This is a genomic window from Flammeovirga sp. OC4 (assembly GCF_000812565.1).
In the GTDB taxonomy this organism is placed as follows: Bacteria; Bacteroidota; Bacteroidia; order Cytophagales; family Flammeovirgaceae; genus Flammeovirga.
This window is the reverse complement of record NZ_JTAM01000079.1, coordinates 1-44,670: the sequence shown is the minus strand read 5'-3', so window position 1 is coordinate 44,670 and position 44,670 is coordinate 1. Positions and strand designations below refer to the sequence as shown.

The following is a 44,670-nucleotide window of genomic DNA, read 5'->3' as shown; positions in this document are numbered from 1 at the left end:
AATGAAGAAGAAGGAAACTTGAAAGTAGAGCCTATAAATGCTCCACTGGTGCGAATGTTAAGCGTGAGCGTCATTTGTGCCTTACAGATCATCAGAAATCTCACGATTTCTAAAAACCAGATATGTTCAAAAAATTAGTTTTGAGTTTGCTTAATTTTTGCCATCAGTTTCTATAAATGGAATAGTCACAATAAATTGAAGGACATCTACCCTTGACGAAACTGTAGCATCTTTGGCCGCAACATTTGATAGCCCAAGCACATAACGAAGTCTGAAATCCAACCCTTTTCCTTCTCTGACTTTTCCAAAACTTTTTACGACTTCAAAAGCCCAACTGTAGTTTACACTTCTAAAAGCATTTTTGATGTCTTGGTTGATCGTGGCCTCATTCCCATTTTTCAGGTCTAGTTCTGTTATTTCTGTCGCTCTATTTAAGAAAGAAATTTGGGGACCCGTGCTAAAATGCCAACTATCTGAAACGGAGTAGCGGACTAAAATGGGAACATCAATGTACCTGATATTCCATGAGGTATTAATTTCTGAAATGAGTGAATCTGCAAATTCAGATACTGGTAAAATTTTAGGAGTGTTTCTTCTACTCCGATCACTGATCATCTTAAACTCAGCGACTAATTGAAACTTCTCAGAAATTTTGGTGTGCGTACCCAAACCAAAGTTCCATCCCATTTGCACATCACCAGGTGCATTCTCATAAAATGAGGCATTTGCCCCAACATCTAAACTTAAATGAAATTTTTCAGAGGCGACTTTATCACCAAATATTAAGACTAATATGGCGGCTTGTCCATGACAAATTGATATTGAAAAAAGTATAAAAGCAATTGTTGTAATTATTTTTTGTCTACTCATAGTTCGTTCAAGGGTTTTCTACTTTTAAAATAGTTGAATTTATTACGAAAAAAAACCTCTTACCCCAAAAGATAAGAGGTCCCTATTGATAATCTCTTTTAATGCATCATTACTTCTTTAGAAGCACCTTTTGGATAGCGAATACTTTCTACCATTTCCACCACATCGGTTGGAGGAGGAGAGGTGAATTGTACTACTATCAAAGCAGTGATTACATTAATCAACATGGCTACAGTTCCGAAACCTTCCGGAGAGATTCCAAACCACCAATCTGAAGAAGTCGTTTCACCGAATAAATCAAACTTATAAGTAAGAATGTATAATATCATGGAACCAAGACCAGTGATCATTCCAGCGATAGCTCCTTCTTTATTCATCTTCTTATAAAAAATTCCCAAAATAATGGCAGGGAAGAAAGAGGCTGCCGCTAATCCAAATGCTAATGCCACAACGGCTGCTACAAAACCTGGAGGGTTGATTCCAAAGTACCCCGCAACAATTACCGCAAAAGCAGAAGAGATACGGGCTGCCAAAAGTTCGCCTTTATCGCTAATGTTAGGCATCCATTGTTTCTTTAATAAATCATGAGAAACAGAAGCCGAAATTACTAATAACAATCCTGCAGCTGTAGAAAGTGCTGCAGCTAAGGCACCAGCAGCGACCAATGCAATCACCCAATTAGGCAATTGAGCAATTTCTGGATTTGCCAAGACGATGATATCACGGTCAATGGTCAACTCATTGGTATTCGCATCTGCCAAATACTGAATTTTACCGTCTTGATTTTTATCTTCAAATGCAATCAAACCCGTTGTTTCCCATTTTTGGAACCACTCAGGCATACTTGCATATTCTTGATTACTGACTGTTTCGATAAGGTTTACTCTGGCAAAAGCGGCAATAGCTGGTGCAGTAGTATAAAGTATAGCAATAAAAGCCAATGCATATCCCGCAGAAGAACGGGCATCTTTCACTCTTGGCACCGTAAAGAAGCGTACGATCACATGAGGTAGCCCTGCAGTACCCAACATCAAAGCCGCAGTAATACAAAATACATCCATCATAGATTTCTGTCCCTCAGTATACTGATTAAAACCTAATTCAATAGAAAGTTGATCTAATTTATCTAACAAATAAGTATCACTTCCGCTCAAAGTATCACCAAAACCCAATTGGGGTATAGGGTTGTTCGTCAATTGAATGGAAATAAAAATAGCGGGGACCATAAAGGCAAAAATCAAGATACAATACTGAGCTACTTGCGTATAGGTGATACCTTTCATACCGCCCATTACGGCATAAATAAAAACCAATGCCATACCTATAATCACTCCAGTATTAATATCCACTTCCAGAAAACGAGAAAAAACGACGCCTACACCTCTCATTTGTCCTGCTACATAGGTAAATGAGACAATCAAAGCGGCAAAAACAGCTATCGTTCTTGCTTTTTGAGAGTAATAACGATCGCCTATAAAATCAGGAACTGTAAATTTTCCAAATTTCCTCAGATAAGGAGCCAATAACAGTGCAAGAAGAACATATCCTCCGGTCCACCCCATTAGGTAAACTCCACCGTCATAACCCATAAAAGAGATCAATCCCGCCATACTAATAAAAGAAGCCGCAGACATCCAATCTGCCGCAGTTGCCATACCATTTGCTAAAGGAGAGACACCTCCTCCAGCTACGTAAAATTCTTTGGTAGAACCAGCCCTTGACCAGACAGCGATCCCGATATATATCAAAAATGTGAAGCCTACGATGATGTAGGTCCAAGTTTGTACGTCCATGATTAAAGTTTGTGATGTGTGTAATAATTCATTAAATGAAACCTAGCTTGAAAGTAATGTTGCGATTATTCGTCTTCTAGGTGATGGCTTTTATCCAATCTGTTCATCAAAAAAATATAGATGATAATCAATACACAGAAAATGTAAATACTACCTTGTTGAGCAAACCAAAATCCCAGTTTGAAACCTCCGAAAGTAATTTCATTTAATGCATCTTTAAAAAGAATCCCCGCACCAAAAGATGAGATAAACCAAATACTCAAAAGAATTCCGAGGTATTTTAGGTTGGTTTTCCAATAGTGTTTTTTTGCTTCAGAAGAGGAAGTAGTAGAGGTGTGAGACCTTTCCGTCTTCTCCAATTGTTTTTGCATAGTAAGTAGTTCTAAAAAGTTTGAGAAAAAAGTTCACAATAAGATAGGTGTTTACAATTGATGTTGAAAGTTTTGAATAAAAAATTTCTGACTCCTAGATTGGATAAATAACCAATTGTAAGTCAAAATATTACCGGAATCGCTTTTATCACTAATGAAAAATTAAACTTTCTTTTTGATGAATTTATAGTGATCTTCATACCCACAGTTAAAATTGATGACAAAAAATGAAAATACTACATACCGCCGACTTACATATTGGCAACCGCCTTCACGAACAATCCCTAGCCGAAGAACAACAAATGACTTTGGATTGGATGGTGGATCTTGTCAAAAAAGAGAAGATAGATGTAGTATTGGTGTCAGGAGATGTTTTTGATACCGCACAACCGTCAGGTCAGAGCTTGAAAATGTATTATAAGTTTTTGACGGAATTGGTGAGGACGAATTGTCAAAAAGTAATCATTACTGGTGGAAACCATGATGGTGCTTCTGTGCTAAATGCCCCCAAAGAGTTGCTGTCTTTTTTAGATGTAACCGTGGTAGGTAAAATACCTGAAAATGTTGAAGAGGAAGTCTTTTCCTTTGAAATAGAGGGAGAAAAAATGGTTATTGCCGCAGTTCCTTTTTTAAGAGATCAGGATATTCGTAAAGCCACAAGTGGACAGCATTTTGAAAATATTGGTGATCGTTTTAAAGAAGCTTTGATTGAACATTACCAAAAGGTAGGAGAAATATGTGAGCAGAAAGCGGATGAAGATACCTTTGTGATGGGTATGGGGCACCTTTTTGCCATTGGTGGAGAAACTTCTACTTCTGAAAGTGAAAGGAATGTATACGTAGGAGGATTAGGAGATATAGGTGCAGATGATTTCCCAAAAGTATTCAATTATATCGCTTTAGGTCACTTGCATAGAGCTCAGAAAGTGAAATATGATCATATCCGATATTCAGGTTCACCTTATGTATTGAGTTTCAGTGAGATTCACCATAAAAAAGAAGTGGTTATTTTATCCACAAATAAAAAGGAATTTAGCCTTGAACATGTAAGCGTACCCGTTTTCAGAACAATCAAAAAGGTAAAGGCTAATCTAGAAGAATGCTTAACTGAATTAACATCACTTTCTGCTCTAAATCATCAATTAACTCCTTGGGTAGAGGTAGTGGTCAGTAATGTCAAAGCCAATGAAAACCCCATACACGAAATTTACAAACACATTGAAGACCTAAATATTGAGGTATTAAAAATTGGAATTCATAAAGAGTTAGAAAATAAAAAAGTAGAAAGAGTACAATTAGCAGATTTAGAAGACCTCACACCTGAGGAAACTTTTTTTGAACTCTGCCAATTGAGAAATTTGAACTTAGAGGAAGATCCTAAAATGAAAGATGCCTTTTATGAAATTTACAATAAGGTTAAGGAGAGGTCTTGATATTTTCTGATAAATCAATCAAAAAACAAAATTGCCTTATTCACATTTCCAATCCATTTTTTATATAAATTGCTTTACCTAACTGATAGAAATGTAGTTAGGGTAAACTTATTTTTTCAACTATTTGTGTAAATTATCTTGTCTACAAATCCTAATTGAAGAAAATTGATTCTAATATTTTAAAAGTAGATCGTTAAACCTACTTGTTGCTACTTTTGAGATTTGATTACTCTCAACTTCCTTTTGGGTTGTAGTACAAGAACTGATATTTGATTATTACTGAAATGATATTTAAAAAGAGTATTTTATTTTTAGGAACATTTGCCTTGATGAGTTGGAATGTGATGGCTCAATCTGACACTCCAGTAGAAATAATGAAAGGAAAGAGGACATATTTGAAAAAGACAATGATACTTCCTCAGAGTTCTTCTTATTGGAAAATTGAACAAAATCAAGCGGTAAGCGGGGTACCTCTTCGTATGAAAGGGAAGTTATATGAAAAGGGGTTAGGTGTTCATGCTCCATCCAACTTAATTTATAAAGTACCACCAAAAGCACATTACTTTTACGTTGTACCCGGAGGAGATGATGCACATCATGGAAAGATTTCAATGTCTATTAAATTAGACAATGAGGAAGTTTTCAACTCAGGTGTTTTCAATAGTCATTCCAAGGAGTATACACCAAAGTTACATGCAATAGACGTTTCTGGAGCAACAATTCTAACACTAACAGTAGAGGATATAGGAGATAAAGGAGGCGATCATGCCGATTGGGGAGAAGCATTTTTTGTTGAAGGTAAAAAGAAATTTAAACCTAAAAACCCTGAATTGGCGAAGAGGGTTTCTGATGAAAATGATGGCGACCTTGAAGGTGAAAAAGTATACCTGATGAAAGAGTTAGCGACCACGGTTGATTCTTATTGGAAAGTACTCAATAATGAGGGAATTGAAGGCGGGAGAATTAGTATTGAAGGTCGAAAATATGAGAAAGGAATTGGCTTGCATGCCCCTTCTAAATTGGTATTCCCTATTGAAGCTAATTACAAAACGTTTGTTGTAACGCCTGGTGCCAATGATTCCAACGGTGGTTTAATACGAATGAGAATTCAAGTGGATGGGAATGAGGTCTTCAATAGTGGTCCAATCAGAAGATCAAACCAAGTACCCCAACGATTACAAATTGATGTGAAAGGTAAAAAAGAGTTGACATTATTGGTCGATGAAGAAGATGGTGACAGAGGTGGAGATCATGCAAGTTGGGCTAATGCTTACTTCTTAATTGACGACGGTACTAAGTAATTTTTTTTCTTTTAAAAAAACCAAAATGTACATTGTTTAGTAAAAATAGAGTAAGAAAAGGGGGAGTAATACTTCTTTTTTAAGATGGATAATTTTTATTAGCCAAAATATTGACTTTACTGCATTGTCCCATCTATTACATTGCATCCATGAAATGATACATGAAAAGTAAAGATTTTTTATAATGAGAATTCTACCATTTTTTACAGCCTTATTTTTGCTTCCGTTATTAATGAGTGCACAAGAGAAGAAGCCCAACATACTTTATATTATGTCGGATGATCACACTTCTCAAGCAATAGGTGTTTATGGAAGCAGATTGAAAGCATTAAACCCAACACCCAATTTGGATAAATTAGCTAATGAAGGTGTTTTACTAACCAATACATTTTGTACAAACTCTATTTGTACGCCTTCAAGAGCTACGATCCTTACAGGTCAATACAGTCAAACCAATGGTGTACTCGATTTAGAAGGTCGTATTGCAGAAGATCAACAATATCTACCGAAGGAAATTAAGAAATTAGGTTATCAAACAGCAATCGTAGGTAAATGGCACTTGAAAGAAGAGCCAGGTGCTTTTGATTATTATAAAGTATTGCCAGTTCAAGGAAAGTATTTTGATCCAGTTTTCAGAGAAAGAGGTGATAAGGCATGGCCAAAAAATACAGTCAAGTACAAAGGACATAGTTCTGATATCGTTACAAATATCAGTATCGAGTGGTTAGATAAGGGCTGGAATAAAGAACAACCGTTTTTCTTAATGCATCACTTCAAAGCACCTCATGACTTCTTCGAGTTTGCACCTCGTTACAAGGACTATTTAGAAGATGTTGAGATTCCAGAGCCGTCAAGTTTGTATGATAACGAAAACAACGGTTCTATCGCTACGTACGGTGAAGATGGTAAATTAAGAAATTACATAGGTTCGTCTATCTCTAAACGTAATGTAACAAGAGATATGGGTAGAGATTTAAAGATTGACCAATCATTGAGTGATAAAGAGTACACTCACGCTTCTTATCAAGAATACTTAAAACGTTATTTAAGATGTGTGAAGGGTGTGGACGATAATATCAAAAGATTATTGGATCATTTAGATAAAATTGGTGAGTTGGACAACACTATTATTGTGTACACTTCTGACCAAGGAATGATGTTAGGTGAGCACGATTACCAAGATAAGAGATGGATGTATGAGGAATCAATGAGAATGCCTTTCATTGCTCACTTCCCGAAAAACTTCAAACAAGGAATCAAGGTAGATGCGATCATCAATAACACTGACTTTGCTCCAACGCTAATTGATTTAGCTGGAGGTAAAACACCTAAATACATGCATGGTGAGTCTTTCAAGTCCATTTTAGAAACAGGTAAAGAGCCTAAAAAATGGAGAAAAAGTACTTACTATCGTTATTGGATGCACATGGCACACAAGCACGGTAATCCGGCACACTTTGGGGTAAGAACGAAAGATTATAAGTTGATTTTCTTCTATTCAAGACATTTCGATCCTAACAAGAATCCTAAAGCTTGGGGTGCAGATTATAATTTCGAAGGCCCAATTGCTTGGGAATTTTACGACCTAAGTAAGGATCCACACGAAATGAACAATGCTTATGACGATCCAAAATATTCAAAAGTGATAGCCGATTTAAAAAAGGAAATCAAAAAGCTTAGAAAGAAATATAATGAGGAAGACGGTAACTATCCAAAGCTACAGAAAATCATAGACGAGCATTGGGATGACAAGGCTCTATAAGGAATATATTCCCTGTAACAGCACACCCAATACTTTAATGAAGTAGCACACGGTAAATGATACACACGTAGATTAAGCTCCGAGCATCTTGGGGCTTAATTTTTTTGTTTAGTGAGAAGTGATTTGTGTTGTGGTCCTGCAGAGAAGTCTTTTATATCGCAAGTGTTTAGCCGATAGGCGTCACTTGTGATGATACATTGGCGAAGTCTCCCGACTGCGACATGAATGAAAGAGTAGTATTAGCTATTCGAAGTCAGGAGACAATGAATAGTTCCAAGTGATGCTCACGCTTAACACTTGAAACATAGGAGGTATTATGGTTCTTTAGGGCGGTATCTTTTCAATTTTATCGACTCATTTCAACAAAATCTAAATCAAATGGAAGAGATATAAGTAAACAAATTATCATCACGATGAAGTCCCAATTTCTTTCTTAATCTATACCTCCCTTTATTGACCGAATCTGTAGAAATACCTAACAATTGAGCGATTTCTTTACTGGAAAAATTTAACTTGATCAAAGCACAAAGCTTGAGGTCATTTCGAGTCAAACTGCTATGAATAGTGTTAAGTGTATCATAAAAATCACTATTAACTTGTATAAAGCGAGTTTCAAATTCTTCCCATGTTTTAGCTGTATTTAGGTTGATGGTCTTATTGATACGTTCAACAGCAGCATCACTTTTTTGTTGTTTTACATCTTCTAAACCTTCTTTGATTTCCTGTAGTAATTTATCCTTTTCAATCAATTGTAATGATGTTACAGTCAATTCCCTTTTCTTGATTTCAATTTCAGCTTTCGACCTTTCTTCCAAAAGCTGTTGTTTGGTCTGATGTTTTACTTTTAAAAGTGAAATAATAAATACAGCCGATAAAACGGTGACACATAAAAGCGAGACAAGATAAATCAAACGTTGTTGAAGCGTTTCTTGCTCTATTTTCAATACCTTTAATTCCTGCTCTTTTCGATATTGCTTATTTTCTTCTATTGTTTTTCGATACGAATCTTTAATCTCAAAAAGCTTTTTATTACGAGCACTTTGACTCCCAAAAAGTTGGTCTCCTAATTCTTTAGAAGCGGTCATTTCCTGATACGCTTTTTTGTAGTTTCCAAGTTGACTATTCAATTGAGAGGCTTTTTTGAGTAACTCTACTCTCAAACCCAAACGCCTTTTATGTTCATCTACTGCTTTTAAACTTTTGTAATAATAGGCTAACGCTTCTTTAATTTTACCTTTTTGGGTGTATAAATCTCCCCACATAGAATAAAGAATAGCGGCATAAGAATGCGTAGGTGAAACCTCAGCTGATATTTCTTTTAAGATTTTCTCTGATTGCTCAAAATTGCCCGTTAAAGTATGCAAGTGAGCCTCTTCTGACAACACATAAAACTTTTCATCAAATGGCCTTTTTGTGGCATCTAAGAGTTGACGAGCAACATTTAAAAACTCCCTTGCTTTATCAAAATTACGGTTCATTCTGTAGGTATGTGCAGCGGTATAATATGTTTTTTGCTTTCCATAAGAGGTAGATAGAATACCCGATTTCTTAGCATAAAAAAACATGGAGTCTACGCTATTCATAGCATTAAGGCTATCATAAAAAATAGAATAAAGTAAAGTTAAGCGTTTGTAAGCCCTGTACTTTATTCTTGAATTATTTGCTTCGTCGGTACTGCTCATCAGCGACCAAATTTTATCATATGCTTCAGGGTAAAACGCAGTCCCGATCAGTTGATCTACGGCTTTAAGTTCTACCTTTGAATACTCCATTAAAGTATCATTTCCTTTTGATTGAAAAGGCAATAACAATACAATAATGACAGTGCTTATATAGAGTTTCCAACAATCTCTCATCTCATTCATTCCATTTTCTGTTTAGTAATTAAAGCTACAACAAAGAATTAGAAAAAACCTCTAAAATTCACTTCTCATAGGGTAGATTTTTCAGGAAAATGAGGGGAGATAATTTTCTTACTAAACTCTGACTTAAGTTTGATGAAGTTCTTCCGGAAATATCCCTTTTAAAAGTATTTATTGTGATTGATATGTATGAAATCAAATGAACGAATATGAAATCTCAAAAAATGTACTTTTTATGGATCGGGTTTTTCCTGATGTTATCCAATATCCTTTACGCTCAACCAGAATTTGTAAAGGGAAATGATCCTAAACCTTTAGGTACTTCTTGGCAATTAAGACCTGAAGTATCGGATGATTTTGACGGGACTGAATTAGATCTTGTAAAATGGAAAAATACAGACCCAAAGCGTTGGGTTGGTAGAGCACCTGGCCTTTTTAAAGAAAATACAGTGAGTGTGAAAGAAGGGGCAATGTGCATCACCAATTATCAGTTGGAAAAAGAAGAAGTGGTCAATGGACAAACATTTACGCATGGATGTGGACACGTTATTTCGAATAAAAACGTTAATGTGGGTAACTATATTGAATGTAGAATGAAAGCCAACAAGACTTTCTTATCTTCTACTTTTTGGTTAATCAATTATAAAAATGAAGGGCAGGGGTGTGATAAGCGTGTGACTGAATTGGATATTCAAGAATGTGTGGGGCAAGTGACAAACCCTCAATCTTGGAATGAAAACTTTGATCAATCAATGCATTCTAATACACACAGTAGAAACGTTTCTTGTGATACACCAACGGGGTCTGTTGGAAATAGTGTAGACCTTCCTTCAGGAAAAGTGTACGATGATTTTCATGTGTATGGTGCATGGTGGAAAAGCAAAAATGAAATATTATTTTATCTAGATGGGGTATACCAATATTCTGTAACACCAGCAGCAGATTTTAGTATTGATCTTTACATAAAATTAGTAACAGAAACGTATGATTGGAATCCAACACCTGCAGATGGAGGAATGACGGGAAGTTGGGAAGATAGAACCACAAAATATGATTGGGTGAGAACATGGGAATTATCCACTGAAAATGTTGAAGAGTCTGTAGGTTTTAATGAAGTACCAAACAACGTTCCTCCAGCCAAATCTTATGATTTTAAAGTAGATTATGTGGCCAATGAAAAAAGAGAAATCGTGGTAGAAGTTTGGTCGGCAAACAAAGTTTTACATACTGCTAAGAAAACAATAGAAAAAGGCTTTGGTACAACATCAATTGCATTGGAAATGGATGAGGCACTTCCATCAGGAAACAATTATTCTTGGAAAGTTAGCCTTCGTGCAGTGGGTGGACAAGACAATCTTTCTGACGAACAAATTGATAATATCATCATTACATCTGAACCCGTTTTGTCCATCGATGATTTAGATTCTGTGAAAGTAGCAATTTACCCGAACCCCACTGAAAATACATTAACGGTAGATGTTCCAAAAGGGAAATATTCTGTAGATATATATAATGTAAAGGGTCAAAAAGTGATTCATAAAACATTGAAAAATAAAGGGAAATTAGACGTTTCAGCTTTAAAAGCAGGCTCTTATATCCTAAAGGTACAGTCGACACAAATGTCACATACTTTTAATTTCATCAAAAAATAAAAGTACAATACACTGTAAATTATGGATCCATTAATTCTAATGGGTGATTCTATAAAGGTCAAATGGTTGTGTAATGTGGTTCGCGAGGACGTTGCAATGCAACGTCCCTACAGAACTACCTTTTTAAAAGGTTATTACAAAATATCTATTGATAGTGATCGATCATTTAGTTTAAAGCATACTAATAGTAGAGGGGTAAATATCTTCTATTCAAGGGGATAGCCTATTACTCCCTTGAATACTATCGGCTGGTTTTTTAGCAAAAAACTTTGTTCCACTAGTTTTAATTCAATAATAAATAGAACACTAATATCGAATTGATAGAGAAGTGTTTTAACATGAAATGAATTTAAATAACACAAAGTGAAATGAAGAATTACCGAGTAAACATGTTACACCTTTTGATTTTGGCAGCTACCCTTTTTATGGCTTCTTGTGATGCAGAAGACGTCATCGATGAGGTCACCAAAATTGAAGAAGAACAAGGTGAAAACGAAGAACCACCCAAAGAGGAGGAACCCGAAGAAGAAAATGATGAAGTCACCCAACCTGTTTTCTTAGCGGATCAAGACCCTAAACCTTCTAATACAAAATGGGTATTGGTAGAAGCTCTTTCAGATGAATTTGAAGAAGGAAATATCGATCTTGAAAAATGGAACGAAAGCCCAGAGTTTTTATGGGAAAATGCGAATGGTTCTTTCTCGGATAGAGGTTGGTATGGTTCTACCCGTTGCCTTTTTTCAGCTGAAAATGTAAGCATTGAAGAAGGAGAACTAAGAATTGAAGCCAAAATGTATGATGAACCCCAGTACAGCCCGAAAGACGACACAAGCCAACCGGCTAAAAGATGGTATGGAGGTGCCTATGTGTCTTCCAAAACAATGGGTAAACCGGGTTATTATTTTGAAGCGGAAATGCAATCAAGTTCTACAGTGATGTCTTCTGCTTTTTGGTTGAAAACACCACCAGTACCTTGTACTACTACATCAGATGGTGAAAACCTAGAATTGGACATTCAGGAATGTGTGGGTCGATTTTTAGGGTCGAAAACTGACGATTGGACCAAAGATGACTGGGCAGTGAATTCAAAATGGGATCAAATCTTTCATTTTAATACCCATCGCCACTCTACTAATTGTGCTTACAATGGCAGCCGACAAAGTAAAGGTGGACACATTAACTTCGAGAAATTTAACCGTGAAGAATACCATATTTATGCCGCATGGTGGCATGAGGGAGGTAATCAAGTCGACTTTTTTATCGATGGCAGATTGGTGAAATCAGTGACTCCTCCAGTTCCTTTTACCTCAGATCAACGTTTGATCATGTCAAGCAATTTTTATGATTGGGTAAGAGAAGATGCAAGGGACGATATGGGCTTTAATGATTCCAAGTTAGATCGAAGTACAAAATTCAAGTGGGTCAGAACCTGGAAGTTAGAGGCGGAAGATTAAATCCTTCAGGCCGAGGAAAGTACTACAAAATGATTTTCTGATTACTGATCGAAAGATGAGTATTTTACAATAGTATATTTAAAGTGTAGTTCTGTAGGGTCGTTGCATTGTAACGACCCTACAGAACCACTACAAATAACCATATACTATTCATGAAAATCTATCTCAATCAAAGAAAATCTAGTTGACACTATACCAATAACAAAGTTCGTGAAGAAGGATAAAATAGATCCTCTTCACGAACTTTATTTTTATCATTACAAAAACGACTTTTTCTCCTCTTTTTATCTGTTACTTCTACACTTCAAAAAGGGGATAATTACACCCTATTCAATGGGGGATTTATTATATGTTATAAATACACTTGTGTTTGAGGTAAATTTATCAACCTTCAATTAAAGGAGATCAAGCAAATTGAAAAAAATTAGTATGAAATGATCTTAAGTAACAACACAAAAATGACTTTACCTTTTTATTCCTATCGTATTGAAATGAATCAATTTTTAAATGAAACGATTAGTCCCACTAATCATGAATTATTATGTCTTTTTCTCCAATGATAACCAATAATCACGTAAAGTAATTTTTGTTGAGTTACTATTTAAATACTTAACACTTTGTAAACTAAGTTTTTGTTAATTTATATATTTCTTTTTGCGAGGAATATAGGGTAATGTATTGTGGTTCGCGAGGACGTTGCAATGTATCTTAGAAAATAATTATAAAAAACTTCTCTTTTGACCTGTGATTAGATAATCATTTAGTAGTCTCTAACTTGGCCTTGAAGGGAAAAGCGTTAAGAATTTCATGTATTGAGCCCTTAAAAATGATTTTGCTGTCTGAGCGCAGCGAGTTTAAAATCATTTAGGCGAGAGAAGTGGAATTTAGCTTTTGACTTCTAAGCCTTGAATTTTTTGCTTCGTTTTTGTTTCAAGACAAAAATGAAGAAGAAGGAAGTTTGAAAGTATATCCTATAATTGCTTGTAGAAAGATCAATTGAAAGTTAACGATAATTTAGTTTAAAAGGTACTTAAATAAAGAGCATACGGAACGTGCTCAAAGATCGCATAACCAATCGTTTAACTATTATTTCACTAGCTATGAAAAAACAGCTTATTGCCCTACTGTTATGGGCATGTTTTTGTGGTGTCGTATCCGCAAAAGAAATCCATGTTGCCAAAAATGGAAACAACAACAACTCCGGAACAGCTTCAAATCCTTATTTAACTATCCAAAAAGCAGCGAATGTAGCCGTTGCAGGTGATGTCATTGTGATTCACCAAGGTACTTATCGTGAGACTGTTGAGACCGTAAATAATGGTACTTCAGGAAATCCTATTACTTTTAAAGCAGCTCAGGGAGAAACCGTCGTCGTTTCTGCCGTGGAGGAAATCAACAGTTGGACTTTGACCAACAACAACATCTACAAAGCCAATGTAACAATGCCGTTAGGGATAGAACACAATGCATTGTTTTATGATGGAAGTATGATGGACATTGCCCGTTGGCCAAACAATGCGGACAATGATCCTTTTACTGTAGATGCGAATTACATTACAGGAGGTTCGGCTTCTCATATCACGTATTCTGGTATTCCAAATTATGATTGGAGTGAAGGTTATATGTGGTATTTAGGAGGACACTCTGGGGCTAGTTTTACTCGAAAAATTACCGCTTCATCTACTTCAAGAATTGATTTTGAAGGGGTAGATATTACAAAGTGGCCTTTTGGTGTACACAATCCAACCGTTACAAGAAACGGTCACAAAGGTATCTTTTATTTGTTCAACAGTTTAGATGCTTTGGACATCCAAAGAGAGTACTATTATGATGCAACCAATAAGGTTATCTATTTCAAAGCACCGAACAATGCAAATCCTACTGCCGGTAAATGTGAATACAGAGCGCGTGAGTATACATTCAAAGTATCGAAAAACTATATCGTTTTAGATGGTATCGAAACTTTTGGAGGTATTGTGTTGATCACTGGTAATAACAATGTGGTGAAAAACTCAACGATCCGTCATGGTATTCCAATCTTAGACGAGTTGGATAATACGGATGCTCAAATTGGTTCTGGATCTATTACGGTAGAAGGAAGTAATACATTGATTGAGAAAAATCTGATCGAAAATGGTACAGCAAATGGTATTTCAATGCTGGCTGCTTGGAAAGGATCTCAAAACACTACGATTAGAAATAACGTGGTAAGAAACTTTAATACATTAGGTATTCACGCTGAGCCTATTCGTTCCAACTGCCCTGGAACAGTGATTGAAAATAATACAGTTTATGGCGGTGGCCGAAGCGGTATTTATGTGAGTGGTTCTAATGCCACTGTAGCCTACAACGATGTGTATGATGTAATGAAGATGAATGCTGATGGAGGCGTTTTCTATACTGTAGGAAATGCAGATTACAAGAACTCAGTGATACATCATAACTGGTTCCATAATTCTACTGCTGCTCCTCATGCCGGCTATAAAGTGGCGGGTATTTACCTTGATAATAACAGTAAAGGCTACCAAGTATACAATAACGTTGTTTATAATGTATCATGGACGGGCATTCAAATCAACTGGGACAACTGGGGCTTAGACTTTTTCAACAACTCTATTTATGATGCTTTGGAAGGCATGGGACGTTGGGAAAATGGCTATACAATGGATGATGTGGTACTAATTAATAATTATGCGAGTACTGCACCATGGTTTGGTACTGATATTCAACCACAAAATATCATCAATGCCAATAATCCATTTACGAATGTTAGCACAATGAACTTTGAGCCTAAGAGTGGATCTTACTTAGTAGATGCAGGAAAAGTAATTCCAGGTTTTACGGATGGTTATGTGGGTAATGCTCCAGACATTGGGGCTTATGAGAGAGGAGGAACGATGTGGGTTCCTGGTGCAGATTGGACACCTGTAGGTGACCTGCCTTCAACCAATAGTGTTAGTATTGCATCGGCTCCTCAAACGGTTGCCACTGGCGATAGCTTCAATGTTCAAGTCAGCTATCAGGCAACCGCACAATATGAATTGGTCGTCTTGGTTAATGACCCATCAGGATTGTGGTTGACAAGTTCAAAACAAACCGTCAATGCAGGAACAGGGACTCAAACTCTTACACTTACGCAGCCATCTGCGTGGGCAGCAGGCAACAACTATAAACTTGGCGTTTCAATACGACCTGTTGGTGGAAATTTTGGTTCTAACTTAGATTATGTTTCTACTACTTTTGACGTTACGGCAGGCTCAGTATTATATTCTTTCCAAAATCAAGGAAGCTTTGATTATATGAGTTCAGCCAACCCGAATGTATTAGGAACATCTTCTTCAGTGGGAACTACAGAGCTTTTTGAAATCATTGATAACGGAGATGGTACATTCTCTTTCAAAGGAAGTAATGGTTTGTACGTAAGTTCTGAGAATGGTAACAAGGAGCTGACGTGTATCAGAACTTCAATAGGGGCATGGGAAAAATTTGAAATGGTAGACTATGGAAATGATATTTACGCATTAAAGGGCAACAATGCTTTGTTTATAAGAAATAATATGCTTTGTACAAGTACTGGAGCATCCAATTGGCAGCAATTCAAAATCACAGAAGGTACACCTTCCTCAGCTAGGGTCAGAAACTTAGAAGATGAGATAAGTGGAGCTATTGAATTTGTGGTCTATCCCAATCCTTCTTCGGGCATCTTCAATATCAGAAGTAGCCAAGATTTAGGAGAGGTAAGAGTCACCGTCTATAACACTTTAGGGCAGTTGATCTATGATCAATTACTTTCATCGGATGAAAGTACTATTAATCTAAACAGTGTAGATAGTGGTATTTACGTGATTAAAGTAACTTCTGAAAATTACACAAAATCACAACAGATTATGATCAAGTAATCTTTAGAAATACATATTGATAAGCCATAAAAATATGGAAATACCCTGAAGGAGCGTTAGTGTTCTTTCAGGGTGTTTTTTAGAGTAGTAAACTATGAAACGTCTTCTATTATTATAATGATGATGTTAATACTAGCTTGATTAAATATTAGTAAATCTCTAAAGATGATAAAAGTAGACAAGGATTTAGTTTAACTAGAAGTCTTTTTTTCGGATCTTTATTAAAGCAATAATCTTTAATAAGTAATGGCAAATAAAACAGAGAACAAAGAAAGAAAATTAGTAATACTTGGAAATGGTTTTGATTTATCTTGTGGTTTAAGATCAAGTTATAGCCAATTTATTGCATCTATATTTAATGAAAATAGTGTGAGAGTAGAAGGAGTATATGCTAGACCTCATGTTATAAATGATAATTTAAGAGAGGAAAATATTCGTTCAAATGAATTTTATGAATTGTTATTAATGAGGCAGAGTCAGCCATTATCAAAATCCGGTGAATATTCTGTGTCTGAGCTATTTCCTAGAGAAAAAGGTGAAGAGATAAAGTATATTGATAACCAAAATATAAAGACTGTAGTCAGGTTTAAAAATCCATTTTTGGGTCATATTATCTATAAAAATTCAAAAAACTGGGTGGATATAGAGATGGAATATTTTAGAGCCTTAAATGGAGAAATTGTAAAAAAAATAGAATATACGAATGAAGTCATAACTGAAGTTCAATTTGATGACAAGGAAAAACTGAATATAGATCTTATAGAGGTTAGAGATTTATTAGTAGATTATTTAACTGAAGAGGTCAAGTCTAAAAATCATTTAATTAGAGATTGTTATCCGAAAGAAATTGTCACATCGTTTCAGAATACTGATTTTTTAGTAGTTAACTTTAATTATACCAAAACTCTAAATCTTATATTAAGAGCGACTTTAGACAAATTTGGCACAATGGTAAATATCCATGGAGAGTTATTTAAGAAGTTTAGTGATCAAGCTCTTTTCGGATTTGGAAATGAAGAAAGTGATAAATATAAAGAGTTAGAAAGTAAAGAGAATAATGATTTGTTGAAGTATATCAAATCATTAAAATATCAAGAAAATGATAAAATTAAAAAAATACACAATTACATTGATATAGATGCTTATGATGTTATTGTTATTGGTCACTCTTGTGGAGCATCCGATAGGACTTTATTAAAAGAAATATTCACTCATCAAAATTGTAAGAAAATATATGCTCATTATCATATTGATGATAATGGAAGAGATGATTCTTTTGATAGAATAGCTAATATTTCAAGATGTTTTCCCAACAAAGATAATTTTAGAAGGAAATTGGTAACCAAAGACGATTGTATAGCATTTTGATAGATGGTTTAATCATCTTTAACTTGGTTCAAGTATTAAGCTTAAAGTGTGACTTGGAACTTTAATTCTCGGGCAGTCGCAAAACCTATTATTGTAATAAAAATCAGCCTGTTTCAAGTGTTAAGCGTGAGCGTCACTTGGAACCACTCATTGGCGAAGTCTCCTGACTTCGAATATAAATGCACACTTTTATTTATTTCGAAGTCGGGAGACTTCGCCAATGTATCATCACAAGTGACGCCTATCGGCTAAACACTTGCGATATAAAAGTAGGCCTTATAAAATCAAGTATAACTATGGGCTGAAATTATATATCCCTAAAACCACACAAAAAAAGCAGAAGACATCATATCCTCTGCTTTTTTAAAGATTACCTGTTTTATTTTTAAGTTATAAGCGTCACAAGCATCTGTTAACTATTCAAATTATATTATTTTGAAGCTTTCAATATTGCCTCATTTTCTCTGGCAATACGTGCTTTTTGTTTCTTATTCAAACCTTTAGAGAAGTACACACTTGGCTTAAAGTAATTGTGTGTTTTCTTCATATCAGGATCGTTGACATCTAAGCTTAAATCACAATCAAAACGAGCGATAATTGCGTGATTTTCTTTCCAAGTTGTAACGTTGGTAAAGTGTGAAATACCCCATGAAATACCTCGGCCATTTCCGTTGCTATCAAAAGCATCTGGAACGTATGGACCTGCCGCTGTTGGCATTAATGATACAATAGAAGCAATGTCAAAGTTGACGCCATCTTCAGCATATTGGATCGTATAATGTTCGCTACCGTCTCTGATCACCAACGCAGCCATACCTTCTTTGAATGGGAACAAAGTAGTTTCATGACCTGATGTAATCACTGGGTTCAATGGGTGTTTTTTAAATGGTCCCAATGGATTGTCAGCGATAGCCAATCCTTGCATACGTACTAAGTTAGGATCACCATCAAAGTCCGATTTGTAGTACAAGTAGATTTTACCTTTGTAGACCAATGGGTAAGGATCGTGGATAGAATATTGATCCCACTCACCTTCTTTACCGTTTGGAATTACAATTTTGTTGGCAGGCGTCCAAGGACCGTCAGGCGAATCCGCATAAGAGACCGCCACAGGACAGTCGTCCCCACGCTTACCACTTGCTTGCATAAATCCTTGGTAGTATAAATAGTACTTTCCTTTCCATTTTAAGATGTCCGTAGTGGTCACCGATCTCCAACCCACATTTGGTTTTGGAGGGCGAGGCACTGCTACACCTTGCTCTTCCCAAGTGAAACCGTCTTTACTTGTAGCGTACCAAATTTCAGATAAATCCCAGTCTCTCGAAGGAATGGTATCGTTGCATAAATCCGGTCCTTGTGGTGGAGTAGGAGTGTCTCTTTTTGTATACCAAACATAGTATTGACCATTCTCAAAGATCACTTTCGAAGGGTCTCTTCTAGAGATTGTACCGTCGTGATCATTGTAGTCAAAACCTTTTAGTTCAGTGAATTTGAATTGAGAATACAACTCATTATCCTCTGGACGGCCCGCAGGGTAAGAGTAATTTCTTTCCATGGCTCTACTCAACTGTCTGTCTGTAGGCTTTTCTTTTGGAAGGATAAAAGGGAAAGCTGTATCGTTTTTGATTTCCTTATTATCAAATGTCGGTTGGCAAGCACTACCTCCTACAATCATTAGTAATAGTAAGTAGTGGATTATAGTTTTGTTTGTTTTCATTTCAATAAGTTGCGATTTATTTGTTGATAGATTGAAGTGTGAAGAATGACAAGTGAAATAGTTTTTATGTAATGCAAACGACAATTTTACCATCACCCGCCATTCATCACTCTTCCTTATTATTAATTAGTACATTGTAAACTCAATTTCCGTCAACTTTCAATCAGCCTTTCTGCCAGCATTTATAGGATCTACTTTCAAACTTCCTTCTTCTTCATTTTTGTCTTGAAACAAAAACGAAGCAAAAAATTCAAGGCTTTGAAGTCAAAAGCTAAATTTCATTTCTCTCGCCTAAATGATTTTAAAATCGCTTTGCTCAAACAAGAAAATCATTTTTAACGGCTCAATACATGAAATTCTTAACGCTTTTCCCTTCAAGGCCGAGGGAGATACTACTAAATGATGGTCTGATTACATGTTAAAAGACAAAGGTTTTATAATAATTTTCTAAACTGCAGTGCTGTAGGGACGTTGCATTGCAACGTCCTCGCGAACCACAATACACTACCATTAATCCTTCATAAAAGGAGTAATATTAATTAACGAAAATTTAGTTTACAGTGTAGTGTAATTAGTTTTCAAGAGGTTTGTCGTTTTCCTTCATGACTTTAGACCAATCTCTGATCTTTGCATTAGGAACAACGGCACCAATGATATTTCCTTTAATTGGATTGCCGAAGAAATCCGTTTTTACTTCAAGACCACCGAAGTAGATTCCCTTTTCAGTTTTGTCTGATTTCAGTTTTTCGATTTTCTCACCAGCAGAAATTAATGCCGTGTTTTTAGGCACAAAGTCCGCAGCATCAGAACCTTTTTCATTTACAAAGTCAGGGTTTCCTCCTAAAGCTTTCTCATCCCAGTAGCCTTTTGGTAATGCATTCTCAACTTTAGTGTATTTATCTTTTCCTTTTTCATTATAAAGTTGATAAATATTATTACGCATATTGAGTTCAACCTTAGCCAATTCTTCCGCATTCATAGGTCTGATATTGGCCGCTACAGAACCATCAAAACCTTTTTCTGGCTTTGCATTTGGTTTTGGAGCTTTTGAAATTTTAAAATCAAAAGCAGCATCATAATCAGCACCATCTTTCCAACGGTGCATTGACCAGCTTGTTGTTGTTTTATCGTCTATCCAGAAGATGTTATTCATCATCACCAAACCTTCATTTGAAGTCGAGATATTGAATACATTAGGATTCTTATAAGGAGCGTTTCCAGCCTTTGTATTAATGATAGTGTTGTTGTAAATGTATGTTTGGTAAGGACCCTCATATTGTTTTTTATGATTATGACCATTAACCGTTACAATACAGCCAGGCGTACCTACTTTACCCCAGAATGCTTGAGCAGGGTCTTTCATATTTCTCCATCCATCATTTACACTGATATTATAGCGGTAAGAACAGTTGTAGTTTAGACCTAAAATCTCAATAAAACCACCCGCATTATATCGGCTTAAGTTATTTTGTAGTACTACATTTTTACAGTTGAAATCAATATGAGCACCACAGCAATCGGCAATACCTTGTGCACCTTCGAAGACATTGTACTCAAACAAGAAATTCTGAAGACCCCAAGTCCACATACCACTACCACGACCCCACTTACGCTTGTCGTTTCTGTTGCCTGATTCAGTAATTCTGCTGTATTTCAAGTGGCTATTATTACATCTGTTGAATTGCATACCTGGGCCACCTGATTGGTATACCGTACAGTATTCAATATGTACATTGTTCACATTTCTAGGAGCAGATCCGTCTATTTTACCACTACCTTTGAAACGGATACCCATCTGACTAACATTTTCTACTGTCACATGCTTTACAGTGACATTATTAATGCCTTTTCCTTTTTTCAAAACTTGACCGAATACACCCCAGCCCCAGCCAGCGCCATCGTTCATGTTCCATTGACGACAAGCACGAGAAGTTTCAGCACTGTTCAATAAGAAAACATCATAGATGTCTACATTGTAAATCACAAAGTCCTCCATTAAACTATGCTTGTGCGTTTCATCAGATTGAATACGAATTCCATAACGTTGGTCTTTGAATTTATCCTGAGGGCGCTTCATCAATTTATCATTGCTAGGGCCACCGTTTCCAGTCATTTTTAAGTCTGTAACGATCACGTTTGAAGTGTTTTGGATCATGACACCTGTAGGGTAGCCCTTAAAATCAATCGTCGCTTTTCCTTTTCCATAACTACCGATATGAATTTTCTTTTGCGCTTTTGTACCTTTATTCAAGTTGATTAATTCAATAGTACCGAAGTGTGTTTGATTTCCCTTTAGTAAAACTTGATCACCAAAAGTCAATTTCATTTCACCCAATTTTTTCAATGATTTAATGGCTTCTTTAGCCGATAAACCATCGTTTTTATCCTTGCCATTTTTTGCGTCTACATAAATGGTTCTGTTGAATTTAAGGGAAGACTTGTATTTAATTTTGTTGTTTGTCGTTGGTTTTTCAAAGACAAATCCATTAGGTGCTTCGGGCACATCCTCAATGATGGGTGCGTTGGCAGCCTCTTTTAATGCACTTTCCAATTGCACTTGGGCAAACAGCCCCAATGGCAAGAGGTAAAGTAAAAGTGATAGTTGTAGGAAACGATTTTTCATATTTTTTGATATAAAGTTGATTTATAATTGAGGAGCATCATGTTCAGTATCGAAGTTGTCGTACTTTGGAAGGATTTTCTCCAACATCTCTTTTTCTTTACGATGTGCTTCTGATACTTTGCTCCAGTCCGTGATCACTGGAAAACTGATAAGGTCTGAAGGGTTTTTGGAAACATCAAAGTATTTACCATGCCCATCAATCAATACATTTTTCCCTCTGATCAATTGTTTATCTTTATGGTAAGAGTAGATCCACTCTCTATGTTCGTTTGTTTTTGTAGTCAAATAAGGTAACAAACTCTTACCGTTGATTTCATAATCCTTTGGAATAGCAACACCGGCAATTTCAGCAACGGTAGGGAGGATATCTGAAATGTTGACCAAGATGTCTTGCTCACCTTTTTTCGTGAAATCAAAACCAGGAGCATAGATTACCATTGGAACATGTACACCTTTTTGAGAAACAAAACTACCTTTACCGTATTTGCTTGTGCCATTATCAGCACTGAAAATGATGATGGTATTATTCTCCTCACCCAATTCTTTCAGCTTGTTCATGTATTGCCAAACTTGGTAATCCAAGTAATTGATGTGCGTGTGGATTCCACCTTCAGTCACCGTATTGTGAGTGTCGTATACACCTTCATCACCAGTTACATGAGGTTTTGTGCGCGTGTATTTTCCATTTTCCCATTTGATTTTTGGAGTTCCTGGCCATTTTTCTCTTGTTTTTGGATTGGTATCTCTACTAAAGAAATTCCATCCGTCATGTCCAAGGTGACTGGTATGGTAGATAAAGAAAGGTTGATCTTCTTTCGTTTTTCTTTCCATAAACTCCATAATGTATTCCATTTCCACATCAGGACCATAGGTACTTAATCCGTACTCTTTTTTCGCTTCTTTTGTGTTAGGCCACCACTCAAACTTATTTTGAGCTTCCGGGTGATTCATAAGTTGTACATGAGGTTGCCAATACCATCCATCTTGTGCATAATATTTTACCTGCTGATCTGTATCTACATTGACTAATACACGTTTGCCATCTATTTTTTTCGGTTTGATTTTAAAGTCACTATAAGGGTATAAGTTTTTACGATCTCTTACTTCTCCCGGAGTAAAAACACCTTCATCAAAACCAAATTGATCCACTCCACTCATCTGTGTTTTACCTGCCCAATAAGTAGCATAACCACCTTCTTTGGCAATATGACCGATCGTTTTTGGAGAACTCATATACAAAGGCCAAGTTACTTTTTTACCATTTGGATTAATCCAAGTACCTCTATCTTTTAGATGCCACCATTTATGAATGTGAGCATAACGACCCGTCATCATCATGGCTCTACTTGGAGAACAAATCGTAGTGGCCCAAGCTGTTTTTACATAAACGCCTTCTTTCGCCAACTGATCAATTACAGGTGTAGAAGCTCTGAATTTTAAATCAGAAGTGTTTCCGCCTTGGGGTGCAGGACTCCATTTCGAAGAACCGTATATAGGCATTTCTCTAGCACTAATATCATCGGCAAAAATCACAATGATATTTGGTTTTTTCTGAGCAAAAACGGAAAAGTTCAGAGTCATCCCAATTAAAAATTGTAGTAATAGTAATCTCATATTAATTCATACTTTTTAGTAGTCACATCGTATAATGTTGAAATTTAAAAACGAAATGACTCATAATAAGGAGATATACTTCTAATTAGGGGGGAGATATGAGATGTACGTATAATACACGCCATATTTATCACCTTTCTCCACAAAATCATTGACCAAAAGTGTCTTTCCTTTTTCTAGATAAACAGTAAAGGCAACTTCTTCTTCTTGTGCATTGACCTCTTTTTCGTGAATCTGATTCCCTATTTTTATGCGTACTAGCTCAGGTTTTATGACATCATACTCAAAGCGATGCTTAGGGTGTTGTTCAGGTTTGCCGTGCAAAGGGCCACTCCATTCTTTTGGCCACCTTCTGCAGCTGATTTTATACATACCCTGTTTCACTACTTCCAAAGCATGAGTATTATTTTTATTCTTTGATCCTTCCGCCACTTGCTCACATTTCCATATTCCTTTGTCTTCACCGATGGCATGTTGTATAGTCAAGGTGACTTCATTTTGAATCGGACTTCCAATGATAGTAGAAGGCATTTCAGAAAACGTTTTTTCCTTTTTTATTTTTTGATAAAAAGTCTGATTGTCTTCCAATAATTGTGTGATGACAGAAGGATGATCTTGTGCAAGGTTTTTTTTCTGAAGCGGATCTTTTTTGATGTCATACAGCTGTTTTCCATTGATCAGTCGCCAATCATTTTGTAAGACACATGTGCCTTGTACAGCGGTTGGAGGACGCCAATCTTGTCTGTGATGAACAAATACAGAACGCTCTATTTTAGTATCCTTTTCTTTTAATACAGGAGATAGGTCTACGCCGTCTAATTTCAGACTATCTGCTAACGAGATATTGCATAAGTTTGCCAAAGTAGGAAGTAAATCCACATGAGCAGCCAAGGTCGGAATGTCTTTTCCTCCTTTAATGCCTGCACTAGCCCATTGCATAAAGAACGGCACTCTATGTCCACCTTCTAATTTGGCTCCCTTGATGCCTCTCAAGTTGTAATTGTACCCTTTTTTACCATCAGGACTGTAGCCAAATCGAGTACCGTTGTCACTCATATAGATGATGATGGTATTTTCTTCTAACTTGTGTTTTTTGAGGAATTTTTGAAATCGGCCAAAATTTTCATCAATATTGGCAATCATTCCGTAAAGGTTGGCATCTATAATTTCATTGTTCTCTTGATATTTCTGGTAAGGTTTAGCGTATTTTTCGGCTACAATTAATGGATCATGAGGAGCGTTGAGTGGAAGGTAAATAAAGAAAGGTTTGTCCTGATTCTTCTCAATGAATTTCATGGTTTCATCAAACCAAACGTCAGTACAATACCCTTCAAATTGTTGGGGTTTATTGTTGACGTAATACACATCATCAAAATAGGTGTTTCCCCAGTGATCAGAAAGTTCTCCAATACCACCTGCATGATGTTGTACAACATGTTCAAAACCTTTGTCAGTGGGTCTTACAGGGTAATTATCCCCCAAATGCCATTTTCCAAAAAGTGCTGTTTTGTATCCTGCAGATTGGAAAACTTCTGCTATTGTTGTGGTATTTTTAGAGAGTGCATCTCTTCCTTTGTAGGTAGCCCACGCACCATTGTGCACTGGATACTGTCCTGTCATAATCGCTGCACGAGTAGGTGTACAAAGTGGACTTACATGAAAATCTGTAAATCGAACGGAAGAGGCATAAAATTTATCAATGTTTGGTGTTTTTAGCCAAGGGTTTCCATGACATCCTAAGTCTCCAATTCCTTGGTCATCTGTAAGAATCAATATGACATTAGGCTGTTTTTTGGTTTGTCCAGATACGATAAGAGGAATTAAAATAATTCCCCCTATCGCTAAAATTAATGAATGAATTATAGGTATCATCTATTTATTAAGCTTTTGATCTTGAACAGTTGTAGATGAGAAAAACACCTTACGTCCTTCTCTTAATTCCAACGGAGCACCTTTGATTTGTACCGTAGCACTCAAACGAATATCCGTAGAAGAAGCACCAATTTTAAAGGCATAATTTCCTCCTTCAACTACCCAATCATTATTTTTGTATTGTGCCAACAGTTGTGGTGACACCTTAAATGTAATCTCTTTTGTTTCTCCTTTTTTCAAGCTCACTTTCTCGAAACCTTTCAGTTGAATAGGCTTCATCGTTGAGTTTTTATCTAATGGCGAAATGTAGAGCTGTACAACCTCCGTTCCGTCTACTTTACCACTATTAGTGACCGAACACGAAACTTCAATTGATTCATCTGTCAATTTTGCTTCTTTCGGTAATTTGATATTATCATATTGAAAAGAAGTATAGCTCAAACCATAACCGAAGGGATATTGTGGCTGATCATCTTTTGCATAACCCAACTTGTAATCAATCTCCTTTTTTTCTTGTGTTCTAGGGTAACTTACACAAAGTTTACCGGAAGGATTAGCATTGCCCAATAAAATATCCGCTACAGCATTTCCACCTTCTTCACCAGGGAACCAAGCGTTAACAATTGCAGCACAATCTTTCTCAATGTCCGCAATCACCTGTTGTCTACCACCGAAAAGTACCAAAATAACAGGTTTTCCAGTCGCAATTAGTTGTTTTACAAATTCCTCTTGTTGACCCGGCAGACCAATGCCTTTTCTCCATCGCCCTTCACCATTGAGGTAAATATTTTCACCCATAGCAGCAATAATTACATCACTTTCTTTGGCAATTTTTAATGCTTTCTTTAAGTCAGGTTGAGGAAGATCTGAGACTGAGATCATTTTTAATTTACTTAAACGATCATCCCCAAAACCATCTTTATCAATTGTCGCTTCTAAAGCAGCACTCCAATCACAACCTCTTTCGTGTTGGATACTTACTTTTCTACCTACTTTACTTTCTAAACCTTCTTTAAGAGTCACCAACTTAGGATTGAGTTCATCAAACTTGGCACTCTTCCAGAAGGCACGCATTGCTTGGTATGTATAGTCACCTAAAAGGCAGTGTACCGTAGAAGAGTTTGGACCGACTAAAGCAATTTTTCTAGTAGATTTTTTAAGGGGTAAAACGCCATCATTTTTTAGTAAAACAATAGATTCTACAGCTGATTGATATGCTAAAGCTCTGTTGGAAGCTGGATCAAAATCCAAATCTCCATCTTTACCAATCATTGGGTTGTCTTCCAATAAACCTAACTTTGCTTTCATGGTCAATGACCTTTTTACCGCTTGATTAATGTCTTTTTCAGTAACTAATCCTTTTTTCAAAGCATCTTTTAAGTAAGGGAAAGTCATAGGAGACGAAAGCTCAATATCTACTCCAGCATTCAAAGCCATTGCACCAGCAGTCATTTGATCTGGAGCTCTTTTATATTTTTTGTAAATCATATTGATGGCACCATAGTCACTGACTACTAACCCATCAAAACCGATTTCTTTGCGAAGAATTTGATCTAACATTGTAGGGCTCATGCTGATAGGAAGAGCTTTGTAAGTACCGTAAGAAGGCATTACACTTTTTGCATTTCCCACTTTAATACAAGCTTCATGTGGCATTAAATATTCCTCGTAAAGTTCTTTTACTGAATTATTTTTCGTACCATATCCTGCAAAGTGTTTTACAGTTGCTGCTACACCTGTTTTAAAGTCATCACCTTGTAAGCCTTGAACGAAGGCAACACCCATTCTCGATGTCAAATAGCTGTCTTCACCGTAGCTTTCTTGATGTCTGTTCCAATGTGCAGTTCTACTAATATCAATCATTGGAGATAGTGCAAAAGAAGCCCCCACTTCTCTCATACTTTTGGAAATAGCGGTAGTGTTTTTCTGTACTAATTCGGGGTTCCAAGAACATCCCATTCCTATTTGTTGAGGGAAAGTAGTGGCTTGGTAGGTCGCGAAACCAGTGATAGCTTCTTCATGAAAAATGGCAGGTATTTTTAAACGAGTTTCGTTCATCAAATAATTTTGAACTTCCCTCACTAAATCTCTTAATTGTTCTGGGGGTAATTCCTGTCCAGATGAAAATTGACAAAAATGACCTATTCCATGGGGTATATGCTCTCTACATTTTTCTAGAGAAACTTTTCCGTCTACCATAATATCACGTAAACGAGTACCTTCTATTTGAGCGATTTTTTCATCCAAAGTCATTTTAGACATCAAGTTATCTACCTGCTCGTCTATTTCCTTTGTTGAAAATGAAGTTTGTCCCATTGCACCTTGCATTACAAAAAGTGCAATTATTAATAAGTAATATTTGTTCATCATTTCTTTTCTTTTACCCAAATGTATTCTAATGTGGTGGTTTCAGTAGAAATAAATTGAGCAGAAAAAGAGGGAGAAAATTTTATTGAGATCAGAATCGTTAGTTTTTACCATTGTAGAAGGCAATATCATCAACCCATGGTTACACTTCTGAGTTGATGATATGCGTCAAATCTTTCAGCTTCTTTGCTCTTCATTTTTCCATTAATGAAAAACAAAGCAAAAAATCTAGACCTTGAAGGAAGGTACTACAAACTAATTGGGTAGAAAGACTATTGGAGCGAATGTTAAGCTTAAGTGTCAATCGTGACCTTTCAGATCATTAGAAATCTCCTGATTTCTAGAATTCGTTTTGTTGTGTAATCAATGTACTTCCGCCAATTGCTTACCCACATTCGTATTCCAAGAGTAAATCTTTTTTAGAGAAGGTATTCCCTTTAAAATCTCAAGTCCTTCATCACTGATATTAGTAGAATGAAGATTGATAACTTCTAAGTTTTGAAGCCCTTTCAAGGCGATTAAATCATGATCTTGAATAGGTGTTTTACTTAAATTGAGTTTGACAAGTTGAGTGTATTGCCCAATTTTCTTCAAATCCTCTCCATTGACATCTTGTTCTTTTAAGTCTAGCCAAAGAATATTATTTTTGATCGGTTCTAAATCTTGAATGCCTTGATGAATATCGATTTTCTTGGAAATAGAAACATCCAAAGCATTACTTCCCACTATCAATTCCCTAATCTCAAAATGATTCTCTCTTAATTCAGTGATGATAGCAGGATCAATAGCTTCAAAGGCATAACTACTTTTACTTGCTTTAAAACCTAATCGTTGAAGTGCAATTTCTTCTAATTTTTCATCAGGTGCCAAAGCCACAAGGGTAGTATCAAAACTGCCCATTCCTTGATCAATCCAAAATGTAATCAATGCAATATCTTGATCTGAAAGAGGCTTTTTTCCCTCAGGAGGCATAATATCTTCATGATGATGGGGTAAGGAAATTCGCTCTACAAAACTACTTTTAGCAGAATTACCAGCAACCACAAAAGCACCATTTTTACCACCTTTCAGAATAGAGGTTCTACTTGTCAGTGATAAATTCCCTTTCTTTTTTTCTTCATTATGACAACTGAAGCATTTGGTTTCAAGAATAGGGTAGACCAAATCACCAAATACTTGAGCTTCTTCAATAGAAGTGATTTCAGGCCTTTCAAATTCGTTGGGTTGTTGGTTGAATTTGATAGGAGCGTATTGTGTCAAATAAGTCGAGCCATGCGTGAGGTTTCCACCCATATGACCTGTTGCACTTAGTAATATAAAAAGTAAACCCAGTGAAGGTTTATAAAATTGATTGTCTTTTTCTTTTAAAAAATAAGCTCCAAAAACCACCAATGTTGTGATAATTCCTAACCACTGATGCAATTGAATACTTTCAAAATCGTAGTCACTTTCACCACTTCCAAGGAAATAACCTAGGACACACGTAATGATACCACTCACGCCTCCTGAAAGTAAAATCAGTTTGATTACCTTTTTGGTGTGCTCTATTATTTTAAAATGCTCTGCGATTTCAATGATATAAACCATAAAGATAAAACCGATGGGAAGGTGTACCAACAGCGGGTGAAATCGACCTATAAAGAGAGAAAAATTTGAAAAATCCATTTTGTTGAATTTATAATTTTCAATGAGAATCAAGAGGTATTGATTTGTGATAAAACTGAATACTGTTTTCTATAACCATAGATGTTTTCAACTAGAAGTCGGAGACTTCTTATGATCTTTCAAGCACAATTGACGCTGTCGCTTAACATTTGCGCTAGGAAGTGGAAATCAGTGACACTGGCTCGGATGTTAAGCGATAGCGTCATCCGTGCCAACAGATCACCAGAAATCTCCTGATTTCTAAAAAAGGATCTTGTTAGAGCATATAGGGTAGTTCAAGTGAAACCTTGATTCGCATTAAATCATTACTATTAATTTATATACGCTCCAATTTCAGAGGAGCCGTATGCCCTGCGTTCCACTGACATATGTAAAGGTTTTTATCCTCATCTACACACACATCATGACCGTGAAGAATGGGTTGAGTAGGAAGCTGATAAGAAGCTTGAAGCTCACCTTTTTTATAAATTGGCGCCGTACCGCCTGGGTTGGAAACTACTTTGTCATCTTGCAGAATAGTCACAAAACCAGTATGTTTTTTCCAGTTATGACCGCTTCCATCTTCAGGTCTAGACCAACAAACGCCAGCGTATAAGTTATTCTCATCAAATACTGCACGACAAATGAACATGTTGGTGAGGTGGAGTTTTTTGACGAATTTCCCATCCAAGGTAAACCACTTATACATATTCTCACTTCTTGATGAACAGCATAAAAGTGGTTGGTCAGGATCACGTAAATCTAAAGTTACCCCATGAGCATTCATCAAGTTGTAGTTTTTGTCCTTGTTTTTATGCCCGCCCCATTTTCTGATAAATTGCCCCTTGGCATCATAGTGCAAAATGTAGTCTTTTCCATAGCCATCTGCCACATAAATATCACCGTTGGGTGCGATGGCGACTTCGGTGGGGCAGAATAAATCCCCCGGCTCATAAGCACCTACTGTTTGAGGGTGACCGATATCAAAAACGACTCTTCCGTCTAATGTAGTTTTAGAGACTCTACCGTTATGATGTACCCACTTTCCGCTTTTATCCAAGAACCAACCTGAATCCGTCAAGTAAAGAAAATCTTCTTCTCCTTCCTTGCTTAAAGTCAGACCATGACCACCCGGATAGGCCGTGCCCCAGTAATCTAAAAGCTTACCCGATTTATCAAAAATCATGATATTGTTGTCGGTATTATCACCAATCATGATCAGCCTTCCTTTACTGTCCATCACCATTTCATGGCAGTTAAGAATAGGGTTACGGACACTGCTGATTTGTGCCCAATCTTTGTTGAGTTTATATTGATAATCACCATGCCCTAAAATGATTTCTGGAGCTGGCTTTTTCTTTAAAATATTGAAACTATAAAGTGGAGAAGCCATAGCGCCACCAAGAGCGGCAATGCTTGTATTTTTTATAAATTGTCTTCTTGAGTTCATGGTAAATTAAGATAAAATATCGTTGACAACATTTCCATGAACATCCGTCAATCTAAATCTTCGTCCTTGGAATTTATAAGTAAGTTTTTCGTGGTCAATGCCCATGATGTGCATTAGAGTCGCATGGAAATCATGTACGTGAACTGGATCTTTTACAATATTATAGCTGAAATCATCCGTCTCTCCATAGCTCATTCCTGCTTTTACTCCAGCACCTGCCATCCACATACTGAAGCATTTCGGGTGATGGTCTCTACCGTAGCTTTGAGGCGTTAATTTCCCTTGAGAGTACACCGTTCTACCAAATTCACCACCCCAAATTACGAGGGTGTCTTCCAGTAAGCCTCTTTGTTTCAGGTCTTTCAAGAAAGCGGCGGTAGGCTGATCTGTCATCTCACATTGCTTTTTCATTCCCCAAGGAAGTCCGGCATGATGATCCCAACCTCGGTGGTACAATTGAATAAACTTCACATCTTTCTCTAAAAGTCTTCGAGCCATCAAACAGTTTGCGGCATAGGTACCCGGTGTTCTACTGTCTTTGCCGTACATCTCAAAAACTTCATCGGGTTCGTCTGACATATCAGTGACTTCTGGAACGGAAGTTTGCATTCGGAAGGCCATTTCATATTGAGAAATTCGAGCATCCACTTCAGGATCACCATAAGCAGAGTTCTGCACTTCATTCAATTCCTTTAAATAAGAAAGCATGTCCTTACGGTCCTCGTGATGATAATTTTCAGGATTGTTGAGGAACAAAACAGGGTCTTTTCCACTTCTAAATTGCACTCCTTGATGTTGAGTTGGAAGGAAGCCATTTCCCCATAACCTAGAGTAAAGGGGTTGGCCACCATTTCCAGAAGTCAAAACAATAAAGTTTGGAAAGTTTTTATTATCAGAACCCAATCCATAGCTCATCCATGATCCAATCGACGGACGCCCAGGCAATTGGTGTCCGGTTTGGAAGAAAGTGATGGCAGGGTCGTGGTTGATCTGTTCGGTGTACATGGATTTGATGATGCAGAGATCATCGACCATTGAAGCCGTGTGCGGAAGCAATTCACTCACCCAAGTTCTGCTCTCACCATGTTGCTTGAATTTGAACTTGGAAGGAGCGATGGGAAGTGAAGATTGTTGTGCACTCATGGCGGTCAGACGTTGCCCTTGACGAACGGAAGTGGGAAGTTCTTTGCCAAACATATCCGTTAGTTTTGGCTTATAATCAAATGTCTCAAATTGAGAGGGACCACCACTTTGGAACAAATACACAACACGTTTCGCCTTAGGTAAAAAGTGCGGGAGGCTCTGCGTTATCTCTTCTTGAATGGTCTTCTTTGGACTTCCAAAAACCTTTTCCAATCCCATCAATGAACCCAATGCAAACGCACCGATCCCCATGGAAGTGGTGGTGAGAAAGTGCCTTCTATCCATTTTCTTTTCAACAGATTGAAGGTCTTTATTATTCGATCTGAATTTCTTTTTATTACACATAATGTTTATCGTCTGGTAATGGTAGCATCTGAGTTGAGAATCAGGCTGGCAACAATGGCGTTGGCGGCCACTTTTGATGGATTTAATCGCGTATCCAAGGCTGATTCACCAGCGGAAAGCCAACCTTTTGTTTTCTCTGGTGAAGTCTCAAAACGCTGTATCTCTTTTGTTTGCACTTCTTTTAATAGTGCTAATTCTTGATTGGAGATATCACGACCTGTCAATTTGTAATAGACCGTTTGAATGCCTTCATCAATAAAATCACTCTTTGTAATTTCTTCCCCTAACTTTCTGCACGCTTCCAAATAAGTTGGGTCATTCATAAGCACTAAGGCTTGAAGTGGTGTATTGGTTTTTTGTCTTTTGACAGCACATTCACTTCTCTCAGGTTGATCAAAAGTCGATTGCGTAGGATTGGGAACCGTCCTTTTCCAAAAGGTATATAAACTCCTTCGGTATAAATCATCACCGTGATCTTGTATATAAATACCACCGTTCATTTTCCATAGTCCTTCCGGCTGATAAGGCTTCACACTTTTACCGCCTACTTTCGGTTTAAGTAAATTACTGGCTAAAAGTGCATTATCTCTCATCATTTCACTACTCAGTCTAAATTGAGGACCTCTAGCCAAAAGTGTGTTGTAAGGGTCTTTTTCTCTTAATTCTGGTGAACAATGACTGCTTTGTCTATACGTAGCCGACATCACTATTTTTTTCTGAAGTGCTTTCACATCCCATCCACTTTCAATAAATTCCAAGGCCAAGTGATCCAATAATTTAGGGTGAGTAGGTAGTTTTCCTTGATTGCCAAAATCTCCCGTCGTTTCCACAATACCAGTTCCAAAGTAGTTTTGCCAATAGCGATTTACAGCGACTCTAGCAGGCAGTGGGTTACGAGGATCCACGATCCATTGTGCTAATCCCAATCTGTTTTTAGGAAGGTCCTTATCAAAAGGTAGAATTGAATTTGGTGTATTAGGATACACTTTTTCGCCATGTTCACTGTATACACCTCTTTCTAAGATATACGCTTGACGTGGTGTTTCCATCTCTTTCATCACCATCACCTCTTTCAAAGTATCATAAGTATAATCCAATTCCTTTTTGGATTTGAGGTAATCATTTTTGGCCCATTTTACTTCCTTAGAAACCCTCTGTTTATAATGCTCTTTTAATAACGTTTTCTCATCCGCAGATAAAGAAGAAACATTTTTAGTAAGCAATTCTTTTGTCTGTTGAGGGGCAAAAAGATGTTGCACTTCCAAAGGTGTCAAGCAGGTATTGAACACATCTACTTCATCCACTTTAGCGTCTTTTAAACCAAATCCTCTCCAACGTGCACCGACCTGTAAACCTGGCTCGATTGGAGTGGCATAGATTACATCTTCATAATTATTGAAAATGATGCTTTTGGTAAGGTTGTCCTTGGTGGTGTTCATCTTAGCCACTGCACCATCAACATATAAAGTCACGCCTTCAGCTTTACTTTTTCCATCATAAGTCAATGTCAAGTGCACCCATCGATCCCTTGGGAAATCGTCTTTTGTTTCTTGAATGATAGCATTTTCTGGGTAGGTATGTGCTAGCATCGTTTGCAATTTATTATCCTTTAGATACAGCGTATACCCTTTTACAGAGTGAAGCATCACCGCTTTATTTTTATGGAAAATCACACCTTCTTTTAGACCTTCAGGAATGTTCACCCAAATACTAATCGAAAAAGGATCATTGCGGTCAAATACACCTACAGGCTTCATATCAATCCATGTATCACCATTCAGTAAAATACCTTTTCCTTCTTTTCCTTCCGTATAATTTGCGACTTCATTTTTAGAAGTCTTACGTATCATTTTGGCCTTCTTTCCCGTGATGTCGTTCTTCAAATTACCATTCAAAGAGAAATCAGCCACTTTATGTTTTCTAGCCGAAAGAGAAGCCGTGTGATAAGCCGAGGTATTGACCCACTGTTTCGCAGTACTTTCCGCTTTTTGTTCCGCCGACTTTACTTTTTCATCTTTTTGCTGACATATTTTTTCTAAGTAAGCAATCACTTCTTCCTGTTCTTCCGTTGGCAATGTCATCGTAGGAACCGGAATATCGTTAGGGTCCCAGGAGATTTGACCGGTTTCATTGACATTATTAAAGAAGCTGTAGATCTCGTAATAATTTTTCTGAGTGATCGGGTCGTATTTATGGTCATGACATCTCGCACAAGCGAAAGTCAAACCCATTACACCTTGTCCAACTACTGCCGTTCTATCCGCTACATATTCTACTCTAAACTCTTCATCTACAATGCCACCTTCAGCATTTTGAGGGTGAAGTCGATTAAAGCCAGTCGCTAACACTTGATCTCTTGTTGGGTTAGGCAATAAATCACCCGCCAACTGATAAATCAAGAATGAATCATACGCCATATTATTATTGAAAGAGGCAATCACCCAATCTCTCCACGGACTCATATCTCTGTAGCGGTCCACCTGATAACCGTGTGTGTCAGCATAGCGGGCAAGGTCCATCCAATCGGTCGCCATTTTTTCACCATAAGCTTCAGAAGCAATCAAGCGGTCCACTTGCTTTTCATACGCATTCTCATCATTGTCATTCAGAAATGCATCAAGATCTTGTTGAGTAGGAGGAAGTCCGGTAAGGTCAAGCGAAACTCTTCTTAGTAAAAGGGATTTTTCGGCTTCCGCTGATGGTTTTAGTTTTTCCTGTTTTAATCTTTTATATACATAATCATCAATTTCATTTTGTCCCCAATCCTCTGCTTTTTCAACTTCTGATTTCGCCATAGGCACAAAAGACCAATGCGGTTTATATTCTGCTCCGTCTTCAATCCATTTAATCAACGTTGCTTTTTCTGTTGCCGTAAGACTAAGGTGAGATTCAGGTGTAGGCATGATCAGTTCAGGATCGTCCGTTAAGATTCTTCTGACTGCTTCACTGCTTTTTGGACTACCCGGAACGATAGCATACTTACCCTTCGATTCTGTCAGTTCTTGCGTAGCCGTTGCATAACTATGTAATTGTAATCCGGCTACAATTTTCCCTTTATCCGGTCCATGACAAGCAAAGCATTTATCCGATAATATGGGTTTGATATCTTTATTAAAATCCAATTCAGCCGGTAATTCTTCATACGCTATTTCCACTTCTTGGGGTAGGTCCATTTTACAGGAGGATAGCAAGTAGAGCAATAGCAAAATAAATAAGCTATGAGATTTCATTCCATTAAAAAAGTTTGAGTGTGTGAGATAATTCTGACTCTAAATTTCATGAACAACTCCTCCTTCCCCTAAAAAATGACATAGACTCTATATAGACAAGTGTGAATTTTACAGCAAAAAAATTGTAGACAAACCTTAATACAGGCATATTGAGGAGGGTTTTTCCAATAGACAATCCCAAAACTTCAATTTTTATGTATAGACAAATTTTAATAATACTCTTCAGTGTCATTTTTTCGACTTCAGTTTTTGCGAGCGATACTGATATTATCATTACCACGGATTTTTTAAGGGAAATTTATGAAGATGATGATCTTATTTCTGCCGAAAAAGAATTGCTTGAATTTAGAAAGTCAGGTGATGTAAGAGGAGAGATAAGAGCTTATTTAAAGTTGGGTGGACTTTATTGTAATAGGGTCAATTATCATAGAGCATACGAGTCGTATTGGGAAGCACTTTTTCTTTTGGACAAAGAAAATTACCCTATGCTGAAAGCGAAAGTGTACAGAGGTATGGGCATCTTGTATAGCTTGTTTGAAAGAAACGATTTGGCCGTAAAATATTATAAGCAGGCATTGTCTATGAATAGAAAATTGGTAGAGAATGGGGTCATTGCATTGGAGAATTTACGTCCCAATTACCACTCATTGATGGTGCATTACAGGTATGAAGGAGATGCGAAAAATACGCAACTTTATTATGACAGCTGTACTACTATTCCAATGGAGGATAACGTTTCTAGAATTTTATTAGAAAGTGAAGAAACCTTTTTATCCTTACTGAAAGGAGAGCTTATAGAAACGGGAAAATCCTTTAAAACATTGATGCCTCAATTGGAAGGTTTAGAAGGTAACGAATCTTACTTGGTGATTTTTTATTCTTCTTATGGAGATTACTTTTTTAAGACCAAGAAGTACAAAGAATCGATTCATTATTATAAGGAAGCATTGAAAGTTTCGAAGCAAGAACGTGCCCATCTAAATTTTACGCCTTTGCTTTACGAAAAACTAGTAGAAACGTATAAAATGATAGGAGATTATCAGTCTGCTTTAAAGTTTGCTACGGTGGGGAACAACTTAAATCAATGGCTTTACAGTAGTAAAAGTGAGAGGAACAGGTCGTTATTTGAAATTTCAGATGAATATAAAAAGAGAGAACAGGCCCAACAATTAGAGATCGAACGCCAAGAATTAGAAAATTATAAGCAGGAGCAGAAGATTCTATGGTTGACCGTCGCTCTTCTATTTTTAATCATATTGGGGGTATTCTTTATGGTCAGAACAAGAGTGAAAACATTGAAACTGAAATATGCATTAGAGAAAGAAGCCATAGAACAGAAACAAAAATTGCATGAAGAGAAAAATCAGGAAATTCTGTATGTCAAAAACAGTGAACTGACCAATACCACCCTTCAAATTATAGCCAAAGATGAATTATTGACTTCTATAAAAGGAAAGTTGAAAGACGTTTATAAAGAAACCAAATCAAAGGAAGTACAAAAAGTAATGAACGCTATCAAGCTCAATCAGGATCATAGTTGGCTAGAATTTGAAAATCGATTCACCTCTGTCAATCCCAGTTTTTTCTCTCAGCTAAAAGAAAAACATCCTTCTCTAACGAATTATGATTTGAAAATTTGTGCCCTTATTAAGCTTAATTTTTCAGGAAAAGAAATGGCAAGATTACTAGGAATTTCTCCCGAAAGTGCGAATACTTCTCGTTATCGATTAAGAAAAAGGTTGGGCTTGGTGAAAGGGGAAGACTTGGTGAATTATTTGGAGAGCGTGCTAATTACCCACAAGCCCACAACTTAAGTTGTGGGCTTGTGGGTGGAAATCATTATCTTCAGTTTTCGATTCATTATAAAACTAGTAAACTATGTCTCATAATCATTGCCAAATCTGGGTTCATGTTGTTTGGACAACCAAAGATCGAGAGAACCTCTTCACTACTGATTTTCTCTATCATAAAATCAAACCTTTACTGCGGAAAATCGCTTTAGAAAATGATATTCAGATAGGAGTAGTCAACGGCTATAAAAACCATATTCATTGTTTAATACGACTCAAAAGTACTCAGTCCTTGTCAGGGAATATTCAGAAGTTAAAAGGAGTTTCATCGAGGGTCATCAATGAAAATAAATGGTTTGACTTCGAATTTTCATGGCAGATAGGCTATCATGCACTATCGGTAAGTCCGAATAGAATCCAATCTGTCAATAACTACATAAAGAAATCAGTGGAGAAAATATCAAACATGTCATTAGACGAAGAACTTCGAGATTTTTAAAGTAGATAATTTATTGCTAACCACCCAATAGCCCTTAAGTTGTGGGCTTGTGGGTGTGAGTTGTTAATCCATTAAATTTTGCTAAAAAAACTAATCAATATCCTACTATCCTTATATTTAAGAAATCTAAATGAAATGAATTTTTAGCCTGAGCTCATTAACCTCAGGTTATTTACTAACTAAGACAATCTTTTTTTAAATGAAACTGTATTATTATTCTTTATTATTAGCTACACTTTTTTTTGGATGTACGACCAACCAACAACTTGATCCAGTTGAACAAAAAGTAGAAGACCTATTGTCTAAAATGACGATAGATGAAAAAATCGGCCAGACCTCGTTACGAGGAACTTCAAGTAGGGTAAAAGGCGACTTGCCTGAGTCGCTGAAAGAAGCCGTCAGGAGGGGTGAAATTGGTGCTTTTCTGAATATCATGAACACGGATTATGTAGATGAACTACAAAGAATTGCTGTGGAAGAAAGTCCTAATAAAATTCCTCTGATTTTTGGTAGAGATGTGATTCATGGTTTTAAGACAATGTTTCCAATACCGCTTGCTGTAGCCGCAACTTGGGATCCACAACAAGCAGAAATTACAGGTAGAGTCTCCGCCTTTGAAGGGACATCTTCCGGGGTAAACTGGACTTTCGCACCCATGTTGGATATTGCTAGAGATAGCCGATGGGGGAGAATTGCCGAGTCGCCAGGTGAAGACCCTTTGTTAGGGAGCCTGATGGGAGCCGCTTATGTAAAAGGTTTCCAAGGTGATGATTTGACAAGTAAAACGAGTATGGTTGCTTGTGCAAAACACTTTTTGGGGTATGGTGCAGCTATTGGAGGACGTGATTACAATACGGCAATTATTCACGATCCGTTATTGTATAATGTATACATTCCGCCTTTTAAAGCAGCCATTGCTGAAAATGTTCAAACGTTCATGTCCTCGTTCAATGAATTGAATGGAGTTCCTGCTTCAGGAGATAAGAAAATCATGATGGACTTATTGAGGGGCAAAATGAACTTTGATGGTTTTGTGGTGAGTGATTGGAATTCAGTAACAGAAATGATTCCTCATGGTTACGCTCAAGATGAAAAACATGCTGCCGAGTTGGGCACCAATGCAGGCGTTGACATGGAAATGACCAGCCAATCTTATGAGAAACACATCAAGGAATTATTGAAGGAAGGAAAGCTATCGATGGATCAATTAGATTTTCTGGTGAAAAACATTTTGAGAGTGAAAATCAGAATGGGCCTTTTTGAAACTCCTTACAGAGATAAACAACACAATGGGCAACTTTATGCAAAGGACCATCTTGAGAAAGCAAAAATTGCAGCAGCAAAAAGTATTGTTTTATTGAAAAATGAAAACCAAGTTTTACCGCTTACTGCCAACAAAAAAGTAGCATTGATTGGTCCCTTGGCTGATGCTCCTCTAGACCAGATGGGTACTTGGTCTTTTGATGGTGAAAAAGAACATTCTCATACCCCTTTGATGGCACTAAAAGATCATGTTATTGGGTTTGAAAAAACACTTGATTTTAGTAGAGATAAAAGTAAAAAAGCCTTCAACAAAGCAATTGCTTTGGCCAAAAAAGCGGATGTCATTTTGTTTGTAGGAGGAGAAGAAGCCATTCTTTCTGGTGAAGCTCATAGTAGAGCTGAAATCGACCTGCCGGGTGCTCAGGAGGAATTAATTCTTGAGTTAGCAAAATTAGGGAAGCCAATTGTATTAACAATTATGGCAGGGCGTCCGATTACGATCGGAAAAATTAAAGATAAATTGGATGGTATTGTAATGGCTTGGCATGGTGGAACAATGGCAGGTCCAGCCTTAAAAGAGGTGTTGTATGCAGAAAGACAGCCGGAGGGCCGTTTACCAGTGACATGGCCCAAAACCTCAGGTCAACTACCTTATTACTATAATCATAAAAACACGGGACGACCTGCTATGGAAGAGAAGTATGTATCCATGTATGATATTCCTGTAGGGGCTTGGCAAAGTTCTTTGGGCAACGAATCTCATTATTTAGATGCAGGCTACCTTCCTGAATATCCTTTTGGATACGGACTCAACTATTCAACTATTGCTTATTCTGCTACAACAATTTCATCTAATCAATTGAAGGAAGGAGGGGAATTGACGGTAGAGGTGACCATTACCAATAATGGTGACTATGATGCAATAGAGACTGTCCAACTTTATGTGCAGGATGTCGTAGGTTCGATCACTAGACCTGTTCGAGAATTAAAAGATTATCAAAAAGTTCACTTAAAGAAAGGAGAAAAGAAGAAGGTGTCTTTTCAACTTCATACTGATCAGCTTAAATTCTATAACAGAGATTTGAAATATGTATTAGAAAAGGGTGATTTTAAGGTATGGATTGCTCCGAATGCTTTAGCTTCAAAAGCGGTAGCATTTGAACTGATCTAAACAATAAATTCAATAGAAATAAAGACAATGACCCCTCAGGATAAAAATCTTGAGGGGTTCATGATTCACCATTCTTTAAAATTATGGTGAAAGAAACAAGGAATCTTAGTTTATAATCTATTGAAGTTACTAAGTATAAAGGATCCCGACTTCAGGAGAAAATACTCCGTATGAAGTCGGGAATTTTTGTTTATTCTATGATAATTTTCTTAGTAAATTGTGCTGACTGTGTAGTGATTTGTACGATATACACACCACTTGTCAAAGCATTTACGCTGATAGCGTGTAGACCTCCATTAAAGGATGTTGTCTTTACGACTCTACCTTGTAGGTCTACAATTTCAACTTGTGTAGTACTTTCATCAGGAGAAGGAAGTTTGATATACACTTTCTTATCCGTAACAGGGTTCGGGTAGACAACAACATCATTTTGTTCCTCCACCACTTGTCTTGTTCTGCTACTAGAAGTAGAAGATTGCCATGCAGCCCAGCTATTAAAATTATAACCTCCATTGACAGTTTCCCATCTAATGACATGTTGACCAGCAGTGAGTGCGATATTTCTGATGTGCATTGTTTGGAATGTTTGCCAACCCCCAGTATTAGGTACGCTCAGGTTTCCTGTAACCGCTACGCCATCTACCAATATTTTGAATTGACCATTTGCGGAAGTACTTGCCACTCTAGGGAAGAAGTCGTAATTATCAGTAATACCTACATTTACGGTATATTCTAACCATTCTGAAGCATTGATCCAACCAACATTGAATCCTCCACCAGTATCAGAACAGGCTTCAACATCTACACCATCTGTTCTGTATTGACCACCTTGATTACTAGTATTACTATCATGGTACGCTACACCCTCACCACCGGTATCGTAGTTTTCAGATTCCACTTTTCCAGGCAGGTAAGAAGGTGTTCCACCGTAAGGATTTTGAACTGCGGCTGGGATGACATTAAGCCCATTGACTTGATCGGTCGCAATATTGGAAGTCCAGTTCGTACCCACAGGTCGAATACTTGCTTTTACGACATAACCACTGCCTGTTGCAGGAGCATTATTTAAATTGATTGTCAAAGTTTCAGTTCTATTTCCTGCACTGACCGTTTTTACCGCTTGACCTAACCAACCTGTTGAAGACCAAAATTCAGCGACGATATCTCTTGTAGCATTGGCAGTATAAGCCAACGTAACATTCACTTTTGTATCACTTTCCACATTGGTAGAAGGACTATTAATTGTAATCGACTCATTACCAATCACGGCTTGATCGTATTTCTTCACTTCTAAGATCATAGAACTGATATGTCCTCCACCATCAGGGAATGTGACAGAGACTGTATTACTTGCTTGTAAAAGGTTGATGTCAAAAGGAATTTCAATTACACCAAAGAAATCACTTCGGTCAGTTTGATCATAACCTTTCCAATTATTAGGTACTGTTACTGTTGTACCATTAATCTTGACGGTTGGATTCTTTGATTTGTTATGTTTTCTTCCAATTCCCATTTGAAGGGAAGCAAGACCTGTTCCTGTTTGAACAGTATTAAAATTGAAATTGATAGTGGTGTTCGCATTAATTGCTTGAAGGTGCTTACTCGTATAGTATTTACGGTCTCGGATTGTATTATCAAAAGTAATTGCACTTGAGAATTGATATTCAAAGACCACTGTTTCCCCTCCAATCAGGGTAATAGATCCAGGTGCAGTACTCGAAGTCGAAATATTCATCACCGGTGCTGTTGTGTCGTAAATTTTTAATGATTTCTTCGTCACATTTTGAAAACCACCTAAGCCACTTACAAAATCAAGATTGACCGTTTGATTAGCATCGTCTAAGTTGTTTAATGCTACATACAGCTTATTCCCATCTGCAAATCCTTGAATCTGAATGTCAGGATTATCAGTAGTTACATGTACTCTGTTTCCCTTAACATTTTTCCATAATTCATAGAAGTGAATTTTGGGTGCATATTTCCAACCTGCCACATTAGGTTGGCCTAAGTTGGTAGGAATAAATAAGGCTGCACTGTAAGGTTGGTAGTTATTAGCCGCAGTCAAGTGCCATAAGGACTTATCCGTAATAAACGGAATAGAAATCTCAATTTTGTTTTCTCTATCCAAAAGATTGAAAAGCATGTGGTTGATACTTCTGACTGTTTGAATACTAGCGACATCAGAATAATTGTCTCCATACCCACTAGCAATTGCACCATATTCTGTAATGGCGTGTGGTTTCACAGTTCCCCATTTGGTGTGAGAGTACGTTTCAATCAAATCTAGAATGGCCTCTGAATTACTACCCGATCTTTGATTGTTTTGACCTGTTACGTTTACTCCATCATAAAGGTGGGTTGAGAAGGCGTCCATATCAGCACCTGCAACATCCATAAACATCTTCATGTTTTCATCCCAATGAGCAAAATCGCTAATTTCTAAAGAAGGCCAAGCAGCAGAATAACCAATAATTTTCATGTTATTCAAAGCTGGAGTATCATGGATTTTTTTCCCTATAGCTGCAAAAACCTTTGCCATTTGTAATTTAATACGATCTTCTTCTGCAATATTCCAAGGGCCAGAATAATAATCAGAAGCATGTACAAATGGCTCATTCATAGGCTCGAAATACTCTGGCCTTTCGCTATCACTTGCATAATCTTTGTAATACTCTGCAGCCCAATTTGCTGCAGCTGTAGCATTAAGACCATCTTTAAAAATGTTGTAAGGATGCTCTGTCGCAACATAACGTGTAACACTTTTTACGTTGTTATTACCGGATTTATCGGCAGGGTATGTGCCTACTGCATTTCCTTTACTTTTGGAGTAAGAATACGGTCCCCAAAAACCACGACTAGGAAAAGCATTATAATCGCTGTAGAATTGATTCAATTCCGTGTCTTTCCAATTGGAATGAAGATTAAAGAATTTGGTACGGTCAAGGCTGGAGACGCCACCGATGTACCTTCGTACTTTGTGGTTGATTGTAGCAGTTGTTTGAGCTGTTACTTCGTTGACCAGCAAACTTATAAGAGAAGCTGCTAGTAGTGTTGCAATAAAAACTGGTTGTCTAAAATAATGTTTAATCATAAGTATTTAATTGATAGTTCATTAAAAGCAGAAAAGGAGACTCCTGCTTAAATTTTCATTACCAATCTACTTTGACCTCTTTTGATATAAGTTTAAAAAAAAAATGAAATAAGTGGGGGAAATTTTTTATATGTTAATATTACACTAATTCGTGAAATTCAATTTAAAAAAAATCCCCCTTTAAAATCGGACGAAGATTTTATTAAAAAACTTACAAAAACCTTTAAAAATACCTCAATTAGTGAATGAATGATTTTACACCTCTCCGTATTTTTCTTTACATACAATTTACGTTAATCATAAAAGCAAAATAATTTATACTTTTTATCGAAAGGGTAAAAATCACACTAATTTTGGTGATGTTCATTAAAAACACAGATATTTTAGTGATTAAGAGGTGATTGTTGTTTCTGTTTTTTTGTGTTTCCCCCTCTTTTTTTCTAGGTAATTCTTAGCTGATTTTCTAAATAATAATACCAAAATAATAAGGGAGGTAGAAGGAAAAACCAAACGGCCAACTTCAAGTAAGACTTGAATAATTCCCATTGTTCGAGCAAGTTTTAGTTTCTTTAAATCAATAAAAAGCCACGTCAATAAGATAAAGGTTGACCTTAATAATAATACACCGATCAATTGCCCTAAAGCATACCTTGTATCTGAGGTATTCAATTCAAATTGCTCAACTGTAGCATCTCTTACTCCTGTTTCCCAACTTAATTGGTCAGCCGGTAAATCCTTGAAGAAAAAATAGGTAATGATGATTCCAATTGTAACAGAGAGTCTTAAGACAATAACAAATTGAATGATTTTAATAGAAATCGGTTTTCTATCTTTCATAATTAAGTTTGCATTAGTATTTGAATAATAGTCACTTTTATAAAAGTATTAATAATTTTTTCAAAAATGATAATTACTTACATTTTTCAGCAATGGAAAAATAAAGAAGAGGGAGGTTTGAAGCTGTATCTTTAAAGTTTCAGATTTAGAACATTGTAAACTAAGTATTTCGAATACTTATGGAGTTTAGAAATCAGGAGATTTCTGCTGATGTTTAGGGCACGAATGACGAACTGTGTTAAAAAACAA

Annotated in this window: 25 protein-coding genes; 10 read left to right on the top strand and 15 right to left on the bottom strand. The window is 36.8% G+C overall.

What is annotated here, in order from left to right; all coding sequences use genetic code 11:
- Window positions 1-150: 150 nt before the first annotated feature.
- The 3 genes from PL77_RS25815 to PL77_RS25805 all read right to left on the bottom strand — a co-directional run bounded on the left by PL77_RS25815 (window position 151) and on the right by PL77_RS25805 (window position 3,034).
- The gene (locus tag PL77_RS25815) at window positions 151-870 is read right to left on the bottom strand and encodes a porin family protein (protein ID WP_044211684.1); all 720 of its coding nucleotides are present in this window, start codon (window positions 868-870) and stop codon (window positions 151-153) included.
- 98 nt (window positions 871-968) lie between these two features.
- A complete protein-coding gene (locus tag PL77_RS25810) occupies window positions 969-2,663 on the bottom strand; it encodes a sodium:solute symporter family protein (protein ID WP_044211683.1) in 1,695 nt (564 codons plus the stop codon).
- A 65-nt stretch (window positions 2,664-2,728) separates the two neighbouring features.
- Window positions 2,729-3,034, bottom strand: coding sequence for a DUF4212 domain-containing protein (locus tag PL77_RS25805; protein ID WP_082026739.1), 306 nt, complete (start codon window positions 3,032-3,034; stop codon window positions 2,729-2,731).
- Between the two features lie 227 nt (window positions 3,035-3,261).
- Between PL77_RS25805 and PL77_RS25800 the strand changes: the two genes are divergently transcribed.
- The 3 genes from PL77_RS25800 to PL77_RS25790 all read left to right on the top strand — a co-directional run bounded on the left by PL77_RS25800 (window position 3,262) and on the right by PL77_RS25790 (window position 7,530).
- Window positions 3,262-4,467 (top strand): exonuclease SbcCD subunit D C-terminal domain-containing protein, encoded by a 1,206-nt coding sequence (locus tag PL77_RS25800; RefSeq protein ID WP_044211682.1) that lies wholly within the window; start codon window positions 3,262-3,264, stop codon window positions 4,465-4,467.
- A gap of 284 nt (window positions 4,468-4,751) precedes the next feature.
- The gene (locus PL77_RS25795; RefSeq protein WP_044211681.1) at window positions 4,752-5,768 is read left to right on the top strand and encodes an NPCBM/NEW2 domain-containing protein; all 1,017 of its coding nucleotides are present in this window, start codon (window positions 4,752-4,754) and stop codon (window positions 5,766-5,768) included.
- Between the two features lie 184 nt (window positions 5,769-5,952).
- Entirely contained in the window at window positions 5,953-7,530 is a 1,578-nt protein-coding gene (locus PL77_RS25790) for a sulfatase (protein ID WP_044211680.1), read from the top strand.
- A 374-nt stretch (window positions 7,531-7,904) separates the two neighbouring features.
- Here the strand turns inward: PL77_RS25790 and PL77_RS25785 are convergent, their stop codons facing one another.
- Window positions 7,905-9,395, bottom strand: coding sequence for a hypothetical protein (locus PL77_RS25785; protein ID WP_044211679.1), 1,491 nt, complete (start codon window positions 9,393-9,395; stop codon window positions 7,905-7,907).
- Between the two features lie 206 nt (window positions 9,396-9,601).
- On the opposite strand from PL77_RS25785, the gene PL77_RS31395 reads away from it, so the two are divergent.
- From PL77_RS31395 to PL77_RS25765, 4 genes are all read left to right on the top strand, one after another.
- Entirely contained in the window at window positions 9,602-11,044 is a 1,443-nt protein-coding gene (locus PL77_RS31395; RefSeq protein ID WP_063769054.1) for a T9SS type A sorting domain-containing protein, read from the top strand.
- A 368-nt stretch (window positions 11,045-11,412) separates the two neighbouring features.
- Window positions 11,413-12,498, top strand: a complete 1,086-nt coding sequence (locus PL77_RS25775; RefSeq protein WP_156152544.1) for a family 16 glycosylhydrolase — start codon at window positions 11,413-11,415, stop codon at window positions 12,496-12,498.
- 1,100 nt (window positions 12,499-13,598) lie between these two features.
- Window positions 13,599-16,397: a T9SS type A sorting domain-containing protein gene (locus PL77_RS25770; RefSeq protein ID WP_044211678.1), complete on the top strand. Its 2,799-nt coding sequence runs from the start codon at window positions 13,599-13,601 to the stop codon at window positions 16,395-16,397.
- A gap of 246 nt (window positions 16,398-16,643) precedes the next feature.
- On the top strand, window positions 16,644-17,765 hold the full coding sequence (locus PL77_RS25765; RefSeq protein WP_044211677.1) for an AbiH family protein: 1,122 nt from the start codon (window positions 16,644-16,646) through the stop codon (window positions 17,763-17,765).
- Window positions 17,766-18,195: 430 nt separating this feature from the next.
- Here the strand turns inward: PL77_RS25765 and PL77_RS25760 are convergent, their stop codons facing one another.
- The 9 genes from PL77_RS25760 to PL77_RS25720 form a co-directional block, all read right to left on the bottom strand.
- A complete protein-coding gene (locus PL77_RS25760; protein ID WP_082026738.1) occupies window positions 18,196-19,482 on the bottom strand; it encodes a family 43 glycosylhydrolase in 1,287 nt (428 codons plus the stop codon).
- Between the two features lie 571 nt (window positions 19,483-20,053).
- The gene (locus tag PL77_RS25755; RefSeq protein WP_044211675.1) at window positions 20,054-22,105 is read right to left on the bottom strand and encodes a right-handed parallel beta-helix repeat-containing protein; all 2,052 of its coding nucleotides are present in this window, start codon (window positions 22,103-22,105) and stop codon (window positions 20,054-20,056) included.
- A 21-nt stretch (window positions 22,106-22,126) separates the two neighbouring features.
- Complete coding sequence (locus tag PL77_RS25750; protein ID WP_044211674.1) at window positions 22,127-23,719, bottom strand: sulfatase-like hydrolase/transferase; 1,593 nt, start codon at window positions 23,717-23,719, stop codon at window positions 22,127-22,129.
- Window positions 23,720-23,800: 81 nt separating this feature from the next.
- Window positions 23,801-25,591: an arylsulfatase gene (locus PL77_RS25745; RefSeq protein ID WP_156152543.1), complete on the bottom strand. Its 1,791-nt coding sequence runs from the start codon at window positions 25,589-25,591 to the stop codon at window positions 23,801-23,803.
- A complete protein-coding gene (locus tag PL77_RS25740) occupies window positions 25,592-27,961 on the bottom strand; it encodes a glycoside hydrolase family 3 N-terminal domain-containing protein (RefSeq protein ID WP_044211687.1) in 2,370 nt (789 codons plus the stop codon).
- A gap of 360 nt (window positions 27,962-28,321) precedes the next feature.
- Window positions 28,322-29,623 carry a c-type cytochrome domain-containing protein gene (locus PL77_RS25735; protein ID WP_044211673.1) on the bottom strand — a complete coding sequence of 434 codons (1,302 nt, stop codon included), beginning with the start codon at window positions 29,621-29,623 and terminating at the stop codon, window positions 28,322-28,324.
- A gap of 316 nt (window positions 29,624-29,939) precedes the next feature.
- Complete coding sequence (locus PL77_RS25730; protein ID WP_052444732.1) at window positions 29,940-31,052, bottom strand: twin-arginine translocation signal domain-containing protein; 1,113 nt, start codon at window positions 31,050-31,052, stop codon at window positions 29,940-29,942.
- A gap of 6 nt (window positions 31,053-31,058) precedes the next feature.
- The gene (locus tag PL77_RS25725) at window positions 31,059-32,540 is read right to left on the bottom strand and encodes a DUF1501 domain-containing protein (RefSeq protein ID WP_044211672.1); all 1,482 of its coding nucleotides are present in this window, start codon (window positions 32,538-32,540) and stop codon (window positions 31,059-31,061) included.
- Window positions 32,541-32,545: 5 nt separating this feature from the next.
- Window positions 32,546-35,713 carry a DUF1553 domain-containing protein gene (locus PL77_RS25720; RefSeq protein ID WP_253274023.1) on the bottom strand — a complete coding sequence of 1,056 codons (3,168 nt, stop codon included), beginning with the start codon at window positions 35,711-35,713 and terminating at the stop codon, window positions 32,546-32,548.
- Window positions 35,714-35,964: 251 nt separating this feature from the next.
- On the opposite strand from PL77_RS25720, the gene PL77_RS25715 reads away from it, so the two are divergent.
- The 3 genes from PL77_RS25715 to PL77_RS25705 all read left to right on the top strand — a co-directional run bounded on the left by PL77_RS25715 (window position 35,965) and on the right by PL77_RS25705 (window position 40,493).
- Window positions 35,965-37,584 (top strand): tetratricopeptide repeat protein, encoded by a 1,620-nt coding sequence (locus tag PL77_RS25715; protein ID WP_044211670.1) that lies wholly within the window; start codon window positions 35,965-35,967, stop codon window positions 37,582-37,584.
- A gap of 64 nt (window positions 37,585-37,648) precedes the next feature.
- On the top strand, window positions 37,649-38,059 hold the full coding sequence (gene tnpA / locus PL77_RS25710) for an IS200/IS605 family transposase (RefSeq protein ID WP_044211669.1): 411 nt from the start codon (window positions 37,649-37,651) through the stop codon (window positions 38,057-38,059).
- Between the two features lie 199 nt (window positions 38,060-38,258).
- On the top strand, window positions 38,259-40,493 hold the full coding sequence (locus tag PL77_RS25705) for a glycoside hydrolase family 3 N-terminal domain-containing protein (RefSeq protein WP_044211668.1): 2,235 nt from the start codon (window positions 38,259-38,261) through the stop codon (window positions 40,491-40,493).
- Between the two features lie 190 nt (window positions 40,494-40,683).
- Here PL77_RS25705 and PL77_RS31390 read toward each other — a convergent pair whose 3' ends face one another.
- Both PL77_RS31390 and PL77_RS25695 read right to left on the bottom strand, forming a co-directional pair.
- The gene (locus PL77_RS31390; protein WP_063769053.1) at window positions 40,684-43,584 is read right to left on the bottom strand and encodes a carbohydrate-binding protein; all 2,901 of its coding nucleotides are present in this window, start codon (window positions 43,582-43,584) and stop codon (window positions 40,684-40,686) included.
- A gap of 390 nt (window positions 43,585-43,974) precedes the next feature.
- A complete protein-coding gene (locus tag PL77_RS25695; RefSeq protein WP_044211667.1) occupies window positions 43,975-44,421 on the bottom strand; it encodes a hypothetical protein in 447 nt (148 codons plus the stop codon).
- Between the last annotated feature and the right edge of the window lie 249 nt (window positions 44,422-44,670).

What these genes read in the sequence shown, in the direction of transcription:
- PL77_RS31395 (WP_063769054.1), top strand. Translation starts at nt 9,602, where the DNA reads ATGAAATCTCAAAAAATGTACTTTTTATGGATCGGGTTTTTCCTGATG.
- PL77_RS31390 (WP_063769053.1), bottom strand. Translation starts at nt 43,584, where the DNA reads ATGATTAAACATTATTTTAGACAACCAGTTTTTATTGCAACACTACTA.
- PL77_RS25770 (WP_044211678.1), top strand. Translation starts at nt 13,599, where the DNA reads ATGAAAAAACAGCTTATTGCCCTACTGTTATGGGCATGTTTTTGTGGT.
- PL77_RS25805 (WP_082026739.1), bottom strand. Translation starts at nt 3,034, where the DNA reads ATGCAAAAACAATTGGAGAAGACGGAAAGGTCTCACACCTCTACTACT.
- PL77_RS25790 (WP_044211680.1), top strand. Translation starts at nt 5,953, where the DNA reads ATGAGAATTCTACCATTTTTTACAGCCTTATTTTTGCTTCCGTTATTA.
- PL77_RS25765 (WP_044211677.1), top strand. Translation starts at nt 16,644, where the DNA reads ATGGCAAATAAAACAGAGAACAAAGAAAGAAAATTAGTAATACTTGGA.
- PL77_RS25705 (WP_044211668.1), top strand. Translation starts at nt 38,259, where the DNA reads ATGAAACTGTATTATTATTCTTTATTATTAGCTACACTTTTTTTTGGA.
- PL77_RS25760 (WP_082026738.1), bottom strand. Translation starts at nt 19,482, where the DNA reads ATGAAAACAAACAAAACTATAATCCACTACTTACTATTACTAATGATT.
- PL77_RS25745 (WP_156152543.1), bottom strand. Translation starts at nt 25,591, where the DNA reads ATGATACCTATAATTCATTCATTAATTTTAGCGATAGGGGGAATTATT.
- PL77_RS25735 (WP_044211673.1), bottom strand. Translation starts at nt 29,623, where the DNA reads ATGGATTTTTCAAATTTTTCTCTCTTTATAGGTCGATTTCACCCGCTG.
- PL77_RS25715 (WP_044211670.1), top strand. Translation starts at nt 35,965, where the DNA reads ATGTATAGACAAATTTTAATAATACTCTTCAGTGTCATTTTTTCGACT.
- PL77_RS25800 (WP_044211682.1), top strand. Translation starts at nt 3,262, where the DNA reads ATGAAAATACTACATACCGCCGACTTACATATTGGCAACCGCCTTCAC.
- PL77_RS25730 (WP_052444732.1), bottom strand. Translation starts at nt 31,052, where the DNA reads ATGAACTCAAGAAGACAATTTATAAAAAATACAAGCATTGCCGCTCTT.
- tnpA (WP_044211669.1), top strand. Translation starts at nt 37,649, where the DNA reads ATGTCTCATAATCATTGCCAAATCTGGGTTCATGTTGTTTGGACAACC.
- PL77_RS25750 (WP_044211674.1), bottom strand. Translation starts at nt 23,719, where the DNA reads ATGAGATTACTATTACTACAATTTTTAATTGGGATGACTCTGAACTTT.
- PL77_RS25785 (WP_044211679.1), bottom strand. Translation starts at nt 9,395, where the DNA reads ATGAATGAGATGAGAGATTGTTGGAAACTCTATATAAGCACTGTCATT.
- PL77_RS25815 (WP_044211684.1), bottom strand. Translation starts at nt 870, where the DNA reads ATGAGTAGACAAAAAATAATTACAACAATTGCTTTTATACTTTTTTCA.
- PL77_RS25755 (WP_044211675.1), bottom strand. Translation starts at nt 22,105, where the DNA reads ATGAAAAATCGTTTCCTACAACTATCACTTTTACTTTACCTCTTGCCA.
- PL77_RS25695 (WP_044211667.1), bottom strand. Translation starts at nt 44,421, where the DNA reads ATGAAAGATAGAAAACCGATTTCTATTAAAATCATTCAATTTGTTATT.
- PL77_RS25775 (WP_156152544.1), top strand. Translation starts at nt 11,413, where the DNA reads ATGAAGAATTACCGAGTAAACATGTTACACCTTTTGATTTTGGCAGCT.
- PL77_RS25740 (WP_044211687.1), bottom strand. Translation starts at nt 27,961, where the DNA reads ATGATGAACAAATATTACTTATTAATAATTGCACTTTTTGTAATGCAA.
- PL77_RS25725 (WP_044211672.1), bottom strand. Translation starts at nt 32,540, where the DNA reads ATGTGTAATAAAAAGAAATTCAGATCGAATAATAAAGACCTTCAATCT.
- PL77_RS25795 (WP_044211681.1), top strand. Translation starts at nt 4,752, where the DNA reads ATGATATTTAAAAAGAGTATTTTATTTTTAGGAACATTTGCCTTGATG.
- PL77_RS25720 (WP_253274023.1), bottom strand. Translation starts at nt 35,713, where the DNA reads ATGGACCTACCCCAAGAAGTGGAAATAGCGTATGAAGAATTACCGGCT.
- PL77_RS25810 (WP_044211683.1), bottom strand. Translation starts at nt 2,663, where the DNA reads ATGGACGTACAAACTTGGACCTACATCATCGTAGGCTTCACATTTTTG.